Source organism: Photorhabdus sp. RM71S (genome assembly GCF_042879355.1).
In the GTDB taxonomy this organism is placed as follows: Bacteria; Pseudomonadota; Gammaproteobacteria; order Enterobacterales; family Enterobacteriaceae; genus Photorhabdus; species Photorhabdus kayaii.
This window is the reverse complement of sequence record NZ_JBHFKV010000038.1, coordinates 1-52,043: the sequence shown is the minus strand read 5'-3', so window position 1 is coordinate 52,043 and position 52,043 is coordinate 1. Positions and strand designations below refer to the sequence as shown.

The 52,043-nt window shown below is 42.4% G+C and carries 41 protein-coding genes, 6 tRNA genes, 1 rRNA gene and 2 pseudogenes; 17 read left to right on the top strand and 33 right to left on the bottom strand.

Annotated features, from left to right (window positions below; all coding sequences use genetic code 11):
- Nucleotides 1-181 precede the first annotated feature (181 nt).
- The 20 genes from ACGF5R_RS17750 to trxA all read right to left on the bottom strand — a co-directional run bounded on the left by ACGF5R_RS17750 (nt 182) and on the right by trxA (nt 18,735).
- Nucleotides 182-484 (bottom strand): NINE protein, encoded by a 303-nt coding sequence (locus ACGF5R_RS17750; protein WP_112877297.1) that lies wholly within the window; start codon nt 482-484, stop codon nt 182-184.
- A 759-nt stretch (nt 485-1,243) separates the two neighbouring features.
- Nucleotides 1,244-1,320, bottom strand: a tRNA-Pro gene (locus ACGF5R_RS17745).
- A 31-nt stretch (nt 1,321-1,351) separates the two neighbouring features.
- A tRNA-Leu gene (locus tag ACGF5R_RS17740) sits at nt 1,352-1,438 on the bottom strand.
- A 15-nt stretch (nt 1,439-1,453) separates the two neighbouring features.
- Nucleotides 1,454-1,529, bottom strand: a tRNA-His gene (locus ACGF5R_RS17735).
- 74 nt (nt 1,530-1,603) lie between these two features.
- Nucleotides 1,604-1,680 (bottom strand) — tRNA-Arg (locus tag ACGF5R_RS17730).
- 157 nt (nt 1,681-1,837) lie between these two features.
- Nucleotides 1,838-3,214, bottom strand: a complete 1,377-nt coding sequence (locus ACGF5R_RS17725) for an amino acid permease (RefSeq protein ID WP_112877298.1) — start codon at nt 3,212-3,214, stop codon at nt 1,838-1,840.
- A 258-nt stretch (nt 3,215-3,472) separates the two neighbouring features.
- Nucleotides 3,473-4,210 carry a lipopolysaccharide N-acetylmannosaminouronosyltransferase gene (wecG, locus tag ACGF5R_RS17720; protein WP_112877299.1) on the bottom strand — a complete coding sequence of 246 codons (738 nt, stop codon included), beginning with the start codon at nt 4,208-4,210 and terminating at the stop codon, nt 3,473-3,475.
- Nucleotides 4,211-4,219: 9 nt separating this feature from the next.
- Entirely contained in the window at nt 4,220-5,569 is a 1,350-nt protein-coding gene (gene wzyE / locus ACGF5R_RS17715) for an ECA oligosaccharide polymerase (protein ID WP_387692017.1), read from the bottom strand.
- Entirely contained in the window at nt 5,569-6,654 is a 1,086-nt protein-coding gene (locus tag ACGF5R_RS17710; RefSeq protein ID WP_262980489.1) for a TDP-N-acetylfucosamine:lipid II N-acetylfucosaminyltransferase, read from the bottom strand. The genes wzyE and ACGF5R_RS17710 overlap by 1 nt, the downstream gene beginning before the upstream one ends.
- On the bottom strand, nt 6,651-7,901 hold the full coding sequence (gene wzxE, locus ACGF5R_RS17705; RefSeq protein ID WP_387692015.1) for a lipid III flippase WzxE: 1,251 nt from the start codon (nt 7,899-7,901) through the stop codon (nt 6,651-6,653). Before wzxE ends, ACGF5R_RS17710 begins: the two co-directional genes overlap by 4 nt.
- Nucleotide 7,902: 1 nt before the next feature.
- On the bottom strand, nt 7,903-9,033 hold the full coding sequence (rffA, locus tag ACGF5R_RS17700; RefSeq protein ID WP_112877303.1) for a dTDP-4-amino-4,6-dideoxygalactose transaminase: 1,131 nt from the start codon (nt 9,031-9,033) through the stop codon (nt 7,903-7,905).
- A gap of 1 nt (nt 9,034) precedes the next feature.
- Complete coding sequence (gene rffC, locus ACGF5R_RS17695) at nt 9,035-9,748, bottom strand: dTDP-4-amino-4,6-dideoxy-D-galactose acyltransferase (protein WP_387692013.1); 714 nt, start codon at nt 9,746-9,748, stop codon at nt 9,035-9,037.
- Nucleotides 9,726-10,607: a glucose-1-phosphate thymidylyltransferase RfbA gene (rfbA, locus tag ACGF5R_RS17690; RefSeq protein ID WP_387692021.1), complete on the bottom strand. Its 882-nt coding sequence runs from the start codon at nt 10,605-10,607 to the stop codon at nt 9,726-9,728. Before rfbA ends, rffC begins: the two co-directional genes overlap by 23 nt.
- Nucleotides 10,608-10,628: 21 nt before the next feature.
- Entirely contained in the window at nt 10,629-11,699 is a 1,071-nt protein-coding gene (gene rffG, locus ACGF5R_RS17685) for a dTDP-glucose 4,6-dehydratase (protein ID WP_112877305.1), read from the bottom strand.
- Nucleotides 11,696-12,958, bottom strand: a complete 1,263-nt coding sequence (gene wecC / locus ACGF5R_RS17680) for a UDP-N-acetyl-D-mannosamine dehydrogenase (RefSeq protein WP_387692011.1) — start codon at nt 12,956-12,958, stop codon at nt 11,696-11,698. The genes rffG and wecC overlap by 4 nt, the downstream gene beginning before the upstream one ends.
- Nucleotides 12,959-12,962: 4 nt before the next feature.
- Nucleotides 12,963-14,084, bottom strand: coding sequence for a non-hydrolyzing UDP-N-acetylglucosamine 2-epimerase (gene wecB / locus ACGF5R_RS17675; protein ID WP_112877342.1), 1,122 nt, complete (start codon nt 14,082-14,084; stop codon nt 12,963-12,965).
- Between the two features lie 123 nt (nt 14,085-14,207).
- Complete coding sequence (gene wzzE, locus ACGF5R_RS17670; protein ID WP_112877307.1) at nt 14,208-15,263, bottom strand: ECA polysaccharide chain length modulation protein; 1,056 nt, start codon at nt 15,261-15,263, stop codon at nt 14,208-14,210.
- Nucleotides 15,264-15,292: 29 nt separating this feature from the next.
- Nucleotides 15,293-16,378 (bottom strand): UDP-N-acetylglucosamine--undecaprenyl-phosphate N-acetylglucosaminephosphotransferase, encoded by a 1,086-nt coding sequence (gene wecA, locus ACGF5R_RS17665; RefSeq protein WP_112877308.1) that lies wholly within the window; start codon nt 16,376-16,378, stop codon nt 15,293-15,295.
- A gap of 294 nt (nt 16,379-16,672) precedes the next feature.
- Nucleotides 16,673-17,932: a transcription termination factor Rho gene (gene rho / locus ACGF5R_RS17660; protein WP_011148733.1), complete on the bottom strand. Its 1,260-nt coding sequence runs from the start codon at nt 17,930-17,932 to the stop codon at nt 16,673-16,675.
- 476 nt (nt 17,933-18,408) lie between these two features.
- Nucleotides 18,409-18,735: a thioredoxin TrxA gene (gene trxA / locus ACGF5R_RS17655; protein ID WP_112877309.1), complete on the bottom strand. Its 327-nt coding sequence runs from the start codon at nt 18,733-18,735 to the stop codon at nt 18,409-18,411.
- 118 nt (nt 18,736-18,853) lie between these two features.
- Here trxA and rhlB point away from each other — a divergent pair, with 118 nt between their 5' ends.
- Nucleotides 18,854-20,140, top strand: coding sequence for an ATP-dependent RNA helicase RhlB (gene rhlB, locus ACGF5R_RS17650; RefSeq protein ID WP_112877310.1), 1,287 nt, complete (start codon nt 18,854-18,856; stop codon nt 20,138-20,140).
- A 5-nt stretch (nt 20,141-20,145) separates the two neighbouring features.
- Complete coding sequence (gene gppA, locus ACGF5R_RS17645; protein ID WP_112877346.1) at nt 20,146-21,648, top strand: guanosine-5'-triphosphate,3'-diphosphate diphosphatase; 1,503 nt, start codon at nt 20,146-20,148, stop codon at nt 21,646-21,648.
- 50 nt (nt 21,649-21,698) lie between these two features.
- On the opposite strand, the gene rep is transcribed toward gppA, so the two are convergent.
- Together rep and ilvC are read right to left on the bottom strand one after the other, a co-directional pair.
- Nucleotides 21,699-23,726 carry a DNA helicase Rep gene (rep, locus tag ACGF5R_RS17640; protein ID WP_387692009.1) on the bottom strand — a complete coding sequence of 676 codons (2,028 nt, stop codon included), beginning with the start codon at nt 23,724-23,726 and terminating at the stop codon, nt 21,699-21,701.
- A gap of 161 nt (nt 23,727-23,887) precedes the next feature.
- Nucleotides 23,888-25,366 (bottom strand): ketol-acid reductoisomerase, encoded by a 1,479-nt coding sequence (ilvC, locus tag ACGF5R_RS17635; RefSeq protein ID WP_112877312.1) that lies wholly within the window; start codon nt 25,364-25,366, stop codon nt 23,888-23,890.
- A 197-nt stretch (nt 25,367-25,563) separates the two neighbouring features.
- Here ilvC and ilvY point away from each other — a divergent pair, with 197 nt between their 5' ends.
- Both ilvY and ACGF5R_RS17625 read left to right on the top strand, forming a co-directional pair.
- Complete coding sequence (gene ilvY, locus ACGF5R_RS17630; RefSeq protein WP_387692007.1) at nt 25,564-26,445, top strand: HTH-type transcriptional activator IlvY; 882 nt, start codon at nt 25,564-25,566, stop codon at nt 26,443-26,445.
- 1,013 nt (nt 26,446-27,458) lie between these two features.
- On the top strand, nt 27,459-27,857 hold the full coding sequence (locus tag ACGF5R_RS17625) for a helix-turn-helix domain-containing protein (RefSeq protein WP_240000763.1): 399 nt from the start codon (nt 27,459-27,461) through the stop codon (nt 27,855-27,857).
- 233 nt (nt 27,858-28,090) lie between these two features.
- On the opposite strand, the gene ACGF5R_RS17620 is transcribed toward ACGF5R_RS17625, so the two are convergent.
- Complete coding sequence (locus ACGF5R_RS17620; RefSeq protein WP_387692019.1) at nt 28,091-29,194, bottom strand: flavin-containing monooxygenase; 1,104 nt, start codon at nt 29,192-29,194, stop codon at nt 28,091-28,093.
- 376 nt (nt 29,195-29,570) lie between these two features.
- Here ACGF5R_RS17620 and ACGF5R_RS17615 point away from each other — a divergent pair, with 376 nt between their 5' ends.
- From ACGF5R_RS17615 to ACGF5R_RS17575, 9 genes are all read left to right on the top strand, one after another.
- On the top strand, nt 29,571-30,749 hold the full coding sequence (locus tag ACGF5R_RS17615) for a LuxE family acyl-protein synthetase (RefSeq protein WP_112877316.1): 1,179 nt from the start codon (nt 29,571-29,573) through the stop codon (nt 30,747-30,749).
- 16 nt (nt 30,750-30,765) lie between these two features.
- Nucleotides 30,766-31,122 (top strand): iron-sulfur cluster assembly scaffold protein, encoded by a 357-nt coding sequence (locus ACGF5R_RS17610; protein ID WP_112877317.1) that lies wholly within the window; start codon nt 30,766-30,768, stop codon nt 31,120-31,122.
- Nucleotides 31,119-32,309, top strand: coding sequence for a cysteine desulfurase family protein (locus tag ACGF5R_RS17605; protein WP_387692005.1), 1,191 nt, complete (start codon nt 31,119-31,121; stop codon nt 32,307-32,309). Before ACGF5R_RS17610 ends, ACGF5R_RS17605 begins: the two co-directional genes overlap by 4 nt.
- 240 nt (nt 32,310-32,549) lie before the next feature.
- Nucleotides 32,550-32,786 (top strand): acyl carrier protein, encoded by a 237-nt coding sequence (locus ACGF5R_RS17600; protein WP_387692003.1) that lies wholly within the window; start codon nt 32,550-32,552, stop codon nt 32,784-32,786.
- Between the two features lie 154 nt (nt 32,787-32,940).
- Nucleotides 32,941-34,206 (top strand): beta-ketoacyl-[acyl-carrier-protein] synthase family protein, encoded by a 1,266-nt coding sequence (locus ACGF5R_RS17595; protein WP_387692001.1) that lies wholly within the window; start codon nt 32,941-32,943, stop codon nt 34,204-34,206.
- Nucleotides 34,203-35,018, top strand: coding sequence for a MaoC/PaaZ C-terminal domain-containing protein (locus tag ACGF5R_RS17590; RefSeq protein WP_262980495.1), 816 nt, complete (start codon nt 34,203-34,205; stop codon nt 35,016-35,018). Before ACGF5R_RS17595 ends, ACGF5R_RS17590 begins: the two co-directional genes overlap by 4 nt.
- Before the next feature lie 56 nt (nt 35,019-35,074).
- Entirely contained in the window at nt 35,075-35,818 is a 744-nt protein-coding gene (gene fabG / locus ACGF5R_RS17585; RefSeq protein WP_262980496.1) for a 3-oxoacyl-ACP reductase FabG, read from the top strand.
- Nucleotides 35,819-36,140: 322 nt separating this feature from the next.
- Nucleotides 36,141-37,313 carry a multidrug efflux MFS transporter periplasmic adaptor subunit EmrA gene (emrA, locus tag ACGF5R_RS17580; RefSeq protein WP_112877327.1) on the top strand — a complete coding sequence of 391 codons (1,173 nt, stop codon included), beginning with the start codon at nt 36,141-36,143 and terminating at the stop codon, nt 37,311-37,313.
- Nucleotides 37,314-37,320: 7 nt separating this feature from the next.
- Nucleotides 37,321-38,838, top strand: a complete 1,518-nt coding sequence (locus tag ACGF5R_RS17575) for a DHA2 family efflux MFS transporter permease subunit (protein ID WP_262980497.1) — start codon at nt 37,321-37,323, stop codon at nt 38,836-38,838.
- Between the two features lie 161 nt (nt 38,839-38,999).
- On the opposite strand, the gene ilvA is transcribed toward ACGF5R_RS17575, so the two are convergent.
- The 6 genes from ilvA to ilvL all read right to left on the bottom strand — a co-directional run bounded on the left by ilvA (nt 39,000) and on the right by ilvL (nt 45,560).
- Nucleotides 39,000-40,550, bottom strand: coding sequence for a threonine ammonia-lyase, biosynthetic (gene ilvA / locus ACGF5R_RS17570; protein WP_387691997.1), 1,551 nt, complete (start codon nt 40,548-40,550; stop codon nt 39,000-39,002).
- A gap of 4 nt (nt 40,551-40,554) precedes the next feature.
- A complete protein-coding gene (gene ilvD / locus ACGF5R_RS17565; protein ID WP_112877331.1) occupies nt 40,555-42,405 on the bottom strand; it encodes a dihydroxy-acid dehydratase in 1,851 nt (616 codons plus the stop codon).
- Nucleotides 42,406-42,472: 67 nt separating this feature from the next.
- The gene (locus tag ACGF5R_RS17560) at nt 42,473-43,399 is read right to left on the bottom strand and encodes a branched-chain amino acid transaminase (RefSeq protein WP_387691994.1); all 927 of its coding nucleotides are present in this window, start codon (nt 43,397-43,399) and stop codon (nt 42,473-42,475) included.
- Nucleotides 43,400-43,422: 23 nt separating this feature from the next.
- A complete protein-coding gene (ilvM, locus tag ACGF5R_RS17555; protein WP_011148754.1) occupies nt 43,423-43,680 on the bottom strand; it encodes an acetolactate synthase 2 small subunit in 258 nt (85 codons plus the stop codon).
- Nucleotides 43,677-45,323, bottom strand: a complete 1,647-nt coding sequence (gene ilvG, locus ACGF5R_RS17550; RefSeq protein WP_112877334.1) for an acetolactate synthase 2 catalytic subunit — start codon at nt 45,321-45,323, stop codon at nt 43,677-43,679. Before ilvG ends, ilvM begins: the two co-directional genes overlap by 4 nt.
- 138 nt (nt 45,324-45,461) lie before the next feature.
- A complete protein-coding gene (ilvL, locus tag ACGF5R_RS17545; protein ID WP_071647081.1) occupies nt 45,462-45,560 on the bottom strand; it encodes an ilv operon leader peptide in 99 nt (32 codons plus the stop codon).
- A 657-nt stretch (nt 45,561-46,217) separates the two neighbouring features.
- Between ilvL and ACGF5R_RS17540 the strand changes: the two genes are divergently transcribed.
- A complete protein-coding gene (locus ACGF5R_RS17540; RefSeq protein WP_112877335.1) occupies nt 46,218-47,741 on the top strand; it encodes a YifB family Mg chelatase-like AAA ATPase in 1,524 nt (507 codons plus the stop codon).
- A gap of 47 nt (nt 47,742-47,788) precedes the next feature.
- Here the strand turns inward: ACGF5R_RS17540 and ACGF5R_RS17535 are convergent, their stop codons facing one another.
- Complete coding sequence (locus tag ACGF5R_RS17535) at nt 47,789-48,127, bottom strand: DUF413 domain-containing protein (protein WP_112877337.1); 339 nt, start codon at nt 48,125-48,127, stop codon at nt 47,789-47,791.
- 125 nt (nt 48,128-48,252) lie between these two features.
- Here ACGF5R_RS17535 and hdfR point away from each other — a divergent pair, with 125 nt between their 5' ends.
- The 3 genes and pseudogenes from hdfR to ACGF5R_RS17520 all read left to right on the top strand — a co-directional run.
- Nucleotides 48,253-49,089, top strand: a complete 837-nt coding sequence (gene hdfR / locus ACGF5R_RS17530; protein WP_112877338.1) for an HTH-type transcriptional regulator HdfR — start codon at nt 48,253-48,255, stop codon at nt 49,087-49,089.
- Between the two features lie 437 nt (nt 49,090-49,526).
- Nucleotides 49,527-50,246 (top strand): annotated as a pseudogene (locus ACGF5R_RS17525) (IS982 family transposase); the annotation flags it as partial.
- Between the two features lie 822 nt (nt 50,247-51,068).
- A pseudogene (locus tag ACGF5R_RS17520) lies at nt 51,069-51,206 on the top strand (IS982 family transposase); the annotation flags it as partial.
- A 369-nt stretch (nt 51,207-51,575) separates the two neighbouring features.
- Here the strand turns inward: ACGF5R_RS17520 and ACGF5R_RS17515 are convergent.
- The 3 genes from ACGF5R_RS17515 to rrf all read right to left on the bottom strand — a co-directional run.
- Nucleotides 51,576-51,651 (bottom strand) — tRNA-Trp (locus ACGF5R_RS17515).
- A gap of 9 nt (nt 51,652-51,660) precedes the next feature.
- A tRNA-Asp gene (locus ACGF5R_RS17510) sits at nt 51,661-51,737 on the bottom strand.
- 203 nt (nt 51,738-51,940) lie between these two features.
- Nucleotides 51,941-52,043, bottom strand: a 5S ribosomal RNA gene (gene rrf / locus ACGF5R_RS17505); the annotation flags it as partial.

The window sequence follows — 52,043 nt, the reverse complement described above, 5'->3', positions numbered from 1 at the left end:
TATATCGTAACGGAAAGGTGTTTTTCTTGGTATAACCCTTGGCCTCCACCCGCATAGCGGGGGGTTTTATGTTTAAGAAGCTTACGCTACTTAAACTGGCTAAAGCCATAATTAAAACAAAGTGCCGGATAAAAAACCAGCACTTTGTCAATAATCTGAATGCCCCACACGGGGCATTTTTCTAACCATATTTCTTAGCAAAATCTTCATCGGAAGTGCAAAGATAAATAATAAATTCAATAAATGAGATAAGTGCAGGGATAAATGTCCAGCAAAATAACAGATATAAAATCCCCATACCGATTTTGCCCAGATAAAATTTATGAGCGCCAAAGGAACCAAGAAAAAACGCCAACAGTGCAGCAACAATGCGGCTTTGACTACCAGAAGAATAGGCCCTTATCATCGCGCCACAATGTGGGCACGATTGTGCAGACTCATGCAACATTCGACCACAACCAAAGCATCCAATCATTTTTGACATCAATATTCCCCTTAAGATAAGTTTAGGAATGAAGTAGCTAGATTAATTTTATATTAAAAAAACTAACCATCATATTTTCAGTTCTGTTTATATTAGATAGTAATATCTAAACAGTATATAAACCTACCAGATATGTCTTTTAAAAATAAAAAAAACACCTACCTTAAAAACAAAAGATAGGTGTACAAATACAATCAGGTCTACAGACGGATAGTGCCTCACTCAACGTTGAGTCCGGTCGGCGATGAAAATTACTCATCTGTGACATGGACAATAGGCACCGATAATCGGCTCTGCATCATCCCTGGGTTTATGAAGCATATGCAATCATAAGAAATAGGATGAGCATCTACGTTTGTAACAATGCATTTAATGTGCCAGCTTTTATTTAAATGAAAACTGCCTCGCTTCATCAGCTATTTCTCTATTTATTACAACAAGAAATCGAATCATCACAAAATCCATCTCATGCACTGTCTCTTATTTGAGACAAAACATAAGGTATTTATTATTTTCATTATAATTCAATTTGTTATAAGTCTCTTATTTGAGACAGCTAGTATATCGATTGTCTTCAAAATACAAAAAATAAAAAATTACCATATAAAACAAATAGTTATTTTAAAAAAATAATCCACTAAATTTGAATCAACAGAGCACAACTTAAAGGTATATGGATCAGGAAAGGGAACAAAAAATCAGGGGGACAAAAAGGGATAAAACGCAAAAAACCCTGCAATGCAGGGTTCTTTTGGAATTTGGTCGGCGAGAGAGGATTCGAACCTCCGACCCACTGGTCCCAAACCAGTTGCGCTACCAAGCTGCGCTACTCGCCGAAATTTTCTACTCTTTCTTTTCTCTTTTTTATGGTGCGAAAGGGGGGACTTGAACCCCCACGTCCATAAGGACACTAACACCTGAAGCTAGCGCGTCTACCAATTCCGCCACCCTCGCATGTCACAAAAAAGATGGGGTGGCTAATGGGACTCGAACCCACGACAACTGGAATCACAATCCAGGGCTCTACCAACTGAGCTATAGCCACCATAACAGCTATTTACTGCTAAATACTTATTACCAACGGCGCAATACATCACCGCAGCTCTTGCACGCAAATAATGGCGCGCCCGACAGGATTCGAACCTGAGACCTCTGCCTCCGGAGGGCAGCGCTCTATCCAGCTGAGCTACGGGCGCTTAACGCCGTTTCGGGTGGGGATAGTACGGATTTAATGATATACTGTCCAGTGCTTTTTTAAAGAAATGATGCGTTTGATTACACCTTACTCATTTCGTAGATAAAGCCAGCTCTTAACTTCCCTATTCACTACCACCGTGACAGTAAATCAATCTATCAGGCTTTTGGTTTTTTACCGTTAAAAAGCTTCACCAACCAATAAATCAGCGACACCATTAACAAAAATCCCCCACCGACCAGCAATGAGAAACGAGTATCCGGGTTAATTGCCATCCCTATCAACACACAACATAAAAATGCTAATGTCAGGTAATTTACATAAGGGAACAAAATGGATTTAAAACCATGTTGTTTCATTGCCTGCTGATGATACTGACGAAAACGCAATTGGCTTATCAGAATAACAAACCACGGTACCATTCCTGGTAACACACTGGCGCTATAAACATAAACAAAAACCGCCTGCGGATTTGGGATCAAATAATTCAAACTAGAGCCCACAATCAAACACAGGATAGTGATGGCAATACAGATTACCGGCACCCCATTCTTTGACAATTTAGTCAGTGATGAAGGTAGCTGATGGTTTTGCGCCAACGCATAAAGCATCCGCCCACCACTGTACATGCCGCTGTTACAGCCGGAAAGCGCAGCCGTCAATACAACAAAGTTAATCACGGCTGCCGCAGAGGTGATCCCCACTTTGGTAAATGTCATTACAAACGGGCTACCCTGTGAACCCACTTCTGTCCATGGAAATAATGTAACTACAATGAAAATCGCACCCACGTAGAAAATCAGGATACGCCAGAGAATATTGTTAATCGCTTTTTTCAATGTCACCTGAGGGTTCTTCGCTTCCCCCGCAGTGATACCAACCAACTCCACACCCTGATAAGATGCAACCACAATACAGAGCGCAAACAGAAACCCTTGCCAATTACCCGCAAAGAAACCACCATGCGCAGTCAGATTACCCAATCCAATAGGCTGCCATTGATTACCAATACCGAAAAATATCAATCCCAAGCCAATCAGGATCATGACAATAATTGTGGTCACCTTAATCATGGCAAACCAAAATTCCAGCTCACCATAAAGACGTACCGCCGCAAGGTTAGCCAAAGCGACCAATGCCACCGCAATCAATGCCGATACCCACTGAGGAAGTTCAGGGAACCAAAACTCGGCATAAACCCCGATAGCCGTTATTTCTGATATTCCTACCGCCACCCACATAAACCAATAGCCCCAAGCGGTGAGGCATCCCCAGTATGGGCTGAGATATTTATGTCCAAAAGAGGCGAAAGAACCCGTGACAGGTTCAAGAAACAGCATTTCTCCCATCGATCGCATAATGAAAAAAACAAAAATTCCGGCAATAATATAAGCCAGCAAAACGGAAGGACCAGCCCATTTCAGTGTGCTGGCCGAGCCCATAAACAGACCGACACCAATTGTGCCGCCTAGTGCGATCAGCTCTATATGACGGGCTTCTAAACCCCGTTGCAAGCTATGTTGTTGATCTGCCATAAATTCCCTGTCCATTGTTATATGTTGTAATATGCAATAATAAAAACATACAAGACTGATGTTGATCAGCCATAAAAAGGTCAGGGATCAAAACATGTTTTTCCACTGAGTGGAATAAAAAATTATCTAATAATTAACTATAAATAGTGAAAATCTGGCAGGATAAAACTGTTAGATAAATATTGTGGAATAAATTCATTGTATCGCCTGACGAAAGCATCACCTGACGAAAATTTACACGACAGGCAAGAAGCGGGTTTACAGACGACCACTATAATAATATCCAAGAAATTTCAGTAAGTTAAACTGGCGACGAATACGGCTTGGTTGTGATAACAAGCGATAAAGCCATTCAAGCCCCAAATTCTGCCATGCTTTTGGCGCACGTTTCACATGGCCGGTAAATACGTCATAAGTACCGCCAACGCCCATATACAACGCATCCGAATGAATTTTTCGACAGTCACGCATAAAGACCTCCTGTTTAGGCGATCCCATTGCAACTGTCACAATCACCGCACCGCTGGCATGAATCCGTTCAAAAACAGCATTACGTTCTTCTGGCGTGAAATAACCGTTCTGGCTGCCAACAATATTGACGTTCCACTGAGCCCGTAGCTTGCTTTCAGTCTGTTTCAATATCTCTGGTTTACCTCCAACCAGAAAAATAGGTGTACCTTCTTTGCCGGCACGTTCCATGATGGCTTCCCATAAATCAGCACCCGCTACACGAGAAACTTCAGCATCAGGGTATTTACGGCGAATAGCACGTACAATACTGATACCATCAGCATACAGATATTCTGCGTCACTCAGCAGTGTGCTTAAAGCTGTATCTTCTTCTGCCGTCAGAACTTTTTCCGCATTAATCGCTACCATAGTACCCGTCTTTACCTGTCCGCGTTGAAAAATATGGTCAAGAAAGTGCGCCATATCGCGGAAGCCCCAAATATTCAGGCCACGAATACTGTATTTAGGAATATTGCTTAGCTCCATTTTCTTCCCTTACATTGCAACAGACGTTTTTGTGATACAACCAGGTTGCTTTCTAATAAGCCCTGCACTCTCAAATAGCCAATACAACAACTTAGCAATTACCAGACATAAGCCAAAAATAATACAGAAAAATACCACACGGGAAACAAATGAATCCACACCTTCACGGGCCAATACTATCATGTTGAAGATCGCGCCAAAGCAAAATGCCTGCAAGATAGCGGCCTTATAACGATTAATCTCCTGTTTTCCTAATTCATAAATCCAGTCAAACCACTTAATTATCAATCCAACAACAATCGCACCAACCGGAATAAACAACACTCCCCCCATCACAACCAGAGAACCTATCAGAGTTGGAGAAATTGCCAGACCAGAGTGATTATCCAGTACTTCCCAGGTAAAATAATTCGCAGAATTCAACACAGCATCAGGGCGTCCTGGCCAAAGCCAGCTTGGAATAAAGACATAGAAATCACGGACAATAGGCGCTAATCCCTGAAAATCAATTTTGTCGTAATTATTCAGCAGTAACGCAAGATTTTCCCACGGAGAAAAAGTGTCCCTTGTAAGATAGAGAAAAGTATAAAACGCTTCCGCACCACTGACATCCAAACTATAACGTTTGAGTGCCAACCAAAACATGCCAACAATCCCTATTGCGCCCGCCGTTACCAACATCCACAAGGTTATCCAGCCACGCACAATGCCAATAAACAGAAACAACGCGAACGCAATGATAATATTAGCGCGTGTTCCGCCAACAATAACATAAGTCAGTATCCCAAAAGCAACTGTGCTCATCAGAAAAAACAACCAGCGTAACTGTGTCGGCTTCAAGAAATAAACCACCAACATGGCAGGAATAAAGAAGTAAAAGAATCGCTTTAGAGCAACACCAGAAACCTGACTGGAAAAAATTTGACTGTACGACTGTAACTTAAACAGTAGAAAACCGTTTTGCATAAAGAACAGCCCTACTGTCACCACCGCAACCAATGCCAGTAGTAACCATGTAAAGTTAGTTTCTACCCGGTTCATGGTGAATACAGGTGCTTTAGGCTGTATAGACGGCTTTCTTAGCCGTGTTTTATAACTGACGTAATAAATACCATAAAAACAGGTCGAAGCCAGTAGAGCGTGTAGTAAGGCGTCTACAGGCACCACTTCAACATCAAATTGGAAAACCAACAAACACGTCAGTGGAAAGCCAAAATAGAATGTCAGCAAATAAAGCAATGAGAAGAATATATTAAAATTAAAACGTACACGCCGGAATTCCTGATAAGTCAACGTCAGGATGAAAACCAGCGATATTAAATAAACAGCAAATAATCCGCCAAACTGCGTTAAATTCATTATTGCTGCTCTCCCGCCGCTTTCGCCAGCGCCTGTCGCCAGCCATCAATAAAGTTCGGACTAAAGAAAGCTATCGCATTTCTGTCCAGGGAAAGCATCTGACGTTGCGCTTCTGCAATCAGTTGATTATCTAAAGGATCACCGGAGAAAAATACCGGCACCTGTTGTTCTATTAAATCTCGCCAAAAAAGATTCTGACGACTGAGTACAAATGGCACACCAAATTGTATCAACAAACAAATTGTTCCAATCCCCTGCTGGCGATTAAACATGAAATACCCTAAATTACAACGGCGCAACAATGCCAGATAATCACCAAACACCATATTCTGCTTAATAATGTTCAAATTTTCTGGCCGGAACAATGATAAAGCAGCCTGTTCAACCTGATTAATATAAACCTGATTGTTTTCAGGATAACCCATTGGGATAATGATTCGCACCTTATCGCCAAACTGCTTATGAATTGCTTTCAATGCCGTAATATGGCGGTTCGATCGATCACCGGAATTCCCCAACAAAATTGTCATTTTACCATCTTCAACAGGTATTCTTTCCGCAATTGTCAAAGCAGGTTCCATTCTGGTTGGAAAATAGAGCAATGATGTTGGTACGTCCGGATGATGTTGAGAATAAAAATAGAGATCTCCACGAACCGCAAACACATGCCCTACCCGGCGCTGTGCCAGACGACGCAAGAAATAGAATAGACGAAATTTTAACTGACAGGAGTCTTCATACAGATCCGCTCCCCAAACATGCCACCAAAACTGATTACGTTTGATTTTTCCTGACAACAGCGCCAACCACAAACTCACATTAAATTGGCCGTGAAAAAAAAACCGACAATCTCTATCTGAACGTGCTTGAGCAATAACAGCCTGTGCCAGAGATTTTTTACTATCAAAGAATGCCATATCCAATGCCGGGCAATCATCCAGTAAAGCGCGATTTTTGGTCACCACCATAAACTTCGGTTTGGCTAAAAAACCAATTTCTTGTACTAAGACGTCATTAAAAAAGCGCAATACTATTCGATTGTGATGTGGGATATCAGATCCCAAAACGTGAATGAGGGTTGTCATGCTCGCCTACGATAAATAAGAAATGCACCACAACAAAGGGTGAAATAAATAATGTAAGTTGCCATATAGGCTTGTGCCGCACCTAACGCTCCGTTTACAGGAATAAGCCAGTGCGCAAAACCAATAAGCAGTAAAAACTGACTAACTTCTGTCAACACATAAAAACGCAACGCAGCCTTAGCAATCACCAGATAGCCAAAAACATAAGCACCCACTTTCAAAACATCACCCACCAACTGCCAGGCAAATAGATCACGCATAGCAGTAAATTTGTCAGAAAATAGTAACCAAATGGCAAAATCACGCAGCAGCCATACAGTAAAACTTGCAACGGCCACAGCAGGCAAAACAAATTTCAGCGCCTTAATTATCTCATTTGATATTTCGCTCTTACCCTGCAATCGTGAAAGTGTTGGCAACAGATAAACACTAAAAGATGCTGTGATAAATTGCAGGTAAGCATCGGAAATACTGCTTACACCTTGCCAGATACCCACTTCGTACCAACTATAATGCGCTGCCAGCAAATTTCGCATCAAAATGTAGGCAACTGGTAAAGTAATGGAAGTCAACAGGGCCATAAGGGTAAACTTGCCAAGCTGACCAACCAATACCTTATCCCACATGGGTTTAAAACTTGAAATCGATACCGCTTTGAGACGCCAAACCATCAATCCCGCGGGAAATATGATTAATGCTGGCACTAAAGCCAAACCCGCCAAAGCACCTCCATACCCACCAAGGATAAAACAGAGATAATAGGCAATCACACCTATCACGCTACCAAAAATAATCGCCAGCGCATTCCTCTGTGCATCTCGGTATCCCTTCAAAATAGCCAAAAAATAGTTGGCAAAAGCAATCCCCATTTGAATAAAAGCGAGAGCCTGCACAACTGGCTTATAATTTTGATGACCAAATAACCCTATACTGATAGACCCGCTAAACAGCAAAAAAATCACTGCCAACAGCGTGGAAAACCCAAGAATAATGGTAGAAGATGTTCCCAGTACCGCCCGCAACCTTTCCGGCTGTTGCTGATATTCAGCAACATATTTAGTCACACCATTAAAAATACCGGCACCAGCCAACACCCCAAGCACAGTGATAAGCTGACGAAAATTACCCGCCTGCCCAACCCCGCTGGGGCCAAAAGCAACTGCCAGTAATTTAACGATTAAAAGCCCCACACCGATTTTTATCAGTGTGGAGCCCGCAGTCCATATTGATGCTTTAGCCAACGACATATCAGGCGAAGTATTCTCGAATATGTTTAATGACGATCTGCTGTTCAGCGTCTGTTATGTTGTAAAACATCGGCAAGCGCACCAGACGATCACTTTCACAGGTAGTAAAACAGTCTTCTCCGTGAAAACGGCCAAATTTTTCACCGCCGGGGCTAGTGTGCAGAGAAACATAATGGAATACCGTTAATACACCCGCGTCCTTCATATAGCTATTGAATGCCGAGCGTTCTTCAACATCTTTCAGCTTGATATAGAACATATGAGCATTATGCTCCAACCCTTCCGGTATGACGGGCAATGTCAGGAGACCATCATCAGCCAGCGGTTTTAATGTTTGATAATAGGTATTCCACAAGGCAAGGCGACGTTCATTGATTGTCTCAGCTTTCGCTAATTGCGCCCACAAATAAGCAGCCTGAAGCTCCGACATCAGATAACTCGAACCGATATCGCGCCAAGTATATTTATCAACTTGACCACGGAAAAACTGACTACGATTAGTCCCTTTTTCGCGAACAATTTCCGCACGGGAAATCAGTGATTGATCATTGATAAGCGCTGCACCACCTTCACCACCAGAAGAGTAGTTTTTGGTTTCGTGAAAACTGTAGCAACCAATGTGTCCGATAGTTCCCAGTGCGCGTCCTTTATAAGTAGACATTACCCCCTGTGCAGCATCTTCCACGACAAACAGATTATATTTCTCTGCCAAGGCCATGATGGTATCCATTTCACAGGCTACGCCGGCGTAATGCACTGGAACAATCACGCGTGTTTTAGCTGTAATTGCTGCTTCGATTTTGGTTTCATCAATATTCATGGTATCCGGACGAATATCCACGAATACAATGGTTGCTCCACGCAGCACAAACGCGTTAGAACTAGAAACGAAAGTGAAGCTCGGCATAATAACTTCATCACCGGGTTGAACATTCAGCAAAATAGCCGCCATTTCCAGTGAAGCTGTACAGGATGGCGTCAATAAAACTTTCGGGCAATTGAAATGTTGTTCCATCCACTCTTCACAACGCTTGGTGAAACCACCATCCCCGCAAAGCTTACCGCTCTCCATTGCTTGCTTCATGTAATCTAATTCAGTGCCAACGACTGGTGGTCTGTTAAATGGAATCATTTCATCCCCTATATAACCAATACGCGGTGCTTTCAACAAACGCACCACTGCGTGTATAAAGGCGCAAAGCAGCAATGTTGCTGGTTTGTGTCGCAATCCTTAACTGCCGTATTTGGTGGCGTTGACACCACTGCTGCGCCGCCAACATCAATTTTGAGCCAATCCCACGGCCAATATTTCCTGGGAATACAGCCAGTAAACCTACACGAGCCTCTCCTGCTCCTATATCTCGTAAGGTAACAAACCCTGCGGGTTGCCCATTACCCCCATTTACCAGCAAACATTGATGATCAAATGTCCCCAATACCGCTTTTTCCACCCAAGTCGCGTAGAAACGACCACTATCCTGCGGTTGATACCACGGAGTTCGGAAACGACTCAAAGGAAATACGTTGGAAGCTACCTCCTTCAACATCGGGATATCTCGCCGCTCAGCCGAAAGCAACTTACTCTCAGAGTTGTCATTATTAGCATTTTCTATGCCAATCATTAAGGAAAGGTCTACTTCCCCTTCCACTAACGAAAAGCCCAACGCGGATAATCCATCAATAAGATCCAATCGCTGCGCAGGTACTTTAGCTTGCACTAAAGCATACTGTTCTAACTGAGATGAGGTTAGCAGACCAGCATCAGGTGTGAAATCAAGGCGAGCGGTGGATAGCCCAAAATAGTGACTATCCCACTCTAACGGTTCAATATTGGCGCACACGAACATGGAGCAGATCCAGCAGATATTGGCCGTAGCCAGTTTTTGACAAAGATTTTACTGTTTCTCTTAACTGTATATCATCCAGCCAACCATTACGCCAAGCGATCTCTTCAAGACAGGCGATCTTAAAACCTTGACGCTTCTCTACGGTCTGCACAAAAGTACTGGCCTCAATCAGGCTGTCATGAGTGCCAGTATCCAGCCAGGCAAAACCACGCCCTAACAACTCGATGTTTAGTTCACCACGTTCCAAATACATCTGGTTAATACTGGTAATTTCCAGTTCACCTCTGGCAGAAGGCTTGACCTGCTTAGCAAAATCTACTACTTGATTATCGTAGAAATAGAGACCCGTCACCGCCCAGTTGGATTTTGGCTTTTCTGGTTTTTCCTCAATGGAAAGAACGCGGAATGCGTCATCAAATTCCACCACCCCAAACCGCTCAGGATCCATCACTTGATAACCAAAAACAGTCGCCCCTGTTCCACGGGAAACAACATTCCTCAGTTTTGGGCTGAACCCTTGTCCAAAGTAGATATTGTCTCCCAATACCAAGCAGCAAAGCCCGCCGTTGATGAACTCCTCACCAATCAAAAATGCCTGAGCTAAACCATCCGGTGATGGCTGTTCTTTATAGCTTAAGTGAATACCAAATCTGTCACCATCACCTAACAGCCGGCGGAAAGAAGGTAAATCTTCTGGTGTAGAGATAATCAGAATATCACGTATCCCTGCTAGCATGAGTACTGACAAAGGATAGTAGATCATTGGCTTATCATAAATTGGCAGTAATTGTTTGGAAACACCCTGTGTTATCGGATGCAACCGGGTTCCTGATCCACCTGCCAGAATGATCCCTTTCATATTTACTGCCCCCATCGTCATTCAGTTTTTACCTAATCCAAGGCGTTCACCGGCATAAGAGCCGTCTTGAACTTTACGCCACCAGTTTTCATTTTCTAAATACCATTGAACTGTTTTGCGAATACCTGATTCAAATGTTTCTTGTGGTCTCCAGCCTAGATCTCGTTCAACTTTCGCCGCATCAATAGCATAACGCATATCATGGCCTGGGCGATCTGCAACATAAGTAATCAAATCTCGATAATAAGCAATACCCGCTGGTTTCTCAGGACAAAACTCTTCCAGAAGCTCACAAATCGCACAAACCACATCAATATTTTTGCGTTCATTATGACCTCCAATATTGTAGGTTTTGCCCGGTTCAGCTTCTGTCACAACCAAATAGAGCGCTCTGGCATGGTCTTCCACATACAGCCAATCGCGAATTTGTTTCCCTTCACCATATACCGGTAAAGATTTTCCTGCTAATGCATTTAAGATCACCAGTGGGATCAGTTTTTCCGGGAAATGGTAAGGACCATAGTTATTTGAACAATTGGTGATAACGACCGGTAAACCATAAGTCCGGTGCCATGCTCTTACCAGATGATCGCTGGATGCTTTGGACGCCGAATATGGGCTACTTGGCGCATAAGGTGTTGTTTCAGTAAAGAGGCCCTCTTCACCATGTAAATCACCATACACTTCATCTGTTGAAATGTGGTGAAAACGGAAAGCAGCTTGTTTCTCTTCATTGAGTTTCTGCCAGAAAGCACGCGCAGCTTCCAACAAAGTATAAGTACCCACAATGTTGGTTTCGATAAATGCCGCAGGGCCATCAATAGAACGATCCACATGGCTTTCTGCCGCCAAATGCATCACACAATCCGGCTGATATTGTTCAAAGACCCGATCCAGCGCTCCGCGTTGACAGATATCAACCTGCTCAAACACATAACGAGGGCTATCCGCAATCGGGGCAAGAGACGCCAGGTTACCGGCATAAGTCAGGCTATCAACTACAACCACACTGTCTTCTGTATTATCAATAACATGCCGTACAACAGCGGAGCCAATAAAACCTGCACCACCTGTGATTAGAATACGTCTCAACGCCAGACTCCTTTTGTATCCACAATCCACTTCTGTTTAATTTCATGACTATTTACAGCTTTAAACTGATTATGATCTACCAGCATCAACAGAATATCTGCTTCTTCCAGCGCTTTTTCCAGATTAACTAATAGAGTTATTTCCTTCAAGGGAGCGGGTAATTCATGAATATGAGGTTCTACAGCCAGCGTTTCACCTGCATGCCATTGCGCAATCATACCGGTGATATGGGCTGCTGGACTCTCACGCAAATCGTCAATATTTGGTTTAAATGCCAAACCAAAACAGGCAATTTTCACTTCGCTTGCACGTTTTCCACTTTCAGCCAAACAATCCGCAACAGCCGCTTTTACTTGATCCACAACCCACAATGGCTTGTCATCATTAATCATACGTGCTGTATGAATAAGACGTGATTGTTTCGGGTTTTGAGAAACAATGAACCACGGATCAACAGCAATACAATGACCACCCACGCCAGGACCTGGTTGGAGAATATTTACACGCGGATGGCGATTTGCCAAATTGATCAATTCCCACACGTTGATACCTTGATCAGCACAAATCAGGGAAAGTTCGTTGGCAAATGCAATGTTTACATCTCGGAAACTGTTTTCTGTCAGCTTACACATTTCTGCCGTTCTTGAATTAGTGATAACACATTCACCTTCAAGGAAAATTTTATACAGCTCACTAGCTCTGGTTGAAGATTTTGACGTCATACCACCAACAACACGGTCATTCTTAATTAATTCAACCATAACTTGCCCTGGCAACACACGTTCAGGACAGTAAGCGATATCAATATCAGACTCCTCTCCCATCTGTTGTGGGAACGTTAAATCAGGGCGCACTGCTGCCAACCATTCAGCCATCTGCTCCGTCGCGCCTACTGGTGAGGTAGATTCTAAAATAACCAAATCACCTTTTTTCAGAACTGGCGCCACAGATTCGGCTGCGGAACGGACATACGTCATATCCGGCTCATGATCGGCTTTAAAAGGCGTCGGAACAGCTATCAGAAAAGCATCTGCGGGTAACGGAGCAATCACTGCTTTCAGGTAACCGCCTTCTACGGCAACTTTCACCACTTTGCCTAGATCCGGTTCTACAATATGAATTGCACCACGGTTGATGGTTTCTACCGCATGCTGATTGACATCCACGCCAATGACTTTCTTATTACGGGATGCAAACGCTGCCGCCGTTGGCAAACCAATATAACCAAGACCAATAACAGAAATAGTTTCAAAGCTCATAGTGTCACCTGATTTTTTTCAAAGCGTCGAGAATACGTTGACAGGCATCGCCATCCCCGTAAGGATTATGAGCGCGGCTCATTCGCTGATAGGCAGCATCGTCTGTCAACAATCGAGTCACCTCTTCCACGATAGTTCTTGTTTCCGTCCCTACCAAACGTACCGTTCCAGCATCAACCGCCTCTGGCCGTTCAGTAGTATTACGCATTACCAATACCGGCTTTCCTAAAGAAGGGGCTTCTTCCTGAATACCACCGGAATCTGTCAGGAGCATATAGGCATGGTTCATTAGATAAACAAATGGCAAATAATCCTGAGGTTCAATAAGAATAATGTTATCAATATCATGCAAAATGCGCTTTACTGGCTCACTGACATTCGGGTTTAGATGAACCGGATAGACTACTTGCACATCTGGATGAACACGGGCTATCTGTGCCAAAGCTTCACAAATTCGCTCAAATCCGCCACCAAAACTTTCACGACGATGCCCTGTCACCAGAATCATTTTCTTATTAGTATCAATAAACGGGTAGTGCTTCGCCAGCTTACTCCGCATAGCCTCGTCATTCATTATTCGATCGCGTACCCACAACAACGCATCAATTACTGTATTTCCGGTAACAAAAACCCGATTATCTGCAATTGATTCTTTCAATAAATTATTGTGAGAATTTTTTGTCGGAGCGAAATGATACATTGCCAGATGCCCAGCAATCTTACGGTTTGCCTCTTCCGGCCAAGGGGAATAAAGATCACCCGTTCTTAATCCAGCTTCAATGTGACCAACAGGGATACGTTGGTAGAACGCAGCCAAACTGGTTGCCATCGTTGTTGTCGTATCTCCGTGAACCAATACAACATCAGGCTTAAATTCTGCTAAAACAGGCTTCAATCCTTCCAAAATACGACAGGTAATATCCGTTAGATCTTGCCCTGATTTCATAATATTGAGATCAAAATCAGGAGTAATCTCGAAAAGGTGTAACACCTGATCCAACATTTCCCGATGTTGGGCGGTGACACATACTTTCGCTTCGAAGGCTTCATCCTCTGCCAATGCGTGTACTAGCGGAGCCATCTTGATGGCCTCCGGCCGAGTACCAAACACAGTCAACACTTTCACAGTGACTCTCTTATAGTCAGTAACTTGCAGATTTTCCTGCAAACAATACTCTGAATGCCATTTACTCCTGCTGGAGTCGCAGAAAATATCCTTCAGAAACAGTTATTCCTAATAATTATCTGATTATTTACGCGAACATCTAACCAATGCCACGCCGGCTCCCACTAAAGCGCCAACTGCACCCCACATGATCATCAAAAACATTCTGCGAGGGCTGTCTCTGGTAACAGGCTCCTCTGGTGTTCTCAAATAGCGGTAAGCCTGGAATTGATCCTGTAATGTCGGGTGAACATTCAATGCTGCTAACATTGCAATATTTTGGTCATAGTCCACATCATACTTAGGCCCTATTGCTTCCAAAGTCTCAAGTTGAGCCTGTAACAACGGAGCCCCTAACATAAACATTTTTGAATCGGGCAACTGATCCACCGGTGTATCCGTTTGATTGCGCTGAATCCCTTGTTTTTCCGCAATTTTCAGGGACTGCTGTAATACATTCATTTCGCGGTTATAAACCGCTTTAGCGACCATTTCTTGGCGCTTAACCAGTGCATCCATAGATTGGGCACGGGTAACCCATGCACCTTTTACTTCATCATTTAAATGAGTACTGGCACGACTATTGGCAAAAGAAATGTACTGGCGCAGGAGTTGATTTGCTTGTCTAGAAGACTCAGCGGTCAGTTTAATGCTGTCATTCAGCACTTTTTTATCATCATGAGGAATAAACTGAATATTATTGATTAATTCATCTAATAAGGCCGCATCAGCTCTGGCATCGCCCTCCTGCTGCTGTTTGTAATAATCAGATTTCAACCAAAATTCACGGCGAGTATCATATGCAGCAACCTGAGTGATAAACTCCTTATAGGCTTCTTCTGGAATAGACGGTAACTGAGTTTCCAGTGAAATGTTAATGTGAGTATCCAGATTGCGCAAAAACTGCTGCTGAGAGTAATAACTTCCCAACTGATTAGTCGTAGGCAGATCAGTGATTGCGGTGGCACTCCATTTTTGTTGCATCAGATAAGATGCTCCTAACGCCGCGGTTGCGAAAATTATTGCCAGTGCAACGATCCATACCTTTCCATGCCATAACGCCCTGCACAAGGCTCTGATATCTAGCTCATGCTCCAGAGCTTGTTCATCCTGAATAGATTTCGTTTCTGATTTTATCACTGCACAGAACCTCCGCTGATAATAGATGTTTAATGGTTAGCTGAACGGCGCATACGACGCTTTTGCCGTTTAATGAAACGAGCTACCTTCCATACACGCTTGAGGCAATAGCCATACAACACAAATGCAAGCAAGAACAGTGCCAACATTATCCACTCAGGCACAAATTCCAACCATTCTCCAGTAATGCCGACAGCGGCTAATAAAGCGGCAACAACAGTGATTAAAATAAAAGCCTGACGTGATGAGAATCCAGACCGCATAACTAGGTGGTGAATATGTTGCCTGTCAGGAGAAAATGGGCTCATTCCTTTCCGTAACCGGCGGTACATAATAGCAACCATATCCATTAATGGAATGGCAACAATCCACAACGCAGTAACTGGATTAACAGGATGCTCATTCCCCTGAGTAGATTCAATGAGCAGCCAGATAATGGTAAAACCAATCAGTGTACTGCCCGCATCCCCCATAAATACTTTGAAACGTTGGCTTAATAAACCAAGATTAAGGACAATATAAGGGAAAATGGCAGCAATAAATGCAAAACACCATAATGCTAGTGCCGTATTACCACTTTGATACAGTAAGATCCCCAAAGCACCGAAGGAGACACAGGATAATCCGCCTAATAATCCATCTATCCCATCAACCATATTGAATGCATTGATAGCAGCCCAGACAGCAAATAGTGTCACAACATAACTAAACGGTCCAAGTGTCATGTCCCAAGGGCCAAAAGCATAACCAAGACTATCTAATTTCAGTCCAGCAAAATACATCATCGCAATACCAACCAGAGCTTGGATGGCTGCCCGGACCTTAACGCTGATATCAAAACGGTCATCCAATGCGCCGACAAATACCAATACACCGGCACAAACCAAATATAACCACTTGTGAGGAATAAATTCTTTTGTGATAACAAAAGCAAAACAGATGCCAACAAATATTGATATTCCTCCAACCAGAGGCACTAACCCCTGATGACACTTACGATAATTGGGCTTATCAACAAGACCAACTTTCTTTGCTATTTTGCGAGCCATAAACAAAAACGCAAAAGAAAATAGAAAAACATAAAAAATTTCAATATTCATGCTGAGAATATTCACGATGATAACTCTCTGTAAAAAGTAAACACACCCTGGTCATTTATCAACCGAAAACATATGATTTTCTAGCCAGAATCTACCCTCACGAGCGCCTAGCTTACGAAAACACTGCTTATATGAAAAAATTAATGGCCCTTATGCTCTTACATCATTCTTTTAATATTTATTTCAAATATATGGCAGCAGATACAGCTTGCAAAATACATGCCATATATAGCTATAACAGTGCGGTGAATACAAAAAACGCCACGAAACTGTGGCGCTAATTAAAATGATCATGAACTGAGTTAAAAACTATGAACGTTTCATCATGTCAAAGAAATCGTCATTCGTTTTGCTCATAGCCAGTTTGTTGATAAGGAATTCCATCGCATCAATTTCGCCCATCGGATGAATAATTTTACGCAGAATCCACATTTTCTGTAGCTCTTCAGAGGTGGTGAGTAGCTCTTCTTTACGTGTACCAGAACGGTTGTAATCGATAGCTGGGAAGACGCGTTTTTCAGCAATTTTGCGGGAGAGATGCAGCTCCATGTTACCAGTGCCTTTGAACTCTTCGTAAATCACTTCATCCATCTTAGAACCCGTATCCACCAACGCAGTCGCAATAATGGTCAAGCTTCCGCCCTCTTCCACATTACGCGCAGCCCCGAAGAAACGTTTCGGACGATGTAACGCGTTAGCATCCACACCACCAGTCAATACCTTACCGGATGCGGGAACAACAGTGTTATAGGCACGAGCTAAGCGAGTAATAGAGTCAAGCAGAATAATCACATCTTTTTTGTGTTCAACCAGACGTTTTGCTTTCTCAATAACCATCTCTGCCACCTGAACGTGACGAGAAGCAGGTTCATCAAAAGTAGAAGCAATAACCTCACCTTTTACCAGGCGTTGCATTTCAGTGACTTCTTCTGGACGTTCATCAATCAGAAGTACCATCAATACACAATCTGGATGATTGTGGGCAATGTTAGCAGCAATATTTTGCAGCAACATCGTTTTACCCGCTTTTGGTGGCGCGACGATCAGACCACGTTGTCCACGGCCAATCGGGGCAGCCAGATCCAGAACACGGGCAGTCAGATCCTCAGTGGAACCATTACCACGTTCCATACGCAGTCGGCTATTAGCATGCAGCGGGGTTAAGTTTTCAAAAAGAATTTTACTGCGAGCATTTTCTGGTTTGTCAAAATTAACTTCGTTAACCTTCAACAGGGCAAAATAGCGTTCACCTTCTTTAGGTGGACGAATTTTACCTGAAATTGTGTCACCGGTGCGGAGGTTAAAACGACGGATTTGGCTGGGAGAAACGTAGATATCATCGGGGCCGGCAAGGTAAGAGCTGTCTGCTGAACGGAGGAATCCAAAGCCATCCTGCAATATCTCCAACACGCCATCACCGAAGATATCTTCCCCACTTTTCGCATGCTGCTTAAGGATAGAGAAGATAATATCTTGTTTACGCATACGGGCTAGATTTTCCAGCCCCATATTTTCGCCGAGTGTAATCAGTTCAGATACCGGCGTATTCTTTAATTCGGTAAGATTCATAATGGTGGGTTCTTAAACTCGGGGTATATCTCGAACTATGAACGTGAATAGTATGGCAGCGTCATCGATCGGTGCCTGTTTATTTTGTACAAAAACAAATCAGACCTTTAATACATTATTCATATAAAAAGGTAATAATTTGAAGTACTAAGATTGAACTCAAATAAGACTGACAGGCTGTCAAAAACGCTGTTGAGATAATGCTGAAACATTACTGATTTCTATAAAAACTATCTCAACGTAACGAGCTATACGCCAGATTATTCCCGTATAACCCATTGGATATTTTAGACTATCCAGAGATAACAGACTTATCAGACACTACAGATTATTCAGTATGCAACATACTTCTAACATGATGTATGTGATACAAGCAGTAGCGCTAACTTATCACGCTTCTTTACGGACGTCTAGCGGTCAATGAAATAAATAATAGTATACGCTAAACGTCCGGTATTAATGTGAGCTCTCTTCAATCAGAGATTAGCGTCCAAAAATTCTTTCAATTGAGTTTTTGACAGTGCTCCCACTTTTGTAGCAGCAACTTGACCATCTTTAAATAGCAACAGTGTTGGAATACCACGGATACCATATTTAGGAGCAGTTGCCGGGTTTTCATCAATGTTCAGTTTAGTAATAGTCAGTTTGCCGGAATATTCTGGGGCAATTTCATCTAAAATAGGTGCAATCATTTTACATGGTCCACACCACTCAGCCCAAAAATCAACAAGAACCGGACCTGTTGCTTTAAGAACGTCAGTATCAAAGCTAGCATCACTCAAACGAATAATTTTATCGCTCATTTTTTACTCCAAAGAATAATTTTTTACCATGCTAGTGTAACATTACTGATATAAGGTTGCCTTTATTTCAGCGGATACACTTTCGTAAGACAATGGTTAACTGATATTCTACCACACTATGAGTAAAACACACTTGACAGAAAAGAAGTTTTCCGACTTCGCCTTGCACCCCAAGGTTATAGAAGCTCTTGATAATAAGGGCTTTTCTAATTGTACACCGATACAAGCACTGACATTGCCTTTCACTGTCGAAGGTCGTGATGTCGCGGGGCAAGCGCAAACCGGTACGGGGAAGACGCTAGCATTTTTAGCGTCTGCTTTTCATTATTTACTGACTCATCCCGCAGCGGAGGAGCGTCAAACCAATCAGCCAAGAGCGCTGATTATGGCTCCTACCCGCGAGCTCGCTGTACAGATTTACTCTGATGCAGAAGATCTGGCACAGGCAACAGGTCTAAAGATGGGTCTTGCCTACGGCGGTGATGGTTACGACAAACAGCTGAAAATACTAGGATCCGGTGTTGACATCCTTATCGGCACTACCGGACGTCTAATCGACTATACCAAACAGGGGCACATTAATCTGAATGCGGTCCAAGTTGTGGTTCTTGATGAAGCTGATCGCATGTATGATCTCGGTTTTATCAAAGATATCCGCTGGCTATTCCGTCGAATGCCATCAGCAAACGAACGTATGAACCTACTGTTTTCTGCCACACTCTCTTACCGAGTCCGAGAACTGGCATTTGAGCAAATGAATCATGCAGAGTATGTCGAGGTAGAACCGTTACAGAAAACGGGACACCGTATCCGCGAAGAGCTGTTTTATCCTTCTAATGAAGAAAAGATGCGCCTGCTTCAAACGTTATTGGAAGAAGAGTGGCCTGATCGATGCATTATTTTCGCCAATACAAAACATCGTTGTGAAGATATCTGGGCGCATCTGGCTGCTGACGGACATCGAGTTGGGTTACTAACCGGTGATGTAGCACAAAAAAAACGGTTACGCATTCTGGAAGAATTCAGCAACGGCAATATTGATATTCTAGTTGCAACTGATGTCGCAGCCCGTGGATTGCACATTCCTTCAGTCACTCATGTTTTTAATTATGACCTACCAGACGACTGCGAGGATTATGTTCACCGCATTGGCCGTACTGGTCGTGCAGGTGAAAGTGGCTATTCGATCAGCCTAGCCTGTGAAGAATATGCACTAAACCTGCCAGCGATTGAAGATTATATTCAACACCCTATCCCGGTCAGCAAATATGACAGTCAAGCCTTGCTGAAAGATTTACCGGTACCTAAACGCCGACACCGTCCGCGTTCAGGAAACCATCAGCGTCGTAACAACTTGTCGCATCGTAATAATACACCACGTAATAACCGTAAACGTTCAGGCTGAAAATGATGCTGAGTTCTTCTTCGCTCTATGCGGCTATCGACCTAGGTTCAAACAGTTTTCACATGCTGGTTGTGCGTGAAGTATCCGGCAGTATGCAGATACTGGCACGAATCAAACGTAAAGTCAGGCTGGCCGCTGGATTAGATAAAAATAACCGCTTATCTCAACAGGCAATGGAGAGAGGCTGGCAATGTCTCAGGATTTTTTCTGAACGCTTACAGGATATACCTCCATCACAAATCCGCGTTGTTGCTACGGCAACTTTACGCATCGCTGAAAATTCAGACGCATTTGTGAAAAAAGCATCAGAAATCCTTGATTGTCCGGTTAAGGTAATCAGTGGCGAAGATGAAGCTCGGCTTATTTATCAAGGCGTTGCTCATACAACTGGCGGCCCTGAAAAACGTCTGGTTGTCGATATTGGTGGTGCAAGTACAGAACTGGTTACGGGGAATGGGGCAAAAGCCTCTCAGTTATCCAGCCTAAGTATGGGTTGTGTTACCTGGCTTGAAGGCTACTTTAATGACCGTAGCCTGACGGAAGAAAATTTCGCCAGAGCCGAAGCTGCCGCACATGAAACGTTGAAACCCATTGCCCCAAAACTGATCGAACAAGGCTGGCAGATTTGTGTAGGTGCTTCCGGTACCGTTCAGGCTCTGCAAGAAATCATGATTGCTCAAGGTATGGATGAGCTGATCACTTTGCCGAAACTTCAGGAGCTCAAACATAAAGCGATTGAATGCGGTAAGCTGGAAGAGCTGGAAATAGAAGGATTGACGCTGGAACGGGCTTTGGTTTTCCCAAGTGGCCTTGCTATCCTGATAGCGATTTTCCAGGCATTAAATATTGACAGTATGATCCTTGCGGGCGGCGCTTTACGGGAAGGTCTTGTTTACGGCATGCTGGATTTACCAATAGAACCAGATATTCGTACCAGAACACTACGAAATATACAGCGACGTTTTCAGTTAGACGTTGAACAGTCTCAACGGGTCAAACAATTGGCTGAACACTTCCTACAACAGATTGCTAAACCTTGGGAGCTTGATAGCCGATGTCATGAATTATTACAAAGCGCCTGTCTGATACATGAAATTGGCCTAAGTATTGATTTCCATCATGCTCCATCACATGCAGCCTATCTGATCAATTATCTCGCTCTCCCCGGCTATACGCCTGCGCAGAAAAAACTCTTAGCCACATTGCTAAAGAACCAGAGTGGCCCTATTGATTTGTTTTCCTTTAATCAACAAAACGCCTTACCTCTGATACAAGCTCAACGTTTATGTCGTCTGTTGCGGTTAGCTATCATCTTTGCCAACCGTCGTCGAGATGACACGCTCCCTGCTCTACATTTAAAAGTGAATGATGAAGCGTTAACAATAACGTTACCTCATGGCTGGCTAATGCAACACCCTCTGAGGGCAGAGTCTTTACAGCAGGAAATCCAGTGGCAAAGCCATGCTCAATGGTCACTTGTTTTAGGCGAGCAGGATACTCAAACCTGAATAAAATCACTTTCCCTGTATCTCTGTGATACAGGGAATCTCCAACATATTTACGACTTATTTTTTTGTCCAAGCCCTAAACGCGATTTGATATCCGCGATACGCGATTGCCCTTTTTGCATTCTTTCTTCTGCTGTCACTATTTTTTTATCTTGTGACCAATGTAAGTCATCCTGTGGCAACTCATGCAAAAAACGGCTTGGTTCTGGACGGATTAATTCGCCATATTGACGACGCTCTTTACATAAAGTAAAAAATAACTCCCGTTGAGCACGGGTGATCCCTACATAAGCCAGTCGTCGCTCTTCATCAATATTTTCTTCATCAATACTGCTCTGATGAGGCAACAGCCCTTCTTCCATGCCGACCAGAAATACATAGGGAAACTCCAATCCTTTAGAAGCATGTAGAGTCATCAATTGCACCTGATCAAACTCCTCACCATCTTCGCCTCGCTCCAGCATATCCCGTAATGTGAAACGCGCGACCACCTGAGATAAAGTCATTGCTTCGTTCAGTTCATCACCTTCCAGCATTTCACTCATCCAAGTGAATAACTGATTAATATTTTTCATCCGCATTTCAGCCGCTTTCGGACCCGGGGATGTTTCGTACAGCCAGCTTTCATAATCCATACCATGTAGTAGATCACGCACAGCTAGCAAAGGATCTCGTTCAACCTGACGAGTTATCTCATCCATCCAGTGAGTAAAACGCTGTAATGCCGCCAAACCGCGGCCAGTTAGACTTTGTTCCAAACCAAGATCGAAACTAGCCTGATAGAGACTTTTATTGCGCTGATTCGCCCACTCACTCAGTTTTTGAATGGTAGCCGCACCAATTTCACGTCTTGGTGTATTGACAATTCTTAGGAACGCACTGTCATCTTCGGGATTAGTCAGCACCCGCAGATAAGCTAGCAAATCCTTAATTTCAGGGCGGGCAAAGAAAGAAGTACCACCAGAAATCCGGTAAGGAATGCGGTTTTGCATCAGCATCTTTTCAAACACGCGGGATTGATGATTTCCTCGGTAGAGAATAGCGTAATCTTTATATTGGGTCTTATTGATAAAGTGATGTGCCATCAGCTCCCCAATAACCCTTTCCGCCTCATGTTCTTCATTATTAGCTGTAATCACTTTCAATGGATCACCATACCCCAGTTCAGAAAAAAGCCGTTTTTCAAACACGTGAGGGTTATTGGCGATCAAAATATTAGCTGCTTTCAGAATACAGCCAGAGGAACGATAATTCTGTTCCAGTTTAATCACATTAAGCTTTGGGAAATCCTCTTTCAGTAACACCAAATTTTGTGGTCTTGCGCCGCGCCATGAATAGATCGACTGGTCATCATCACCCACCACCGTAAAACGAGCCCTTTGCCCCACCAACAATTTAACCAGTTGATATTGACTGGTATTGGTGTCCTGATATTCATCTACCAACAGATAACGGATACGGTTTTGCCAACGCTCTCTGACTTCATCATCATGCTGCATCAACAAAGTCGGTTTGGTAATCAGATCGTCAAAATCCAATACATTACAGCTCGCCAGATGTAAATCATAACGGCGATAACATTCAGCAAACTGATGCTCCTGAGCAGAACGGGCCAATGCCAAAACTTGCTGTGGAGAAAGCAGATCATTTTTCCAGTTTGAAATGGCAGAGATCAATTTTTGTAATAGATCTTTATCTTCCTCCAGTAAATCAGCTGTTAAATCTTTCAACAGGGCCATCTGATCCTGATCATCAAACAACGAGAAATTGCTTTTCATTCCTAACGCTTTGTACTCGCGCTTAATGATTTCCAACCCCAACGTGTGGAAAGTAGAAATCATCAGCCCCTTAGCCTCTTTGCGCCCCAGAGTTTGTGCCATACGCTCTTTCATTTCCCGTGCGGCTTTATTAGTAAACGTCACAGCGGCGATATGACGAGGCTGATAGCCACAAATGCGGATAAGATGAGCAATTTTATTGGTAATCACTCTAGTTTTGCCGGAACCTGCCCCAGCCAGGACCAGACAAGGACCGGTAACAAATTCGACAGCTTGTTGTTGGCTAGGATTTAATCGCATGATGTTTAATAAGTTATATCAGGACAGTATCTCAGGGGATAGAATTGTAGCAGAAAGGGGAGAAAGGAAACGCGGTTTTCTTTGTGAAGAAAAAGGACTCTACTGGTTGATAAATATTAAATGCAAAGAGGGAGAATTTCTCCCCCTTATCTTTATCAATATCAACCGCCAACAGCAATACGTTTCATATCTGTCATGTAACCACGTAATACGCGGCCAACAACTTCAATTGGGTGGTTACGAATAGCCTCATTTACATCGCGTAACTGGGCGTTATCGATACCGTTATCAACAACGAGTTTACCTAAATCACCCGCCTGTAGCGAACCCATAAACTTCTCTTTCAGCAGTGGGACCGCAACATGAGAGAACAAATAGTTACCATATTCTGCTGTATCAGAAATAACAACATTCATTTCGTACAGGCGCTTACGAGAGATAGTATTCGCAATCAGCGGTAATTCATGCAGAGATTCATAATAGGCAGATTCAGCAATAATACCGGTATCAACCATAATTTCGAATGCCAGTTCAACTCCAGCTTTCACCATAGCAACCATTAAAACGCCATGATCAAAGTATTCCTGCTCACTGATTTTGCCATCATATTCAGGTGAATTCTCAAACGGAGTGTTACCGGTTTCCTCACGCCAACCTAACAGTTTCTTATCATCATTGGCCCAATCAGCCATCATACCGGAGGAAAATTCACCAGAAATGATATCATCCATATGTTTCTGGAACAGCGGCGTCATCATTTCTTTCAACTGCTCAGACAAAGCATACGCTCGCAGTTTTGCCGGGTTAGACAGGCGATCCATCATCAGGGTAATGCCACCTTGTTTCAGTGCTTCTGTGATGGTCTCCCAGCCAAACTGGATCAGCTTTCCTGCATAACCCGGTTCAACGCCATCTGCCACCAGTTTGTCATAACACAACAGTGAACCCGCCTGTAACATACCGCACAGAATAGTTTGCTCACCCATCAGATCAGATTTCACTTCAGCCACGAAAGAAGATTCCAGAACACCGGCGCGATGCGCACCTGTTGCCGCTGCCCATGCCTTAGCGATTGCCATACCTTCACCTTTCGGATCGTTTTCCGGGTGAACTGCAATCAAAGTAGGAACACCAAAACCCCGTTTGTATTCTTCACGTACTTCCGTACCAGGACACTTAGGCGCTACCATCACCACAGTGATGTCTTTACGGATTTGTTCACCTACTTCAACAATATTTAAACCGTGAGAATAACCCAGTGCAGCGCCTTCTTTCATCAATGGTTGAACTGCGCGAACAACAGAAGAGTGTTGCTTATCTGGCGTCAAGTTAATTACCAAATCAGCCTTCGGTATTAACTCTTCATAAGTGCCGGCTTGAAAACCATTTTCCGTTGCTTTACGCCATGAAGCACGTTTTTCTTCAATGGCCTCTTTACGCAGGGCATAAGTGATATCCAGACCTGAGTCACGCATATTCAGGCCCTGATTCAGTCCCTGCGCTCCGCAACCGACGATAACCACTTTTTTACCTTTTAAAAATCCTGTTTCATCAACAAACTCTTCCCGCGCCATAAAACGACATTTACCTAACTGCGCCAACTGCTGACGCAAATTCAGCGTATTAAAATAATTCGCCATTAGTGACTCCGTTATCATGTTGTGCTCAGCGCTCAGCAATGAAATGCTGTGACTGTTTTTTAGATTTCCCCACCCTGTGGGGTGTTTATATATTTTCAATATACGACATGAAAGCCATTGCTTAAATTGATATATTAACAATACTACATTGCACTTTATGCAATACAGATTATTGGACAGGAAAAGGAGAATAGGCTATGGATATACGCGACCTCAAACTGTTTCTACATCTGGCTGAAAGCTGTCATTTTGGTCGTACAGCAAAAGCAATGCATATCAGTCCATCCACATTATCTCGCCAGATTCAGCGTATTGAAGATATTTTAGGGCATCCATTATTTTTACGGGATAATCGCACTGTAAAATTGACCTTTGCCGGTGAGCAATTTAAACAATTCGCCCAACAGACACTGTTGCAATACCAGCAACTAAAACACTCATTGAATCAACAAAGCCCATCTCTAAGCGGCGAGTTACGTCTGTTTTGTTCGGTCACCGCAGCCTACAGTCACTTACCACAGATCCTAGACCGTTTTCGTGCGGAACATCCTATGGTTGAAATCAAACTCACCACAGGTGATGCCGCAGATGCGGTCAATAAGATACAGTCTAATGATGCCGATTTAGGCATCGCCGGTAAGCCGGAAAAACTACCAGATAATGTCAGCTTCACCAAAATCGGTGAAGTCCCACTGGTACTGATTGCGCCTTCCCTCCCTTGCTCTGTACGAGCACTTGTAATACAAAAGTCCCCTGACTGGAATAGCATTCCCTTCATTTTGCCGGAACATGGCCCTTCACGTAAGCGCATTGAGCACTGGTTCCGTCACCATAAAATTACCAACCCATCGATTTACGCTACCGTGTCCGGTCATGAAGCCATTGTTTCTATGGTTGCATTGGGTTGTGGAGTGGCATTAATTCCCAATGTCGTTGTAGAAAACAGCCCTGAACCGGTACGCAGTCGCATATCTTTATTGGGCAACATCTCTCTAGTAGAACCGTTCGAATTGGGTATATGTGTACAGAGAAAGCGGCTTAATGAACCCCTGATTAAAGCATTTTGGGGATTGTTATAACAAACTGCCCTAACAGGTCTTTTTATTCATTACAAGCCTGATACAACTTATTTTCGGTATTATACCAATACACTTATAATTTATGTGGCCTAATTCACAAAGAACATAAAAATATAACCATATTGTTCTCATGATAATATGTTTAATATAAGTTATAACCAATCAAAATAATTATATGAAAATATTGGCTCCTCATTAAATTTTTGGTCATTAATTATGTCACTAAAGAAAATACTTTTAATTATATCAAGTAGATAGTAGCTATTTAACGTTAAACAATTTAGATATTGTTAAGATTGACCAGCAAAAAACAGAGTGGAAAATAATTCTTTTCGCCATGTCATAACGATATATTCCAATAGTGAAATTATTTTTTCCAGATACCAAAGGAGGCGGCTTCATAATAATGATTTAATGGTATTGTGACGATATAGTAACTAATAATAATTATTTGATGAGTTAATATAATTTAATTAAAAAATAACATCAAGGATTCATAATAATTAAATAAAATAATTAATTCAAATACACAAAACAATTTAATAAAGGACACCATCATGTTACACAAAATAGACAAATCACCGTATTTTATTAAATTCTATAAATTTCATCTACAAGATCTCGTCTTCTCTTATAATATGCAAACAGAATGGCATCATCATCCTTGCATCCAATTAAGTGTATCACCACATAATTCACTCATGAGGGTTGATACCGAAAATGAATCGAGACAAGTACATGGATTCATTATTTCTTCTAATATTAAACATAGATTACACTCGGAAGGGCAACTCTGCTTTAATCTACTGATAGACCTAGCCAATCCACTATGTCATTTATTACTACATCAAATGAGAGGCTCAGATATAGTATACTTAAATCAAGAATCATCCAGTTTAATAGCAAATTACTTTATTAATTGTTTACAGTCAGAAACCTCTCCAGATATTTTCATCTTAAATAACCTTTTAGGTAAAATAGAAGATTGCCATTGTTATCAGGACAAACGAATCATGAAAGCAGCCTCTCTTATTACTGAATTACCGGTTAAATGTATATCTTCTCGTGAAATATCAAACCAACTCTATTTATCCGAAAGCCGATTCTTACATCTATTTAGAGAAAAGATGGGAACTAATTTCCGTAGTTATCTATTATGGAAACGTCTGCATCATGCTATTGATGAGATACATTCATCAGATTCACTGACTTTATTAGCTTGTAATAGTGGATTTTCAGATGGCGCACACTTCAGTCGTACCTGTATGACGCTATATGGATTAAGGCCCTCTGAATTAAAACATGCCAGTAAGAACAGAATTCAGCAAGCACAACAAAAATATTTCAATTTATCATCAACATTAACAGGTCTAAATTTTACAAAGAAAAATATCTGTGTTATGAATAAATAATATTTTTGATACATTACCTAAAATAAATAATTTCTATTTATAACCGTTATTATCAAAGCCAATATGTTAGAGATTCTGTATCATTTTATTCCTAATAGCACATTTACTATATTATGCACTCTTAGTAATGATACAGAATTCAGAATAACACCATAACAATACTACCTAATAAACCATCAATCCACGACAAATAAAACATACAGAGTAAAATATCACTATTATGAATTAATCATTCATTTTAATGATACACGCTCTTTCAGATAATTTTCCACCCATTTAGCGACCCGACAAGTGTCTTTATAAGCCCCTAACATCAGTTCAGAACCACGGCTACTCAACCATTTCCGCCCAACGATAAATAACCCAGGATAAGGCGTTTTCCCACCTTCTGCATGACCATTTTTACAAACGAATCCATTAGCATCCGCAGCACCGGGAAGCGTTAACCATGCCGTATCATCTTTATACCCCAAACACCAGATAACCGTATCCACCTCATATTGATTGCCGGACGAATCACATAATTTATTGTCTTTTATATCAACTAGCCTATTCGCTATTTTTATACCCCAAGCAGCTAGCCGATGGTTTTTCAGGTCACCACAAGGAATAGGATTACGCCGCCGCATAATTTTCCCTACTAAACTGTAATAATTGGCAAATAACAGACCGCTTTTACTTAACCACCAAAATATATCTTTGCCCAATATTCTATTAGGTAAGAGAGGACGGGAGGAACCGCAAAATAATGTCACCTTCGCAGTTGCTGCCAAATCTTTAGCAATCTGACGACCACTCGCACCATCACCAACGACAGCAACTCGGCTGCCCGTTTTAATTTGCTTAGGTTCCCGGTATTGATCTGCTGCAATTTGTTGTATATCTGTAGAAAACCGTTCAGCAAGCGCCGGAATATCAACTAATTGATTAGCCCCTGTTGCATTAACCAAACAAGGCGCATGAAATACTTTCCCATCTTTTGTTTTAACACGATAGCCATCTGTATCATGCTTCACCTCAATCACTTCGGTTTGAGTATGTATCGCAAGGTTATGATGTGAAGCATAGCGCTCAAGGTAATCAGCAACTTCATTTTTATCTGGATAACCTTCTTTAATTCCAGGAAACGGTAAGCCATGAAGTTGAGTCATACCGCGTGAAGTGAATAATAGCATATTATCTGGGCGCCTGCGCCACACATCACCAATACGTGCCTCCCGCTCTAATATGCAGACATTAATATTCTTAGCCGCAAGGATAGCAGCTAAACTTAACCCGGCTTGACCGGCACCCACAATTAAGCAATCCATTTTCATCATGCGTACTCGTTTTTTAATTTGGCATTTATTTATATTTTATTTCTATCATTATCCCAATCTTAGGACAATGAAAAAATTTACAAAAAGAACATTCAATAGATCAAAAAACAACGAACTTCACAAAAATATAAAAGACAATTAAAAAATTTACTTGAATTAACTGGTCATATTCGCACTAAAGTGAATATTTTGAATAAACCAGCTATTTTTAGTATAATTTTAACAATATTGACAAATCCATATAATGATCAAAGCAATAATATAGCCAATTTATTCAATAAAAATAAATTATTAATGACTATCATTTTTGCCTACGTAACTTATGCTTTATCGCTATAACTTATAATAAGCAAAGACTAATTTATCTACTCTTTACCCTACCGGAGATGAAAAAATGGAAAATATCAAAAATATATATGACGATATAAAATCTCGTGGCGGAAATCCGTTGAAGTGGTTAATAGCCGATGTTGACCTTCTCTATAAGCTGTCTAAAGAAGAGCAACAAGAATTAAAAACCTGTTTGCTTAAGGACGCTTTTAATTTCCATTATCATAATAACCCTTACTATAAAGATATTTGTGAAAAACAAGGTATTAAACCAGAAGATATCCAGAATTATAATGACTTAGTTCGCATCCCACTAATACCCGTTGCAACTTATAAATCAGCCGAAAGTCACCGTTTATTAAGCAAGCCATTATCTGAAATCGAACATGAAATGCGCTCAACGGGTACCAGTGGAATTCCTAGCGTTTATCGTCGTTGCCACGATACGATGGATCATACAGTATTGGCTGTCTATTCCAATTATCGCAGTATGTTCAAAGTATCTGGCGGTGCCGGCCTATGTTTATGCCCGTCAACAGAAGATATTCCAGAAATGGCACTGGTCAAAATCTTTAATTTCCTGACAGGTTTGTTAGATACCCGACGCTATATGATTAATCAGGACCGCTTTTCTCCAGAAGATGCACTGAATCAATTAATCCAGTGGAAAGGTAAGTTCACTCGTCATTTAATTGGCCCTCCATTCATGATCCATCGTTTTATCACGTTCCTAAAAGAGAATAATACCAAGCTCACTTTAGATCGCGATAGTATGGTAATCACCATGGGCGGCTGGAAACGTTTTACCGGGGATATGATCTCCCGCGGCGAATTAAATGCAGATATCGAAGAATGGATGGGCATTCCAGTTTCCCGGATACGTGATATGTATGGTCTGGTTGAAGCAAACGTTCTTGCCATCGAAGATGAATATAACCATAAGCATGTTCCACCTTATATTCATTTCTCCGTCCGTGATCCTAATGATTTAACACGTGAGCTACCTGAGGGTGAAACCGGGCAATTAGTGATCCTAGATCCACTCTCTGTTTCCACTCCCGGCATGTTACTGACAGAAGATTTGGTCTATTTGCGTACCGATCCTAATAAATCCTGGCGTAATTCTCAGCGAGTTCAGTTTGTTATGCGTACCGCTGCTGCTAAAGAGTTTGGTTGCTGTGCAGTCAACCTTGAGAGAAAAATGTCAGACGATGAAGGTACTTCAGCTACACCCGCTGTATAAATAGCAAGGTGGAATTATGTTTAACAACATCATTATTGACAACTTTTGCAATCCTGACTGCCAAGGGATGTTATCTGCCCCCACCATTAAACTGGCATTAGGTAACCCTGTATGCGGTGACAAGGTTGATATCGACCTGACACTGGATAACCAAGGGCGGGTAAATAATGCCTGTTTTCGTGCATGGGGATGTACCGCCTCTCTGGCAATGTCTAACCAATTTTGTCGTCATGCTAAAGGTAAGACTCTCGAAGAATTGAATGCATTATCGCCTGAGGGAATAGATGCATTATTAGGCGAGTTAGAACCCGCACAGCAACACTGCCTTGATATGCTGCATAAGCTATTTGAGCAGCTAAAGGGAAAAATATGACAAGTCTATATTTCGACTACAACGCCACAACACCGCTAAGTGTTAAAGCGCAGTTGGCGATTAAAGACGCAATGTCTATTTTTGCTAACCCGTCTAGCCACTACAGCTTAAGTGGCACGGCGAAAAAGTTGCTCACTGACGCTAGAAGATCGATGGCTGCATTGATGGGCACAGTCCCTGAGCAAATCCTATTTACATCAGGGGGAACCGAAAGTAATAACCAAGCCTTATCCAGCTTGTTAGCAACACTTTCCGGTTCGGATCTGTCTGCTCATCATGTTATTAGCTCTTCCATTGAGCATCCGTCTGTTCTGGCACCGTTACTCTGGTATCAGCAACGCGGGCTCCAGCTAACGCTGATCAATCCCGATAATCAAGGACGGATCAGTGTACAAAGTATCCAGGAAAACCTACGACCACAAACACGTCTGATCACATTGATGGCGATTAACAACGAAACCGGCGTGATCCAGCCCTATGAAGCGGTCGCCTCTTTAGCAAAAGAGGCCGGTGTTTATCTACATATCGATGCAGTACAGGCTATTGGTAAGCTTCCTTTTAGCTGTGACACACTTTCCGGCGTAACGACCGTATCTTTCTCCGGCCATAAGTTTAACGGCCCGAAAGGTATTGGTGGACTCTACCATGCACCAGGTATTCAATTAAATCCCTTGCTACATGGTGGAGGGCAAGAACAAGGAGTACGCAGCGGCACTGAGAACACCTTAGGACTTGCTGGACTGGCAGCGGCAGCTAAAGAATCACTGAACGGCTTGCAAGGACGCTTCAATACTTACAAAGCGCTCAGAACAACCTTGCTATCTCTGTTAGATCAATATCATGTTAACTACCTGATTAATGGTAATACCAATCCAGCGTTTCAGGCACCTTGGACTCTCAATTTAAGTTTCCCTGGTATTCGTGCTGAATCGCTAGCCAGCAGGCTAGATTTACGTTACGGCATCTCTTTATCCTTAGGATCAGCCTGTAGCAATAACAAATCAACACAACGTTCTCATGTTCTGGCTGCTATGAGGCTCCCCGATGATCGTATTGATAGTGCGGTACGCATCAGTTTCGGATATACCACAAGCCAAGATGATATTGAGATATTGGCTAGCGCTATCAAACAAGAAACATATAACTTACTTAAAATTTCAGGGAAATCTTTAATCACCCAGGAATAATAGCAAAACGATATTTAAAAAACGGTGTGGCAGGAATAACGCATTTATTAATTGGTACCTACACCCTATGGATTTCAAGATGCATCACGACGGCAACGGAGCGAATCCCCGGGAGCACAGCTAACTGTGTGACCGGGATGAGCAAGTGCAGCCAACAAAGAGGCAACTTGAAAGATAACGGGTATATATTCCTGCACCTAAGCTCCGCCAATATTTTTCAAATTTTTAGGGGATATTAATATGAAACTATTTGAATTACTTCAATCTCAAATTACTGAATTAACTGATATCGAACCAGAAGATATTACTCTTGACACCCTGCTTGATGATATTCATCTGGTGAGTCTGGATTTTGTTTCTATTCAGGTTGCTTTAAAAAGAGAAATGGGAATTCAACTGAATTTCGATAAGTTCCAACGAGATAACACGACGACAATTAGTGATTTCGTCAACTATGTCAGTGAATTAACAAAATAATCATCACCAATGCACTTGGATGTTAGCTGTCTATGACGATATCACAATGCAGCTAACATTCATTTTTATGATGCTTTTATCTGCCAATCCTATTATTTGGTTGTATTAAAAATAAAGCATGTCACCAGGAAATAAATTTTGGAGATAATGTTTCATGAATATTCAAACAGGCTATCACCGCGTTGCCGTCACAGGCTATGGTTCTATCTGTTCACTTGGGCAAAATACCCAAGAAATTTGGGATGCAATTCTAAACTACCGTGTAGGCTACAAAAAGGAAGACCACCCAGACGTTTCTGTCGTAGCAAAGTTTTTCGGCAATATCCCTTTTTCTCCTGATGTATCTCGGTTTTCCAAAAAGTTATTAAAGAACCTGCCCAAATTCAGCAAACTTGGGCTGATTGCTGCGGATGAAGCAATCAAGATGGCATTTGGTCACGATAAAGCCGCTCTTGACGAAAATTATTCTCCTTTTGAACGCGGCGTCATTTTTGGCACTGGCTGGGGTGGAGAAGATGCAACCGTTGAAAACAGCCATTCCTATGCTGACCAAGGCATTGCTTCACCTATGACCAATATTATGTCTATGCACAGCGTAGGGACAGCGGCAATTTCAATGAACTGGAATTTACGGGGATATCAAAATACCCCGGTTGCAGCTTGTGCAACTGGCAGTATGGCGATAGGTGATGCGTTTGAACTTATCCGCAGTGGACGCACTAAAATGATGCTAGCAGGGGGCGGTGAAAGCATCAGAGATCCATTCATTGTCTGGAGTATCGACATTCTTGGAGCATTGAGTAAAGAACAGGAATCTGTCGAAAAGGCCTGCTGCCCATTCAGTAAAGATCGTAGTGGTTTTGTTATGTCGGAAGGCGCTGCAATATTATGCCTTGAAGACTATGACAGCGCTGTTGCCAGGGGAGCCAAAATACTGGCGGAAGTGATTGGCTATGGCAATAACTCTGATGCGTCAGATATGACAGCCCCGGCACCAGATTGCAAAGGACGGGTCATGGCGATTCAGATGGCGCTGGAACAGGCCAAGCTCTCCACCTCAGATATTCACTATATTAATGCTCATGGGACATCAACCCCATTAAACGACATTAACGAAACCGGTGTTCTAAAAATAAGCCTGGGCGAGCACGCTTATCGTATCCCTATTTCCAGTACAAAATCCTATACAGGCCATCTTATTGCCGGAGCCGGAGCAATTGAATCCATTTTCTGTCTCAAAGCGATAGAAACAGCAACGATTCCCGCAACGATGCACTTGAATAACCCTGATCCTCTATGCGATCTGGATTATGTCCCCAATACCCACCGAACTCACCAAGTTGTTGACACTGCTTTAAATGTTAACTACGGATTCGGTGGCACAAACTGTGCACTTATTTTCAGGAAAGCCGACAGATGAACGTTCAATTTCGTAAAGAAGATCTCAGTCAATGGGCTAAATTCTCTGGCGACTACAATCCTATCCATTTTGATGAAAAAATCGCTAGAGAAGTCGGGTTGGGTGGTATTGCAGTACACGGCATGCTGGCAATGATCCCGCTCAAAAGCGGATATGATTATCTGTCACAACCAAATGGGGAAATGGGCAGACAGTGGCACGTTAATTTACGCAATCCCGTACCTCTGGATGCCTGCTATTGCGTCAAAACTAAGCACACTGACCAAAATGGGAAAACGACCTTTAATCTGCAAGACGAAACAACCAACCTGAAACCTCTAGTTGGTCACTATAGTTGTTTCGATTTTTCACAAAAAACTAGCTTTCCCGAAAAACCACGTTGCCAAGTTCCCATACAAGAGACAATAAAAAAATCCATCGAATTTAAACATACCTTTCCGGAAGTCAATGAATTCTGGATCTTTCTTGATGCTCTGATGTTTTATCTTTTTATGCAGCAAAGTGCCAAAACTGCACTAGCAACAGAATTTAAAACCTATTTTGGCAAACAAGAACATGATGAAACATGCCTCAAAGACCTCATTGTTTTGCATGTTATGCACACTGTGAGTTTCTCTCCAGCGCTGCTTAATCGCCAAATCCCAGATGAAATGCCAAAGATCGAATATATGATCCTACCAAAAGATACATTCGACGTTGATGGTTCGTTATACGGTACGTTGGAAATCCCGATCTGGCTGAATGGCAAAATCTCTTTAGTTGTTGAGATGAGTCTGATGGGAACAACAAAAAGAAAGCAGATTGCCAACTAAGATTTGATGAATGCGGTATTGGCAGACGGATGGCAAAAATTTAGAGGAATAACTTAATGAGTATCAGCACCCCTTGGGTTTTTATTTCAGGAGGATCACGTGGTATCGGCAAAGGCATAGTAAAAATGCTGGCTGCTCAGAACTATCACGTGGTTTTTACCTATAAATCAAGCACAAATGAAGCTCAAACATTATGTCAGGAAATTGAACAGCAAGGTTATCGCTGTGAGGGCTATCAATGTGATGTCTCAAACGCCGAAGAAGTCAAAACATTGTCAACAGAGCTTATCTCACGATATGGCTCTCCCTATGCCATCATCAATAACGCCGGAATTACACAAGATGCATTACTGATAAATATGAAAGAAGAAGAGTGGCACAATGTCATTTCTACCAATCTTTCTTCTGTTTATTTAGTCAATCACGCTTTTCTCCCTGAAATGATTACTGCGGGAGAAGGCTGCATTATCCACATAAGCTCAGTCACTGCGTTTAAAGCCAACTCAGGGCAAGTTAACTACGCTGCAACCAAAGCCGCTATGATCGGTATTACCCGCTCGTTAGCGGTTGAAGTTGGCCGATTTAATGTTCGAGTCAATACCGTTGCGCCTGGCTTTATTGATACTGAAATGTTGGATCATATCCCTGCATCACACAGGAAAAAACTGTTATCTACCATTCCATTGGGCCGTTTAGGTTCAGTGGAAGATATTGCTCTGGCAATCAATTTCCTGCTCAGCCCCGGAGGACGCTACATCACCGGGCAAACATTCGTTATTGATGGAGGAATGACTGCCTGAGTCAGTTAAATAATTAACATCAATAGCTTCGTATCCTTATTATGTGATTATTTGTACCCAGATAAATGTTCTGGGTACTGACACAAAATACTGTTAATCATTGCCAGATAGACAATCCAGCCTCTCTGATAAATGTTAATAACGATAATAAACAATTTTAATATTAAATCATGCTTTTGGCGTTAAGTGCTAAATATTAGCAATTTTCATTTTATCAGATGAGAAGGGCTTGACCTTGTAGTCGACTCCAAGGTGTTTAATCAAATATAAGCACATTAATTAAGACGAATTTATTTTTAATCACTGTGATGGGAGAGAACACATGGACGGAGAAATACAATCACCTCCGCTTAATGAGAAAAAGTCAAAACGTAAGTTAACACTGATCCTCGCAACTCTCTTATTTATTTTTGCCGGGTTAGGTTACTTCGCCTATTGGCTTATTTCATTACGTCATTATCAAGCAACTGATGATGCTTACGTTGTTGGTAATCAGGTACAAGTAATGGCCCAGATCACCGGCAGCGTAACCGCTATTTATGCTGATAATACCGACTTCGTTCAGCAAGGCGATATTTTGCTACGTTTAGACTCTATTGATGCGGAACATGCTTTTGAGCGAGCGAAAAATATATTGGCTAATAATGTCAGACAAACTCACCAAACCATTATTGATAATGAAAAACTATTAGCTAATATTGCGCTCAAACAAACGGCATTACAACAGGCTCAAGATGATTTAAAACGACGTGAACATTTGGGACTCACAGGTGCTATCGCCAAAGAAAATCTGATTCATTCCCGCAATAGCGTGCAAATGGCAAAATCTGAGCTAAATGTTGCCCGACAACAATATTATGCTAACAAAGCACTAGTTATAGACACCCCATTAAATCAACAACCTGCCATTAAACTGGCCGCTTCCCAACTCCGCGATGCATGGTTAACCTTACAGCGCACCCAGATTGTAGCGCCGGTAACAGGATACGTTTCACGCCGCAGTGTTCAAGTAGGCTCACAAATAAAAAGTGGCGCTCCATTGATGGTTATCGTACCCGCTGACCAACTTTGGGTCGAAGCTAACTTTAAAGAAGTTCAACTCGCCAATGTCCGTATTGGTCAACCCGTAACACTGATTAGCGATTTCTATGGCAATGATGTCATTTATAAAGGTCAGATCGTTGGTCTTGATATGGGAACTGGCAGTGCATTTTCTTTATTACCAGCACAAAATGCCACCGGTAACTGGATCAAAGTGGTTCAACGTTTACCTGTCCGTGTTGAACTAGAAGCACAACAACTTATCGATCATCCTTTACGCATCGGTTTATCCATGCACGCCACGGTTGATACCCGAAATCGGGATGGTCTGGTGCTTGCCGACACGCCTCGTAATGGCATTGTTTATGAAACCAACGTCTTAACTTACAACACCGGAGAAATTGATCAGCTAATTAACGAAATCATTCAAGTTAATACCAGTCAAAATAAGTGAGGTTAACATGCTAAAAGAGCCATTATCAGGAGCCAAACTTGGCTGGCTAACCCTGGCTTTAGCATTAGCCGCTTTTTTACAAATATTGGATCTGACTATTGCTAACGTTGCAATATCAACAATTGCTGGAGATCTGGGTTCATCAGTATCACAAGGTACTTGGGTAATTACTTCATTTGCTGTTGCTAACGCGATCTCTATCCCATTAACAGGCTGGTTAGCAAAACGGTTCGGGGAAGTCCGGGTTTTCTTAATTTCAATGATCTTGTTTGTTATCACTTCCTGGCTGTGCGGTATTGCCAATAACCTAGAAATGTTGATTATTTTCCGTATTCTGCAAGGTATCTCAGCCGGGCCAATTATGCCCCTTTCGCAAAGTTTACTACTCAACAACTATCCTCCGCTAAAACGCAATATGGCATTGGCACTGTGGTCAATGACTATCGTTATCGCTCCGGTTTGTGGTCCGATACTCGGCGGTTGGATCAGCGACAATTACCATTGGGGATGGATCTTTCTCATCAATGTTCCTGTTGGCTTTGTTGCCATTGCTATCACCTGGATGCTGTTAAAAGACCGGGAAACTGAAACAACAGCTAGGTCAATTGATATCGTAGGACTAATTTTATTGGTCATCGGTGTTGGTTGTTTTCAGCTATTGCTTGATAGAGGAAAAGAGCTTGATTGGTTCAACTCAACAGAAATTATTGCATTAGCCATTATCGCAGTTATTGCCATAACTTTCCTGATCATCTGGGAATTCACCGATGATGATCCGATCATTGATTTATCACTATTTAAATCACGTAATTTTACTATCGGTACTTTATGTATCAGTTTTGCTTTCCTACTCCATATAGGCACTCTGGTTTTGCAGCCTCAACTATTGCAAATGGTATTTGGTTATACAGCCACTTGGGCAGGATTGGTAATGGCTCCATTAGGAATAGTGCCGATAATGCTCGTTCCACTCATTGGTCGTTTTAGTTCAAAAATTGATATGCGTTATTTGGTTATGTTTAGCTTTATCATTTTTGCACTCTGTTTCTTTTGGAGAACGAATACCTTTGAGCTATCAATGGACTTTGCCACCGCTGCCTGGCCACAATTTATTCAGGGCTTTGCTATCGCCTGTTTAATTATGCCACTAACAGCCATTATATTATCTGACGTTGAACCCGCTAAAATTGCCTCTGCCGGTAGCTTGTTCAACTTTTTACGCACGCTGGCAACATCCGTAGGTACTTCAATTACCACCACCATGTGGTCCCGTCGCGAAGCTGTCCACCACGTTCAGTTAACTGAATCGATAACTCCCCATAATCCTATTGCCCAACAAGCCTATGAAAAAATGGAACAACTAGGGATGTCACACGCCCAAGTCAGTCACTCTCTGGCACGTGAAATCACCAATCAGGGATTGATTATTGCTGCTAACGAGATTTATTGGCTATTTGGCTTTATTTTTCTGATCTTGCTGATCTTTATCTGGTTGGCAAAACCCACTGTTGGAGAAAAGAAATAGCACAATAATCAAAGAATTTATTATAGAGCTCTTTCCAGTGGAACCTAGGCGAATATTAAATCTTGTCAAAATAGCACCTTATCCAGGCGCTATTTTGTCGTTTTATAGAACATGTTTTTTCATTACCAAGACACCGATCAACCTCCGGCTGCTTCAGACGCCTAGCACATTAAAAAGAATTTAAACGCGGGGGTATCCGTCTCATCGTGATACGCATAGCCTAATGCATCAAGATGACGCTTAAAACGCACTTCCGCTCCTGACAATTCAAATGCCGCTAATACCCGGCCATAATCTGTACCATAATTGCGATAATGGAATAACGTAATATTCCAGTGAGTTCCCAAAGTTTGTAGGAACTTGAGCAAAGCCCCTGGCGATTCAGGAAATTCAAAACTAAACAAGCGCTCTTTCAATGGCTTAGATGGACGACCGCCGATCATATAACGAACATGTAATTTCGCCATTTCATCATCTGAAAGATCAGCAACCTGATATCCTGCGGTACGTAATTCCTCGATAATTTCCCGCCGTTCTACCTCACCACGACTCAGGCGAACACCAACGAAAAGACAAGCCTGATCAGGATCTGCATTCGTATAACGATAATTAAACTCTGTTACCACCCGATCGCCCAATTTCTGGCAAAAACTCAGGAACCCCCCTTTCTGTTCAGGAATAGTCACTGCCAGCAATGCTTCCCGCTGCTCGCCCAATTCACAACGCTCAGAGACATAGCGTAACCCGTGGAAGCTCACGTTAGCGCCAGAAAGAATATGTGCCAGTCGTTCACCTTTAAGTTGATGCTGCTGAACATACTTTTTCAATCCAGCTAGCGCCAATGCACCGGATGGCTCAGCAATCGCACGTACATCTTCAAACAGATCTTTTACCGCCGCACAAATAGCATCACTGTCTACCGTGATAACATCATCCACATATTGCTGACACAAACGAAATGTTTCATCACCGATACGCTTAACAGCAACACCCTCAGCAAATAAGCCAACTCGTGGTAAATCTACCGGATGTCCAGCTTCCATCGCCGCTTTCAGGCAAGCTGAATCTTCCGCTTCCACCCCAATGATTTTAATTTCTGGCATCAGTTGCTTAATCAACACTGCCACTCCAGCAATCAAGCCACCACCACCAACAGGTACAAAGATGCGATCCAAGCGCACATCCTGTTGCAAAAGTTCCATCGCCAGTGTTGCCTGACCTGCGATTACAGCGGGATGATCAAATGGAGGAATAAAGGTATAGCCCTCCTGTTGTGCCATTTCTATTGCTTTAGCTTTAGCCTCATCAAAATTAGCACCATACAACAGAGCCTTACCACCGAAACTACGGACTGCATCGACTTTAATATCCGCGGTAGTAACCGGCATAACAATCAGAGATTTTATTCTCAAACGATTGGCAGAAAGTGCAACCCCCTGAGCATGGTTACCGGCTGACGCAGTAATCACTCCCCGGTTTTTTTGTTCCTCAGTCAAACCTGCAATCATGGCATACGCACCACGGAGCTTGAAACTATGAACAGGTTGCCGATCTTCCCGCTTTACCAAAATAGTATTTCCTAAGCGGGCAGAAATTTTCTCCATTTCCTGCAAGGGCGTCACCTGAGCAACTTCATAAACCGGCGTACTTAATGCCGCTTTCAAATACTCTGCACCATTTGGTGCGGAAGTTAAGGGAAGAAATGCAGCCATGCGATTATCCCCCTAACTTAGATTTATCACGGACGGCCCCTTTATCCGCACTGGTCGCCAATGAAGCATAAGCTCTCAGGGCAAACGATACCTGACGTTCACGAGCTTTCGGCGTCCACAATTTATCACCGCGGGCAAATTCCACTTCTTTACGGGTAGCAAGTACCCTTTCATCTACATCAAGTCGAATTTTCCGCCGTGGAATATCAATATCAATAATATCGCCATCTTGAACCAAACCGATTAGCCCCCCATTAGCCGCTTCCGGAGAAACATGACCGATCGACAAACCCGAGGTACCACCAGAAAAACGCCCATCGGTAATCAATGCACAGCTTTTGCCTAGCCCCATAGATTTTAGATAAGTCGTCGGATACAACATTTCCTGCATGCCAGGCCCACCTTTTGGCCCTTCATAACGAATGACCACTACATCACCAGCAACGACTTTTCCACCCAAGATCGCATCAACCGCATCTTCCTGACTTTCGTAAACTTTGGCTGGCCCACGGAACGTCAGACTGCCCTCATCAACCCCGGCGGTTTTTACAATACAACCATCTATAGCCAAATTACCAAATAGAACAGCAAGACCGCCATCCCGGCTATAGGCATGTTCAATGTCGCGAATACACCCTTCTACACGGTCAGTATCCAACGAAGGCCAGCGACAATCTTGTGAAAATGCCTGAGTAGTACGGATACCCGCAGGGCCTGCCGAATACATCTCCTTCACTGACTCATCTACCATCTGCATCACATCGTACTGATTAAGCGTTTGTAACAAATCCAGACCCAAAACATTTTTAACCTGACGATTCAGCAAACCCGCTCTATCCAGCTCACCTAAAATACCGATCACACCACCAGCACGATGAACATCTTCCATATGGTATTTTTGTGTACTTGGTGCAACTTTACATAGATGAGGGATCTGACGAGACAAACGATCAATATCCGCCATAGTGAAATCAACCTCCCCTTCCTGCGCCGCAGCCAGTAAGTGAAGCACAGTATTTGTTGAACCACCCATTGCAATATCCAACATCATTGCATTTTCAAATGCGGCTTTCGTTGCAATACTACGCGGCAGAGCACTGTCATCATTTTGTTCATAATAACGCTTAGTCAACTCAACAATGCGTTTGCCTGCATTCAGAAACAGCATCTTACGATCTGCATGAGTAGCCAGTAATGAGCCATTCCCCGGTTGAGACAAACCCAGTGCTTCTGTAAGACAATTCATAGAGTTAGCAGTAAACATACCTGAGCAGGAACCGCAAGTTGGGCAAGCTGAGCGCTCAATCTGATTGCTATCCTCATCACTGACTTTCGGGTTCGCGCCTTGGATCATTGCATCGATCAGATCCAATTTAATAATCTGATCTGACAATTTAGTTTTACCCGCCTCCATAGGGCCACCAGAAACAAAAATCGCCGGAATGTTCAGACGTAGTGCTGCCATCAGCATTCCTGGTGTAATTTTGTCACAATTGGAAATACACACCATAGCATCCGCACAATGTGCATTCACCATATATTCAACAGAATCAGCGATCAATTCACGTGACGGCAGAGAATAGAGCATACCACCATGCCCCATTGCGATACCGTCATCCACCGCTATAGTATTGAACTCTTTTGCAACACCGCCTGATGCTTCAATCTGTTCCGCAACCAGTTTACCTAAGTCCCGCAAATGAACATGCCCTGGAACAAACTGAGTAAATGAGTTAACTACTGCAATAATCGGTTTACCGAAATCTGCATCGGTCATCCCTGTCGCGCGCCATAAAGCGCGAGCTCCTGCCATATTGCGGCCATGAGTCGTAGTGGCAGAACGGTACTTAGGCATTATCTTCACTCCCGTGTTATCAAAACAGGCGGGGAACGAACCGCCCGTTAAATTATTTATAGTTCTATTAAGGATTGACTGTATCTAACCAACCCCATTTATCATCTGTCGTACCATCAAACAAGCCAAAGAAAGCTTGTTGAATTTTTTTGGTAATAGGTCCACATCTACCGATACCAACCTGAATATCATCAACACTGCGAACGGGTGTGATTTCAGCCGCTGTGCCAGACATAAAAACTTCATCAGCCAGGTACAGTGACTCGCGCGACAATACCTGCTCACGCACTTCCAGCCCTGAATCTTTCGCCAGTTTGATAATGGCATCGCGAGTAATTCCTGGTAATGCAGCGGAGGTAAATGGTGGGGTAAATAATATGCCATCTTTTACTTCAAATAGATTTTCACCCGCACCCTCAGAGATATAACCAGAAACATCCAGTGCAATACCTTCCTGATACCCACGACGACGAGCTTCACTACCCACTAAAAGCGAAGACAGGTAGTTACCACCGGCTTTAGCCGCAGTTGGCATTGTGTTTGGTGCCGCACGATTCCATGAAGAAACCATCGCATCAATTCCTTGATCTAATGCGCCTTCTCCCAAATAAGCTCCCCACGGAAAGGCGGCAATAATGACATCAGTTTTATAACCGGCAGGTGGATTAACCCCCATGCCAACATCACCGATAAAGACCAATGGACGTATATAAGCACTGACTAAATTATTTTTACGAAGAGTTGCCCGACACGCCTCCATTAATTCATCGACACTCTGGTTCAACGGCATACGATAAATCTTTGCAGAGTCATGTAAACGCTGCATATGCTCACGATGGCGGAAAACCACTGGCCCTTTATGAGAGTCATAGCAGCGAATTCCCTCAAAAACAGATGTACCGTAATGTAAAGCATGGGACATCACGTGAACTTTAGCATCTGCCCAAGGAACCATCTCACCATTGAACCAAATGTAATCGGATTGCTTCGTCATTCTCTTATTCCTTTATTTCTACGTTATGCACGTATGAGTTGTGATTTTTGTTGCAGGATCTTGACGCCAGCGACATCCACTAATTTAGTCAGTTGTGAAGACAACAAATTAACCGGTTTTTGGCTGGCAACAATTAATTCGATATTAACATTATCGCCATCCATTGTTTGATCCATATTCATGGAACATATCTGAAATCCACGATGACGCGTTACCCGTAAGATACGCTCTAATATTTCAGGACGGAAACGAGCATGGATTGCAAGTTGATGCTGCATCATAATGATTTCTCCAACATAGTTTCATTGCTTGCACCGGGAGGAACTAACGGCCAAACGTTCTCTAATTCCTCAATAGATACCTGTAATAAATAAGGACCCTTACTGCTGAATAATGCATTCAGCGCTTCATCAATCTGTGATTTATCTGTGATATGTTGCCCAGGAATACCAAAAGCTTTCGCTAATGTGACAAAATCGGGGTTATCTGTTAATGTCGTTTCACTATATCGCTTATCAAAAAACAGCTCCTGCCATTGCCGCACCATTCCCAATCGCTGGTTATCCAACAATAAAATTTTTACTGGTAATTGCTTGCGTTTAATTGTCCCCAATTCTTGAACATTCATCATGAAAGAGCCATCTCCAGATACACAAATCACCATATCTTCCGGTCGAGCAATCTGAGCACCAATTGCAGCAGGGATACCAAATCCCATTGAGCCCAATCCACTAGATGTAATGAAATTTTCAGGCCCATCAAAAGTCATATGCTGAGCTGTCCACATTTGATGCTGTCCAACATCGGTAGTAATAACCGTATTAAATGTTTTACGATCTGAAACCTGCTTCAATAACCAAGGCGCATAGATACTCTCTCCCTGATGGTCATAACACCAAGGATATTCAGCTTTCAGATACTTAACTTCCTGTTGCCAGGGCATAATTGACAACGGCTGTTGCAAACGGGGCAATAATACCTTCACATCCCCCAGTAACGACACATGAGCCTGACGTAATTTACCCAACTCTGCCGGATCGATATCCAGATGAATGATTTTTGCACACGGAGCAAAAGTATTGAGTTTGCCAGTCACACGATCATCAAAACGAGCACCTACAGCAATCAACAAATCACATGACTGAACGGCAAGATTGGCCGCTTTCGAACCATGCATCCCAAGCATTCCCAGATAACATGGATGTTCTGAATCGGCAGCCCCCAAGCCTTTCAACGTAGAAGCAACCGGCATACCTGTTTCCACAACAAAATCTCGCAGAATAGAAACTGCTTGAGACATCCCTACTCCACCACCGACATACAACACTGGCTTTGCCGCAGCCGCAATCATTTTCCGAGCTTGTTCTAATTCACTTTCCGAGCAGGGCTCCTTTTGCTCAACGGGTACCAAATGTGGTACCAAATTCCCCTCTTTCAACTGAATATCTTTAGGAATATCAATCAAAACTGGGCCAGGTCGACCACTAGTGGCAATAGAAAAGGCTTCCGCCATAATTTGAGGTAAATCTTCCAGTGAGTCCACTAAGAAACTGTGTTTAGTACAAGCAAGGGAGAGGCCTAAAACATCGACTTCTTGGAAGGCATCAGTTCCAATCAATTCAGAACCAACCTGACCAGTGATAGCAACAATAGGAACAGAATCTAACAATGCATCGGCTAATCCAGTGATTAAGTTTGTTGCTCCCGGTCCCGATGTAGCGATACAAACTCCCGGCTTACCACTAGCTCTCGCATAACCAATTGCAGCCATAGCTGCCCCCTGTTCATGCCGACAAAGCAAATGCTCCACCCCACCATCGTACAAAGCATCATAAACCGGCATGATCGTACCACCAGGGTAGCCAAAAACCTTATCAACCCCTTGCGTTCGTAATGCCTTTACAACCCACTGCGCCCCGTTCATTTTTCATATCCCCTGTGTTTACCCTGTGAGACAAGATTTTGTTCTGTTGTATGTTTCCGTCTCTACCGGATTTTGCTTGTCGAAAAAAAAACCCCGCGCCTTTCGGTGCGGGGGTCTTCGAGAGATCTGGCTGTTATTCTAAGCCTTTCTTCGTCCAAGTGCAGCCCCGCACGGTGGGATAATAATCACCACCACGCTGACAATAATTAGGCTAATCACTAGGACAAATGTGTTCATAATCTTGGTCGTTTAATTCGTTTGTTTAATCTATATTTAAGAGTTATCACGTTCTTCATAGCTTGACAACATTTATTTTGTTTTATTACTCGATATAAAAAAATACTATTTATTTTCAATTAAATACTTGTTATATGGATTATTTATCCAGTAAATAGACCGATTTAAGTGATAAAAACTAACTGATTAGATATAAACAAAACAACACATTAATAGATAACATAAAAAACAAATCATCCGACTATAATCAAAAATAAAGAGCTTGTTATTAATCACTTGAGTAACAAAAACTTCTCATTAAAAATAAAGCATGATGATATAACATACTAAATTCATCCACTGTAAAAATATATATAAATTTGAATTTAAATTAAATTCAACCAATGAAAAATCAATCTTAAAACATAACTAAAATAATAAAAAAACCTCAAAATAAGAATATAAAAATAATAGATAAAATGATTTAAACATTAAAATAATAAAAATTAAATCATTTAAATCAATAAAATAAAAATCATTTGATTTAAATTCCAAAATAAAATTTTTATAGTTGCTTCGAAAAATATTTATTAGAGCCGCTTCGCAAAAAAATAATAGAAAACTATTTATTATCTAATTTCAGTCCATCATATACGCTTTCTTACTAAGGAGAATAGGATGGCCCTCGCTGTTATTTATACCCGAGCGACTATAGGTATTCACGCCCCTATTGTTACCGTTGAAGCGCATATTAGTAATGGTTTACCTGGATTAACCCTAGTTGGTTTGCCTGAAACAGCCGTAAAAGAAGCAAGAGATCGTGTCAGAAGCGCGTTGATCAACAGCGGGTTTACCTATCCGCCTAAAAGAATCACCGTCAATCTTGCACCCGCAGATCTTCCCAAAGAAGGTGGCCGTTATGATTTGCCAATCGCTATCGCTATTTTAGCCGCTTCAGAACAAATACCTACCAATAAACTAAGTCATTACGAATTTCTTGGTGAACTCGCTCTATCCGGGGGTTTACGGAAAGTTAACGGCGCAATTCCAGCCGCACTCAGCGCAGGAGAAGCAGGAAGACAACTTATTCTACCAACAGAAAACGCAATGGAGCTGGCAATTTTATCTCAGAATGAAACGTTAATGACAGAACATCTCTTGCATATCTGTCACTTTCTTCAGGGAGAACAACAACTGCTGACAGCACCAATCCAACATGAATCCTTAACAGAACCATCACAACCGGATCTGCAGGATATTATTGGCCAGGAACAAGCAAAACGCGCCCTAGAAATCACAGCCGCAGGCGGACATAATCTTTTGCTACTTGGCCCACCAGGGACAGGAAAAACAATGCTGGCAAGCCGGCTATGTAGTCTATTACCACCATTAACAAACAAAGAGGCCCTTGAGATTGCCGCTATCAATAGCTTGATGGATACCTACCTTCCACCTGAACAATGGCATACACGCCCATTTAGAGCGCCTCATCACAGTTCTTCAATGGCAGCTCTAGTCGGCGGCGGAGGACTTCCAAAACCTGGTGAAATTTCACTTGCTCACAACGGCGTGCTATTTCTAGATGAACTACCTGAATTTGAACGCAGAGTCCTTGATGCTCTCAGAGAACCGCTGGAATCAGGGGAAATAATTATCTCCCGAGCCAGAGCAAAAGTTTGTTTTCCTGCCCAAGTTCAATTGATAGCAGCAATGAATCCTAGCCCTACAGGCTATCATCAGGGCATTAAAAATCGAAGTAGTCCTCAGCAAATACTTCGATACCTAGCGAAACTTTCTGGTCCTTTCTTGGATCGTTTTGATCTCTCAATTGAAGTTCCCCTGTTACCCATTGGAACATTGAGTAGCCCTGTTAGACCAAGCGAAAGCAGCAAAGATGTAAGATTAAGAGTACTAGCAGCACGAGAAATACAACTAAAACGTTGTGGAAAAATTAATGCTCATCTGAATAGTAAAGAGACAGAGACATTTTGTAAGCTCAAACCTGACGATGCTGTATTTCTAGAACAAACTCTAATAAAACTAGGGCTTTCAATCCGAGCATGGCACCGAATTCTGAAAACATCCCGGACACTTGCCGACTTAGAAGAAAAAAAAGAGATAGAAAAACCACATATCATGGAAGCCTTAAGCTATCGCAGTATGGACAGATTATTAATACAATTACAAAAACAATCAGGTTAGCAATGAAAAAGGGGCAAAGCCCCTAATATTCATAACTTGTGATAATATTAATCATCGGTGTCGGTATAGTCATCAGAAGCATCGATCTGGGGCTTACCGCCTGAAAGAGTATGAAAACGCTTTGGACGACTAATCTTTGCAAGATATTTGGTCCATACTTTTTCTTCTATTGTCACAGGCTGCCGTTCACCCCGGCAAACAGCAACAAACAGCTCTTCTACTTCTGTTTGAGGCTCGCGTTTACCAAGATCTAACTCATTGAACGCATAACCATGGCGCTCTAGCAATTGCGCCTCTTTAATGGTGAAATCGCCATGGCGGGAGAACCCGCGAGGATAATTTTTGTTATCAAAAAAACGATTAGTCGTGATGAAGCTTTCGGCCATCTGACACACTCCTAATTCTAGTACTGTTACTATCATGCCAATTATGGCGCGGAGTATTAGATAGGCCTGGCGTTCTGTAAAACAAAAAATTTAAATCTTAACGATAAATATTATTGGAGATATATGTGGACACTGAATTACTGAAAACCTTCTTGGAAGTCAGTAAAACTCGTCACTTTGGGAGGGCAGCCGAATCACTGTACCTGACGCAATCAGCAGTTAGCTTTCGCATACGCCAACTAGAAAATCAATTAGGTACTCATCTTTTCACTCGCCACCGTAATAACATCCGTCTTACAGCAGCAGGAGAGCGCCTTATTCCCTATGCAGAATCACTGATGAGCACCTGGCTATTGGCTAAAAAAGAGATAATGCATGCTTCTCAACATATTGAATTAACAATTGGTGCCACTGCATCACTATGGGAAGCATATTTAACTTCCTGGTTACAAGGCTTCTATAAAAAACATCAGGAATTAAGATTGGAATCCCGGGTTTCTACACGGCAATCCCTTGTTAAACAGCTTCATTCACGTGAGTTAGATCTGTTGATCACTACCGAACCACCCAAAATGGATGAGTTCCAAAGCCTATTATTAGGAAATATTTGCTTAAAGTTATTAACAACAGAAGAAAATCTGAAATACCAAATTAAAAATTACATCAAGCTAGAATGGGGAGCTGATTTCCATCATCAAGAACAACGGATTTTAAAAAGTGAGCAGTTACCTACCATCACAACCACTTCAGCACATATAGCCCGCCAACTACTCAATAGCGTAAGAGGAGCCGCCTTCTTACCAATACACTGGCAAAATGAATATCCAGAGCTGGTCTCCTATCCAAATACTGAACTAATTGAACGCCCATTATATGCCATATGGCTACAAAAGAATGATCAGCAAGCATTCATTCAACAGCTATTAAAAATACCTATCATACATACTCCTACAAGAGGTTAAGAAGCATCCATGTAAATCATTTAATTAGCAAATATATGTTCTGCAAAATTTATGGATAGCAATACTATACGAAAACAGGAATGAAAATAGTAAAGGAGAAAGAAATTTCAGATCGAGCATAAGGTGGGATTACTTTTACTATCTTCCCACATATAGCTCCTATTTACTAAGTAATCCTTACGTATAGTATAACCTGAATCAGACGTAGTGTTCCCACCTTATCGTTTTAGGTATCCTATCCTTCAAACCGAGCTTTTCTTAAGAAGAAAATTTTCACAATCAAAATATTAGCTAAGATCCATTCGTACATATCCTCTAGACACTTAGTTCAGAAGGACTTTAACTAACCCGAATTCTGGATAAGAAATTGACGAGAAGCCTGCTCCAAGAGCAAAGTTTTGGTGCACACCAAAAACAGCTCTGAGGTGGAACAGGCTATGAATAAGTTAGTTGAAATTTTCTGTGATGTCGATGATTTTTGCCGTTTTTTCATCCCGCAATGGGAGCCGTTTTGCCTCGATAACGGATACCGCCTGCGCCACCGACAAGGTCACATGTATCCCAGTGAAATCATGACCATTTTGATCCTTTTTCATCTGTCACATTACCGTGATTTTAAAAATTTTTATCTAGAACATATTTGGAAATATCACCACAACGATTTTCCCACCTTGCTCCGCTATCCTCGTTTTGTCAGTGTCGCCCCTTCCTTTTTGGTGCCACTATGCAGTTATCTGACTCAACTAAAAGGGAAACCCACAGGCATTGCTTTAATTGATTCCACCAGTTTGCGGGTTTGTCATAACATCCGTATTCCCCGTCATAAGGTTTTTGAGGGGATAGCAAAACGAGGAAAAACCTCAATGGGGTGGTTTTACGGTTTCAAATTACATTTGGTTGTTAACCATCAGGGCGAAACTCTGGCGCTTAAAGTTACCGCCGATAATGTGGATGATCGGGAACCTGTTCGCGAATTAACAACAGAATTAACGGGTACTCTTTACGCCGACAAGAGGTATCTCAGTCAGGAGCTCGCTGACGATTTAGCCAAAATCGGTGTCACTTTCATCACAAAAAAGCGCCGAAACATGAAAGCGTGTATGCAAGCTGAGTGGGATAAGATAATGTTATCAAAGCATTTTATCATAGAAAGTGTACCGCAGGCATACAAACTTGCTGCATAAGGAATAAGCGTAAGATTGTGGCATAAGCTCAGGAAGAGATGGTGGCAGGTCCACCGAAGTCTGCTGTCGGAAGCTCTGGCTTCATCCCCCCTCAAGCGGCTGCCGTAAAGAGCGCTGGTCGTGAGCGTTGAGGTTAAAGCGCGAACAATAGTTCGGCAGGTAGGGTACAAAGAGACGAGTAAAACCGAACCCATGTGGACGCGTCGTAAAGAAGAGATTTGACATTAAAACCGGGGGCGTTTCTATCTTCCTGGATAAATCTGTAAGTGAATTCCGAATACTGCGCAGGTGGTGTCCGGCGTAGAGTGGGCGTGACTTTGTATCGGACTCTTTCTGGGAACTGCGGGAACCCGTCATCACGATGTCAAGGGAGAAATGCAAGTCACTAAATTGACAAGTGATGAGAGTACCGATGAGTGATACGGGGGCGGAGTGACTCGTAGTAGTGAGGAAATATTTGTAATGAATGTGGAGCAAAGGGGTCACGTCAAGCAGCCTTGCCCGGTATCCAACTATCAGACAGGAGGAGATGCTGGGGTTAAGGCAAAACCGTTTGTCATTGAAAAAAGGGATGTGCACCGTGCCGGGTTATTGGTCAAAGCCAATCAGGGGGCGGCGGGCGTAGATGGTCGAACCATTGCGGATTTTGAATCAAACCTAAAAGGGAATCTATATAAACTGTGGAACCGCTTATCATCGGGCAGCTATTATCCGCCCCCGGTGAAAGGTGTCACTATTCCCAAGAAATCAAGTGGTGAACGTCTGCTGGGTATTCCCACTGTTGTGGATCGTGTAATAGAGCATTCGCGCCACCGAAGTATAAAAGGATTTATGTTGACCGTTTTAGGCGGTTTGATTGCCTACTGCCTTAAATGGAAGAAACCATCACTGAAAGTTTTCTATTCAGAAGACGATTTTTCAGTGACGATTTAAACAGAATTCGGGTTAACTAGTATGAAAATTGCCAAAAAGTCTAAAAAGTTATCTATAAGAATTCACTTTGACAATAGATAATTAGAAAGAAAGGTTTTATTGCTATAAGATCGAATAACATTGAGAACTGAAAAATGTGTAACCAAACCAGACAATATTTGGGAACAAATTTTCCAAGTGAGATCATTTCTGGAGAAAAGGTTCGCATAAGAGGATTTTTAGTGTAACGGCAAATCCGTTTTTCTTACAAAGTTCCATTAGAAAAAAGGCACCGACCAAAAAGTCAGCGCCTTATCAATAATCTAATTCAAGTAGCATATATGGATCACCAATATTATAAACTACCCTAGTTGCTACTTAACTTATAACTGGCAGGGGCGGAGAGACTCGAACTCCCAACACCCGGTTTTGGAGACCGGTGCTCTACCAATTGAACTACGCCCCTAAATTAAGGTGGCGGTGCGGACGGGGCTCGAACCCGCGACCCCCGGCGTGACAGGCCGGTATTCTAACCAACTGAACTACCGCACCACCGAATTCTCTTTGATTTATATCGCTGTTACGACATAAAACTTAAATATCAAACTTAGCAGCTCATAAACGGCTTTCCTGCCGTTTGCCCTTCGGACCATCGCAATTCGCGACGTTCAAACCCGTTGCCGATGGAGTTTGTCCTACTCTCTGCTACTCTTGCCTCATGTTGCTTTGCTGTCGCAACACAATGCTAAATTAAAGCCTGGCAGTTCCCTACTCTCACATGGGGAGACCCCACACTACCATCGGCGCTACGGCGTTTCACTGCTGAGTTCGGCATGGGGTCAGGTGGGACCGCCGCGC

Excerpts from the sequence above, each read along its gene's own strand:
- ACGF5R_RS17595 (WP_387692001.1), top strand. The coding sequence starts at position 32,941 with ATGAATATTCAAACAGGCTATCACCGCGTTGCCGTCACAGGCTATGGT.
- ACGF5R_RS17725 (WP_112877298.1), bottom strand. The coding sequence starts at position 3,214 with ATGGCAGATCAACAACATAGCTTGCAACGGGGTTTAGAAGCCCGTCAT.
- ACGF5R_RS17600 (WP_387692003.1), top strand. The coding sequence starts at position 32,550 with ATGAAACTATTTGAATTACTTCAATCTCAAATTACTGAATTAACTGAT.
- ilvM (WP_011148754.1), bottom strand. The coding sequence starts at position 43,680 with ATGATGCAGCATCAACTTGCAATCCATGCTCGTTTCCGTCCTGAAATA.
- rho (WP_011148733.1), bottom strand. The coding sequence starts at position 17,932 with ATGAATCTTACCGAATTAAAGAATACGCCGGTATCTGAACTGATTACA.
- ACGF5R_RS17605 (WP_387692005.1), top strand. The coding sequence starts at position 31,119 with ATGACAAGTCTATATTTCGACTACAACGCCACAACACCGCTAAGTGTT.
- ACGF5R_RS17590 (WP_262980495.1), top strand. The coding sequence starts at position 34,203 with ATGAACGTTCAATTTCGTAAAGAAGATCTCAGTCAATGGGCTAAATTC.
- ACGF5R_RS17625 (WP_240000763.1), top strand. The coding sequence starts at position 27,459 with ATGAAAGCAGCCTCTCTTATTACTGAATTACCGGTTAAATGTATATCT.
- ilvL (WP_071647081.1), bottom strand. The coding sequence starts at position 45,560 with ATGAACACATTTGTCCTAGTGATTAGCCTAATTATTGTCAGCGTGGTG.
- ACGF5R_RS17560 (WP_387691994.1), bottom strand. The coding sequence starts at position 43,399 with ATGACGAAGCAATCCGATTACATTTGGTTCAATGGTGAGATGGTTCCT.
- ilvA (WP_387691997.1), bottom strand. The coding sequence starts at position 40,550 with ATGGCTGCATTTCTTCCCTTAACTTCCGCACCAAATGGTGCAGAGTAT.
- ilvC (WP_112877312.1), bottom strand. The coding sequence starts at position 25,366 with ATGGCGAATTATTTTAATACGCTGAATTTGCGTCAGCAGTTGGCGCAG.
- rfbA (WP_387692021.1), bottom strand. The coding sequence starts at position 10,607 with ATGAAAGGGATCATTCTGGCAGGTGGATCAGGAACCCGGTTGCATCCG.
- ilvG (WP_112877334.1), bottom strand. The coding sequence starts at position 45,323 with ATGAACGGGGCGCAGTGGGTTGTAAAGGCATTACGAACGCAAGGGGTT.
- ACGF5R_RS17615 (WP_112877316.1), top strand. The coding sequence starts at position 29,571 with ATGGAAAATATCAAAAATATATATGACGATATAAAATCTCGTGGCGGA.
- gppA (WP_112877346.1), top strand. The coding sequence starts at position 20,146 with ATGCTGAGTTCTTCTTCGCTCTATGCGGCTATCGACCTAGGTTCAAAC.
- ACGF5R_RS17575 (WP_262980497.1), top strand. The coding sequence starts at position 37,321 with ATGCTAAAAGAGCCATTATCAGGAGCCAAACTTGGCTGGCTAACCCTG.
- wzxE (WP_387692015.1), bottom strand. The coding sequence starts at position 7,901 with ATGTCGTTGGCTAAAGCATCAATATGGACTGCGGGCTCCACACTGATA.
- ACGF5R_RS17750 (WP_112877297.1), bottom strand. The coding sequence starts at position 484 with ATGTCAAAAATGATTGGATGCTTTGGTTGTGGTCGAATGTTGCATGAG.
- wzyE (WP_387692017.1), bottom strand. The coding sequence starts at position 5,569 with ATGAATTTAACGCAGTTTGGCGGATTATTTGCTGTTTATTTAATATCG.
- wecG (WP_112877299.1), bottom strand. The coding sequence starts at position 4,210 with ATGGAGCTAAGCAATATTCCTAAATACAGTATTCGTGGCCTGAATATT.
- rhlB (WP_112877310.1), top strand. The coding sequence starts at position 18,854 with ATGAGTAAAACACACTTGACAGAAAAGAAGTTTTCCGACTTCGCCTTG.
- ACGF5R_RS17540 (WP_112877335.1), top strand. The coding sequence starts at position 46,218 with ATGGCCCTCGCTGTTATTTATACCCGAGCGACTATAGGTATTCACGCC.
- ACGF5R_RS17610 (WP_112877317.1), top strand. The coding sequence starts at position 30,766 with ATGTTTAACAACATCATTATTGACAACTTTTGCAATCCTGACTGCCAA.
- fabG (WP_262980496.1), top strand. The coding sequence starts at position 35,075 with ATGAGTATCAGCACCCCTTGGGTTTTTATTTCAGGAGGATCACGTGGT.
- ilvD (WP_112877331.1), bottom strand. The coding sequence starts at position 42,405 with ATGCCTAAGTACCGTTCTGCCACTACGACTCATGGCCGCAATATGGCA.
- ACGF5R_RS17710 (WP_262980489.1), bottom strand. The coding sequence starts at position 6,654 with ATGACAACCCTCATTCACGTTTTGGGATCTGATATCCCACATCACAAT.
- rffA (WP_112877303.1), bottom strand. The coding sequence starts at position 9,033 with ATGATTCCATTTAACAGACCACCAGTCGTTGGCACTGAATTAGATTAC.
- rep (WP_387692009.1), bottom strand. The coding sequence starts at position 23,726 with ATGCGATTAAATCCTAGCCAACAACAAGCTGTCGAATTTGTTACCGGT.
- emrA (WP_112877327.1), top strand. The coding sequence starts at position 36,141 with ATGGACGGAGAAATACAATCACCTCCGCTTAATGAGAAAAAGTCAAAA.
- ilvY (WP_387692007.1), top strand. The coding sequence starts at position 25,564 with ATGGATATACGCGACCTCAAACTGTTTCTACATCTGGCTGAAAGCTGT.
- ACGF5R_RS17535 (WP_112877337.1), bottom strand. The coding sequence starts at position 48,127 with ATGGCCGAAAGCTTCATCACGACTAATCGTTTTTTTGATAACAAAAAT.
- rffC (WP_387692013.1), bottom strand. The coding sequence starts at position 9,748 with ATGTTCGTGTGCGCCAATATTGAACCGTTAGAGTGGGATAGTCACTAT.
- trxA (WP_112877309.1), bottom strand. The coding sequence starts at position 18,735 with ATGAGCGATAAAATTATTCGTTTGAGTGATGCTAGCTTTGATACTGAC.
- wecC (WP_387692011.1), bottom strand. The coding sequence starts at position 12,958 with ATGAGCTTTGAAACTATTTCTGTTATTGGTCTTGGTTATATTGGTTTG.